The organism is Alishewanella tabrizica (assembly GCF_014652375.1).
Classification (GTDB): Bacteria; Pseudomonadota; Gammaproteobacteria; order Enterobacterales; family Alteromonadaceae; genus Alishewanella; species Alishewanella tabrizica.
The window spans coordinates 230,686-288,356 of the sequence record NZ_BMYR01000003.1 but is presented as its reverse complement, the minus strand read 5'-3'; the positions used below and the strand labels follow the sequence as shown (position 1 = coordinate 288,356).

Annotated in this window: 49 protein-coding genes and 1 tRNA gene (2 of these 50 only partly in view); 26 read left to right on the top strand and 24 right to left on the bottom strand. The window is 45.6% G+C overall.

The annotated features are described in order from the left end of the window. The 4 genes from dnaG to IE070_RS05295 all read left to right on the top strand — a co-directional run. On the top strand, positions 1–1,110 hold the 3' portion of the coding sequence (dnaG, locus tag IE070_RS05310) for a DNA primase (protein WP_189481204.1). Its footprint begins 648 nt before the window's first position; the window shows 1,110 of its 1,758 coding nt (coding positions 649–1,758); its start codon lies off the left edge, out of view; the stop codon is at positions 1,108–1,110. A gap of 85 nt (positions 1,111–1,195) precedes the next feature. After that, positions 1,196–3,046, top strand: a complete 1,851-nt coding sequence (gene rpoD / locus IE070_RS05305) for an RNA polymerase sigma factor RpoD (RefSeq protein ID WP_189481203.1) — start codon at positions 1,196–1,198, stop codon at positions 3,044–3,046. A 520-nt stretch (positions 3,047–3,566) separates the two neighbouring features. After that, positions 3,567–3,643, top strand: a tRNA-Ile gene (locus IE070_RS05300). 450 nt (positions 3,644–4,093) lie between these two features. Further along, positions 4,094–4,594 carry a TspO/MBR family protein gene (locus tag IE070_RS05295; RefSeq protein WP_189481201.1) on the top strand — a complete coding sequence of 167 codons (501 nt, stop codon included), beginning with the start codon at positions 4,094–4,096 and terminating at the stop codon, positions 4,592–4,594. Positions 4,595–4,723: 129 nt separating this feature from the next. On the opposite strand, the gene IE070_RS05290 is transcribed toward IE070_RS05295, so the two are convergent. Then, positions 4,724–7,618 (bottom strand): alpha/beta hydrolase family protein, encoded by a 2,895-nt coding sequence (locus tag IE070_RS05290; RefSeq protein ID WP_189481199.1) that lies wholly within the window; start codon positions 7,616–7,618, stop codon positions 4,724–4,726. A gap of 233 nt (positions 7,619–7,851) precedes the next feature. Here IE070_RS05290 and IE070_RS05285 point away from each other — a divergent pair, with 233 nt between their 5' ends. From IE070_RS05285 to IE070_RS05275, 3 genes are all read left to right on the top strand, one after another. Continuing rightward, positions 7,852–8,160, top strand: a complete 309-nt coding sequence (locus IE070_RS05285) for a helix-turn-helix transcriptional regulator (protein ID WP_189481197.1) — start codon at positions 7,852–7,854, stop codon at positions 8,158–8,160. A 146-nt stretch (positions 8,161–8,306) separates the two neighbouring features. Then, positions 8,307–9,239, top strand: coding sequence for a DHH family phosphoesterase (locus IE070_RS05280; protein WP_189481195.1), 933 nt, complete (start codon positions 8,307–8,309; stop codon positions 9,237–9,239). Between the two features lie 235 nt (positions 9,240–9,474). Further along, positions 9,475–11,523, top strand: coding sequence for a S9 family peptidase (locus tag IE070_RS05275; protein WP_189481193.1), 2,049 nt, complete (start codon positions 9,475–9,477; stop codon positions 11,521–11,523). A 201-nt stretch (positions 11,524–11,724) separates the two neighbouring features. Here IE070_RS05275 and IE070_RS05270 read toward each other — a convergent pair whose 3' ends face one another. After that, the gene (locus tag IE070_RS05270; protein ID WP_189481191.1) at positions 11,725–11,976 is read right to left on the bottom strand and encodes a TIGR03643 family protein; all 252 of its coding nucleotides are present in this window, start codon (positions 11,974–11,976) and stop codon (positions 11,725–11,727) included. A gap of 6 nt (positions 11,977–11,982) precedes the next feature. Beyond that, positions 11,983–12,348 (bottom strand): DUF2237 family protein, encoded by a 366-nt coding sequence (locus tag IE070_RS05265; protein ID WP_189481189.1) that lies wholly within the window; start codon positions 12,346–12,348, stop codon positions 11,983–11,985. A gap of 76 nt (positions 12,349–12,424) precedes the next feature. On the opposite strand from IE070_RS05265, the gene IE070_RS05260 reads away from it, so the two are divergent. After that, positions 12,425–12,949, top strand: coding sequence for a lipocalin family protein (locus tag IE070_RS05260; protein WP_189481187.1), 525 nt, complete (start codon positions 12,425–12,427; stop codon positions 12,947–12,949). 91 nt (positions 12,950–13,040) lie between these two features. On the opposite strand, the gene IE070_RS05255 is transcribed toward IE070_RS05260, so the two are convergent. Further along, positions 13,041–14,504 (bottom strand): aminoacyl-histidine dipeptidase, encoded by a 1,464-nt coding sequence (locus IE070_RS05255; RefSeq protein WP_189481185.1) that lies wholly within the window; start codon positions 14,502–14,504, stop codon positions 13,041–13,043. Between the two features lie 142 nt (positions 14,505–14,646). Then, a complete protein-coding gene (locus IE070_RS05250) occupies positions 14,647–15,270 on the bottom strand; it encodes a LysE family translocator (RefSeq protein WP_189481183.1) in 624 nt (207 codons plus the stop codon). A gap of 237 nt (positions 15,271–15,507) precedes the next feature. Here IE070_RS05250 and IE070_RS05245 point away from each other — a divergent pair, with 237 nt between their 5' ends. Beyond that, positions 15,508–16,122 (top strand): DUF502 domain-containing protein, encoded by a 615-nt coding sequence (locus IE070_RS05245; protein ID WP_189481181.1) that lies wholly within the window; start codon positions 15,508–15,510, stop codon positions 16,120–16,122. Positions 16,123–16,135: 13 nt separating this feature from the next. Here the strand turns inward: IE070_RS05245 and IE070_RS05240 are convergent, their stop codons facing one another. Continuing rightward, positions 16,136–16,555 (bottom strand): acyl-CoA thioesterase, encoded by a 420-nt coding sequence (locus IE070_RS05240; protein WP_189481285.1) that lies wholly within the window; start codon positions 16,553–16,555, stop codon positions 16,136–16,138. Between the two features lie 230 nt (positions 16,556–16,785). Here IE070_RS05240 and IE070_RS05235 point away from each other — a divergent pair, with 230 nt between their 5' ends. Continuing rightward, positions 16,786–17,703, top strand: a complete 918-nt coding sequence (locus IE070_RS05235; protein ID WP_189481283.1) for a DMT family transporter — start codon at positions 16,786–16,788, stop codon at positions 17,701–17,703. Between the two features lie 84 nt (positions 17,704–17,787). On the opposite strand, the gene IE070_RS05230 is transcribed toward IE070_RS05235, so the two are convergent. From IE070_RS05230 to IE070_RS05205, 6 genes are all read right to left on the bottom strand, one after another. Continuing rightward, a complete protein-coding gene (locus tag IE070_RS05230) occupies positions 17,788–18,675 on the bottom strand; it encodes a DNA ligase (protein ID WP_229796934.1) in 888 nt (295 codons plus the stop codon). Between the two features lie 154 nt (positions 18,676–18,829). Next, a complete protein-coding gene (mtgA, locus tag IE070_RS05225) occupies positions 18,830–19,528 on the bottom strand; it encodes a monofunctional biosynthetic peptidoglycan transglycosylase (protein ID WP_189481179.1) in 699 nt (232 codons plus the stop codon). A gap of 109 nt (positions 19,529–19,637) precedes the next feature. Further along, positions 19,638–20,579: a YihY/virulence factor BrkB family protein gene (locus IE070_RS05220; RefSeq protein ID WP_229796933.1), complete on the bottom strand. Its 942-nt coding sequence runs from the start codon at positions 20,577–20,579 to the stop codon at positions 19,638–19,640. A 161-nt stretch (positions 20,580–20,740) separates the two neighbouring features. Further along, entirely contained in the window at positions 20,741–21,400 is a 660-nt protein-coding gene (gene tmpT, locus IE070_RS05215) for a thiopurine S-methyltransferase (protein ID WP_189481177.1), read from the bottom strand. A gap of 65 nt (positions 21,401–21,465) precedes the next feature. After that, positions 21,466–23,709, bottom strand: coding sequence for an exonuclease domain-containing protein (locus IE070_RS05210; protein ID WP_189481175.1), 2,244 nt, complete (start codon positions 23,707–23,709; stop codon positions 21,466–21,468). Positions 23,710–23,713: 4 nt separating this feature from the next. Next, positions 23,714–24,685, bottom strand: a complete 972-nt coding sequence (locus IE070_RS05205; protein WP_189481173.1) for a calcium/sodium antiporter — start codon at positions 24,683–24,685, stop codon at positions 23,714–23,716. A gap of 158 nt (positions 24,686–24,843) precedes the next feature. On the opposite strand from IE070_RS05205, the gene IE070_RS05200 reads away from it, so the two are divergent. Beyond that, on the top strand, positions 24,844–25,026 hold the full coding sequence (locus tag IE070_RS05200; protein WP_189481171.1) for a hypothetical protein: 183 nt from the start codon (positions 24,844–24,846) through the stop codon (positions 25,024–25,026). Here the strand turns inward: IE070_RS05200 and IE070_RS05195 are convergent. The 3 genes from IE070_RS05195 to IE070_RS05185 form a co-directional block, all read right to left on the bottom strand. Further along, on the bottom strand, positions 25,023–28,172 hold the full coding sequence (locus IE070_RS05195; RefSeq protein WP_189481169.1) for an efflux RND transporter permease subunit: 3,150 nt from the start codon (positions 28,170–28,172) through the stop codon (positions 25,023–25,025). The genes IE070_RS05200 and IE070_RS05195 overlap by 4 nt on opposite strands. A gap of 3 nt (positions 28,173–28,175) precedes the next feature. Beyond that, positions 28,176–29,264 (bottom strand): efflux RND transporter periplasmic adaptor subunit, encoded by a 1,089-nt coding sequence (locus tag IE070_RS05190; RefSeq protein ID WP_189481167.1) that lies wholly within the window; start codon positions 29,262–29,264, stop codon positions 28,176–28,178. Positions 29,265–29,367: 103 nt separating this feature from the next. Next, positions 29,368–30,189 carry a M90 family metallopeptidase gene (locus IE070_RS05185; protein WP_373296914.1) on the bottom strand — a complete coding sequence of 274 codons (822 nt, stop codon included), beginning with the start codon at positions 30,187–30,189 and terminating at the stop codon, positions 29,368–29,370. Positions 30,190–30,399: 210 nt separating this feature from the next. Here IE070_RS05185 and IE070_RS05180 point away from each other — a divergent pair, with 210 nt between their 5' ends. Continuing rightward, positions 30,400–30,870, top strand: a complete 471-nt coding sequence (locus IE070_RS05180; protein ID WP_189481165.1) for a tellurite resistance TerB family protein — start codon at positions 30,400–30,402, stop codon at positions 30,868–30,870. A gap of 56 nt (positions 30,871–30,926) precedes the next feature. On the opposite strand, the gene IE070_RS05175 is transcribed toward IE070_RS05180, so the two are convergent. The 3 genes from IE070_RS05175 to IE070_RS05165 all read right to left on the bottom strand — a co-directional run bounded on the left by IE070_RS05175 (position 30,927) and on the right by IE070_RS05165 (position 33,519). After that, positions 30,927–31,256, bottom strand: a complete 330-nt coding sequence (locus tag IE070_RS05175) for a hypothetical protein (protein WP_189481163.1) — start codon at positions 31,254–31,256, stop codon at positions 30,927–30,929. A gap of 155 nt (positions 31,257–31,411) precedes the next feature. Continuing rightward, positions 31,412–32,593, bottom strand: coding sequence for an ABC transporter permease (locus tag IE070_RS05170; RefSeq protein ID WP_189481161.1), 1,182 nt, complete (start codon positions 32,591–32,593; stop codon positions 31,412–31,414). Next, positions 32,590–33,519, bottom strand: a complete 930-nt coding sequence (locus tag IE070_RS05165) for an ABC transporter ATP-binding protein (protein WP_189481159.1) — start codon at positions 33,517–33,519, stop codon at positions 32,590–32,592. The genes IE070_RS05170 and IE070_RS05165 overlap by 4 nt, the downstream gene beginning before the upstream one ends. Positions 33,520–33,723: 204 nt before the next feature. Between IE070_RS05165 and IE070_RS05160 the strand changes: the two genes are divergently transcribed. Further along, a complete protein-coding gene (locus IE070_RS05160) occupies positions 33,724–34,671 on the top strand; it encodes a D-2-hydroxyacid dehydrogenase (RefSeq protein ID WP_189481158.1) in 948 nt (315 codons plus the stop codon). Between the two features lie 62 nt (positions 34,672–34,733). Further along, positions 34,734–36,782, top strand: a complete 2,049-nt coding sequence (locus IE070_RS05155) for a tetratricopeptide repeat protein (RefSeq protein ID WP_189481156.1) — start codon at positions 34,734–34,736, stop codon at positions 36,780–36,782. A gap of 44 nt (positions 36,783–36,826) precedes the next feature. Here the strand turns inward: IE070_RS05155 and IE070_RS05150 are convergent, their stop codons facing one another. From IE070_RS05150 to IE070_RS05140, 3 genes are all read right to left on the bottom strand, one after another. After that, a complete protein-coding gene (locus IE070_RS05150; protein ID WP_189481154.1) occupies positions 36,827–37,693 on the bottom strand; it encodes an RluA family pseudouridine synthase in 867 nt (288 codons plus the stop codon). Between the two features lie 37 nt (positions 37,694–37,730). Beyond that, complete coding sequence (locus IE070_RS05145; RefSeq protein WP_189481152.1) at positions 37,731–38,765, bottom strand: hypothetical protein; 1,035 nt, start codon at positions 38,763–38,765, stop codon at positions 37,731–37,733. A 70-nt stretch (positions 38,766–38,835) separates the two neighbouring features. Continuing rightward, positions 38,836–40,227, bottom strand: coding sequence for a PhoH family protein (locus IE070_RS05140; protein WP_189481150.1), 1,392 nt, complete (start codon positions 40,225–40,227; stop codon positions 38,836–38,838). A gap of 314 nt (positions 40,228–40,541) precedes the next feature. On the opposite strand from IE070_RS05140, the gene rapA reads away from it, so the two are divergent. The 5 genes from rapA (at position 40,542) to IE070_RS05115 (ending at position 46,684) form a co-directional block, all read left to right on the top strand. Continuing rightward, on the top strand, positions 40,542–43,454 hold the full coding sequence (rapA, locus tag IE070_RS05135) for an RNA polymerase-associated protein RapA (RefSeq protein WP_189481148.1): 2,913 nt from the start codon (positions 40,542–40,544) through the stop codon (positions 43,452–43,454). A gap of 4 nt (positions 43,455–43,458) precedes the next feature. Continuing rightward, complete coding sequence (locus tag IE070_RS05130; protein WP_189481146.1) at positions 43,459–44,109, top strand: RluA family pseudouridine synthase; 651 nt, start codon at positions 43,459–43,461, stop codon at positions 44,107–44,109. 174 nt (positions 44,110–44,283) lie between these two features. Then, entirely contained in the window at positions 44,284–45,369 is a 1,086-nt protein-coding gene (locus tag IE070_RS05125; RefSeq protein WP_189481144.1) for an OmpA family protein, read from the top strand. 136 nt (positions 45,370–45,505) lie between these two features. Next, the gene (locus IE070_RS05120; RefSeq protein ID WP_229796932.1) at positions 45,506–45,856 is read left to right on the top strand and encodes a hypothetical protein; all 351 of its coding nucleotides are present in this window, start codon (positions 45,506–45,508) and stop codon (positions 45,854–45,856) included. A 66-nt stretch (positions 45,857–45,922) separates the two neighbouring features. Continuing rightward, complete coding sequence (locus tag IE070_RS05115; RefSeq protein WP_189481142.1) at positions 45,923–46,684, top strand: DUF3530 family protein; 762 nt, start codon at positions 45,923–45,925, stop codon at positions 46,682–46,684. Here the strand turns inward: IE070_RS05115 and djlA are convergent. Next, positions 46,671–47,474: a co-chaperone DjlA gene (gene djlA / locus IE070_RS05110; protein ID WP_189481139.1), complete on the bottom strand. Its 804-nt coding sequence runs from the start codon at positions 47,472–47,474 to the stop codon at positions 46,671–46,673. The two genes, IE070_RS05115 and djlA, sit on opposite strands and share 14 nt — an antisense overlap. 210 nt (positions 47,475–47,684) lie before the next feature. On the opposite strand from djlA, the gene lptD reads away from it, so the two are divergent. The 7 genes from lptD to IE070_RS05075 all read left to right on the top strand — a co-directional run bounded on the left by lptD (position 47,685) and on the right by IE070_RS05075 (position 56,362). Next, a complete protein-coding gene (lptD, locus tag IE070_RS05105; RefSeq protein ID WP_189481137.1) occupies positions 47,685–49,949 on the top strand; it encodes an LPS assembly protein LptD in 2,265 nt (754 codons plus the stop codon). Positions 49,950–49,960: 11 nt separating this feature from the next. Continuing rightward, entirely contained in the window at positions 49,961–51,250 is a 1,290-nt protein-coding gene (surA, locus tag IE070_RS05100) for a peptidylprolyl isomerase SurA (RefSeq protein ID WP_189481135.1), read from the top strand. Further along, positions 51,250–52,239: a 4-hydroxythreonine-4-phosphate dehydrogenase PdxA gene (pdxA, locus tag IE070_RS05095; RefSeq protein ID WP_189481133.1), complete on the top strand. Its 990-nt coding sequence runs from the start codon at positions 51,250–51,252 to the stop codon at positions 52,237–52,239. The genes surA and pdxA overlap by 1 nt, the downstream gene beginning before the upstream one ends. Next, on the top strand, positions 52,236–53,096 hold the full coding sequence (gene rsmA, locus IE070_RS05090; RefSeq protein WP_189481131.1) for a 16S rRNA (adenine(1518)-N(6)/adenine(1519)-N(6))-dimethyltransferase RsmA: 861 nt from the start codon (positions 52,236–52,238) through the stop codon (positions 53,094–53,096). Before pdxA ends, rsmA begins: the two co-directional genes overlap by 4 nt. Beyond that, on the top strand, positions 53,086–53,463 hold the full coding sequence (gene apaG / locus IE070_RS05085) for a Co2+/Mg2+ efflux facilitator ApaG/CorD (RefSeq protein WP_189481129.1): 378 nt from the start codon (positions 53,086–53,088) through the stop codon (positions 53,461–53,463). Before rsmA ends, apaG begins: the two co-directional genes overlap by 11 nt. Continuing rightward, a complete protein-coding gene (locus IE070_RS05080; protein ID WP_189481127.1) occupies positions 53,463–54,260 on the top strand; it encodes a symmetrical bis(5'-nucleosyl)-tetraphosphatase in 798 nt (265 codons plus the stop codon). Before apaG ends, IE070_RS05080 begins: the two co-directional genes overlap by 1 nt. Positions 54,261–54,352: 92 nt before the next feature. Then, entirely contained in the window at positions 54,353–56,362 is a 2,010-nt protein-coding gene (locus tag IE070_RS05075) for a methyl-accepting chemotaxis protein (RefSeq protein ID WP_189481125.1), read from the top strand. A gap of 116 nt (positions 56,363–56,478) precedes the next feature. On the opposite strand, the gene folA is transcribed toward IE070_RS05075, so the two are convergent. Together folA and cgtA are read right to left on the bottom strand one after the other, a co-directional pair. Then, positions 56,479–56,967, bottom strand: a complete 489-nt coding sequence (gene folA / locus IE070_RS05070) for a type 3 dihydrofolate reductase (protein WP_189481123.1) — start codon at positions 56,965–56,967, stop codon at positions 56,479–56,481. 9 nt (positions 56,968–56,976) lie between these two features. Then, positions 56,977–57,671: the 3' portion of an Obg family GTPase CgtA gene (gene cgtA / locus IE070_RS05065; RefSeq protein ID WP_189481121.1), read on the bottom strand. Its footprint extends 463 nt past the window's final position; the window shows 695 of its 1,158 coding nt (coding positions 464–1,158); its start codon lies beyond the right edge, outside the window; its stop codon occupies positions 56,977–56,979.

Genomic DNA, 57,671 nt, shown 5'->3' with positions numbered 1-57,671 from the left:
GTTATCGCGTTTGGCGGCAGAGTGTTGGGTGACGGTCAACCCAAATATTTAAACTCACCTGAAACACGGCTGTTTCATAAAGGCCGTGAGCTTTATGGCTTATACGAAGTGCGCCAACAACCTGGGCATCTTAATCGTATTCTCGTTGTCGAAGGCTATATGGATGTTGTCGCCCTCGCCGAGCATGATATTAAGTTTGCAGTCGCCTGTTTAGGAACTGCTACTAGTTCAGATCACATGCACACCCTGTTTCGGTATGCACCGAAAGTTATTTGTTGTTATGACGGTGATCGTGCTGGGCGCGATGCGGCCTGGCGTGCGTTACAAAGCGCTCTGCCACAACTAAAAGATGGCGTAGAACTTAATTTTGTATTCTTACCCGATGGGGAAGATCCGGATTCATTAGTGCAAAAAGAGGGAAAAGCCGCATTTTTACAACGTTTAGATGCCGCGATGCCACTAAGCCAGTACTTGTTCCAGCATTTGCTGTCCGAATTTGATGCGAGCAGCGATGCTGGTAAATCCGCCTTAGCACAAAAAGGTACCGAGCTAATTAAACTGATCCCAGGTAGCTTTTACAAAGAACAACTCACTGAAAAGCTCGATAACTTATTGGGCAGAAAAACCCAACGCATAAAAGTGAGCAATACACGCCCTGGTCCCAGACCCGTTACCAGTACCTTAAAAGTTACGCCAATGCGCCGCGCTATTGCCTTATTAATTCAATATCCAGCTCTAGCCACACAGATGCCGTATGCGCCAGAACTAGCAGAGGCCAATATCCCTGGCATAACGCTATTACTGGCTGTGCAAAAGCATTTACTCGATAAGCCTGACTTAACAACTGCACAATTACTAGAATACTGGCGAGATTTGCCAGAGCATGCCATCCTATTAAAGTTAGCAACTTGGGAACATCAAATTGAACCTGAACAACTTAGCCAGGATTTCCTTGATACGTTTCACTCTATCGAGGACATGTATTTACAACAGCGCCTTGAAGCGTTAGAACGCAAAGATAAGCTTAAACAACTCACGCAAACCGAGCAACAAGAGTATGTTTTGCTGCTTAAAGCGTTAAAAAGCAAAAAACCGCGCTCAGTGAGCTAACTGCGGCTGGCTAGAAAAGCCGCGCTTTGTTATAATCACTAGTTCGCATTTTTAGATTAACAACTTTGGTGGAAGATAAGTCTCTATGGAGCAAAGTCCTCAGTCGCAGTTAAAACTCCTGATCCTTAAAGGTAAAGAGCAAGGGTATCTTACCTTTGCTGAAGTGAACGATCACCTTCCACAAGACATTATCGACTCTGATCAGATCGAAGATATTATTCGGATGATCAACGATATGGGTATACAGGTGTTCGAAAGCGCCCCTGATGCCGATGATCTGATTATGTCAGATGCTGCCGCTGATGAAGATGCCGCGGAAGAAGCCGCGCAAGCATTGGTGAGCGTAGATAAAGAACTTGGCCGTACCACCGATCCGGTGCGGATGTACATGCGTGAAATGGGTACAGTGGAACTGCTGACCCGTGAAGGCGAAATTGATATTGCCAAACGCATTGAAGATGGGATTAATCAGGTACAAACCTCGGTTGCCGAGTATCCTGAAGCGATTACCTATTTGTTAGAACAATGGGATAAATACGAAGCAGAAGAAATTCGCTTAAGCGATATCGTTTCTGCTTTTATTGATCCAAATGAAGTCGATGAAGCGCCCATCATGGGTAGCAACATTGGTTCAGATCTGCCAGAAGAACATCAAGCAGATACCCCTGATACCGACGATGACAGCGATGAAGATGGCGACGCTGACAGTGACGATGGCGATACTGGCCCGGATCCTGAGCTGGCGCGGATTAAATTCACTGAATTACGCAGCCAATATGAAACCACGCGCAATTCTATTGTGCAAAATGGTCGCGAGCATCCAACAACTAAAGAAGAAATTGAAAAACTTAGCGAAGTTTTCCGTTGCTTCCGCCTAGTACCTAAACAATTCGATCGCCTCGTTAAAAACATGCGCGAAATGATGGATCGGGTTCGGGTGCAAGAGCGCTTAGTGATGAAGCATTGCGTTGAATACGCCAAAATGCCAAAGAAAAACTTTGTTAAAGCCTTTACGGGTTTTGAAACTTCTACTGCGTGGTTATCAGCTGAAATCGCTGCCAATAAACCATATTCTCCCAAGCTTTTAGAGCTACAGGAAGAACTGGTGCGCAGCATTGAAAAGCTGAAAAAAGTGGAAGAAGAAACCGGCTTAAGTATCTTTAAAATCAAAGATATTAACCGCCGGATGTCGATTGGTGAAGCCAAAGCCCGTCGCGCCAAAAAAGAAATGGTAGAAGCAAACTTACGTTTGGTTATCTCTATTGCCAAAAAATACACCAACCGTGGTTTACAGTTCCTCGATTTAATTCAGGAAGGTAACATCGGTTTGATGAAGGCGGTAGATAAGTTCGAATACCGTCGCGGTTATAAGTTTTCAACTTATGCTACCTGGTGGATCCGTCAGGCGATCACCCGCTCAATCGCGGACCAGGCCCGGACTATCCGGATCCCAGTGCATATGATTGAAACCATTAACAAGCTAAACCGTATTTCACGGCAAATGCTGCAAGAAATGGGACGCGAACCTTCACCAGAAGAATTATCTGAACGCATGCAAATGCCTGAAGATAAAATTCGTAAGGTGCTGAAAATTGCTAAAGAGCCAATCTCCATGGAAACGCCTATCGGTGACGATGAAGATTCGCATTTAGGCGATTTTATTGAAGATTCGGGTGGTGAATCACCACTGGACTCTGCGACTATGGAAAGCCTGAAAAACGCGACTAATGAGGTTTTAGCAGGCTTAACCGCTCGCGAAGCCAAAGTACTGCGCATGCGCTTCGGTATCGATATGAATACCGATCATACGCTGGAAGAAGTAGGTAAGCAATTTGACGTAACGCGCGAGCGGATCCGCCAAATTGAAGCCAAGGCGCTGCGCAAGCTACGCCACCCTTCCCGCTCAGAAGTTTTAAAAAGCTTCTTAGACGAGTAAGTCGTTACTCTATGTCACTAAAGGCGCCAAGTTGGCGCCTTTTTGTTATTTCAGCATAAAATATAAGCAGTTGATTGCAGCTTATGTACGTTGCCAGATGACAAAGCACAAAAAAATTCATATACTGCTTGCCGTTACTTATCTCTGCCGAGCTGATAGCCGATAATCAGGGATGTGCAAACACTGCACTCAAAAAGTAAGTTTTAAAATGGCCCCATAGCTTAGGCGAAAGGCGGTCACCGCAGGTGATGAGAAGTGACTTAACGTCACTTCGAAAGACTTGAGCACGAGGCCGTGGATGGCCGAGCTGAGTGCCGATCATCAGGGATGTGTAAACACTGCACTCAAAAAGCAAGTTTTAAAATGGCCCCATAGCTTAGGCGAAAGGCGGTCACCGCAGGTGATGAGAAGTGACTTAACGTCACTTCGAAAGACTTGAGCGCGAGGCCGTGGATGGCCGAGCTGAGTGCCGATCATCAGGGATGTGTAAACACTGCACTCAAAAAGTAAGTTTTAAAATGGCCCCATAGCTCAGTTGGTTAGAGCGCTCGACTCATAATCGATCGGTCGCTGGTTCGAGTCCAGCTGGGGCCACCATCTCCCTCTAAAAACCCCCCTTAGAATAAAAGAGTTACTGAGATATTGGCAATTCTGTCGCGCCTTCTGTCGTGCGCCTATATCCTTACCTAGTTTTATTTTGATGTCTAGTTATGCTCTTTTTTACCTTTGTTGAGCACAATAATCACCTTACTGGCTTTGTACACATCATCTTGTATAGTAACAATATATCCCACGTCCGAGCTGTATTTTCTAATCTTGTGGCAAGCAATACACATAAAAAACGCGAAATTTATATATAACGCGATTTAAATGTATATAAAACAGCAGACGCTATGCATAAATTTCGATAGCACCAGCTTCAAGCACGTTAATATCCTGAATATGCGTTTCCATTTCAGCAGCCGACAACCAACTTATGCAAACGTGATGATCTGCCACTAACCACAGCCGTACTCAACATCAACATACAATGAAAGGGAAATCTTTATGCCGGTTTCAGTTTACACAAAACGCCAACAATGGTTGGCATTGCTATTGATCATATTAGTGACCTTTTGTGCTGCTGCCATTGGCAGTATTGGCTCGCTAAATGCGCCGCAGTTTTACCGAGAGCTTAGCTTGCCTACCTGGGCACCGCCGGGCTGGTTGTTCGGCCCAGTTTGGACCTTGCTATATAGCATGATGGCATTTGCCGCTTGGTTGGTATGGCGCACTGCTGCGCTTGGCAACACTAGCCGAGCGCTGCAGCTATATGCGTTGCAGCTTGGTCTAAATGCACTCTGGAGTTGGTTATTCTTTGCCTGGTACTTGGGTGCTGCAGCGTTTTTGGAAATTATTTTGTTATGGCTGGCTATTATTACCACGATGCGTAGCTTCTATTTACACAGCCGCTTGGCTTGCTGGCTACTGCTCCCTTATTTACTCTGGGTAAGTTTTGCGACCTTGCTCACCTTTAGTATCTGGCAACGCAATCCCCAGTTACTGTAAAAACTGTCATTCGGCAGCATTAGAAGCCGTCTGTGACTATGCCACAGACGGCTTCTAACGAATTACTCTTTAATCAATTAGCCTTTAATCAATTAGCCTTTAATCAATTAGCCTTTAATCAATTAGTCTTTAATCATTACGCTGATACGGTTGCCCTTGCTGCCACCACAGTGGTGCCGGCTCGCCTTTGAGGTAGTGATTAAAAAACTCCAGCATTTTAATGCTGTAATCGACCTTGTTGGCAAAATCAGCCAGATGGTGATCTTCACCTTCGTATTGCAGCATCACTACCTCTTTTTGTAACCGACGCAGTGCTAAATACAGCTCGATACCCTGCTCCCACGGCACTGCACCGTCTTTATCACCAAACTGGATCAACAGCGGCGTGTTAATTTTGTCGGCAAAAAATACGGGGGAATTATCGATATAGGGCTTGAGATTGTCGAACATCGACTCACCAATACGGCTTTGCCCGGTTTCATACTGGAACTGTCGCGCCAAGCCGGTTTGCCAGCGAATACCACTATAGGCACTGGTCATATTCGATACCGGCGCACCCGCTACAGCAGCGGCAAAACGATCAGTTTCCGTGATCACAAAAGCCGTTTGATAACCCGACCAGCTATGGCCGTGCAAACCAATGGCCTTAGGATCGGCAATTCTCAGTTCGATTAACCGATCAATCGCCGGCAGTAAAGACTCAGTGGCGCTTGGCCCAGGCGCCCCTTCACGAAAGCGGATATCCGGTAAAAACACCACATAATCCTGCCCTAAATAAAACGGAAAGTTCGGCCGGTGATTAACCCGCATCTGATTATAGCTAAACAAGCGATCGGAGAATTGCTCATAGTAATACACCAGCACTGGATAGCGCTTTGCCGGATCAAAGCCATCCGGCGTTAACACTACGCCTTGCAGCCGCTCGCCATCGGCGGTAACCCAGTCAATCAGATGGCTGTCGCCCCAGAGAAAATTGCGCTGCTGCGGATTAACATCTGTTAGCTGAGTTGTCTGGCTAAAATCAGGCTTCGCCAGCTTAAGATCCGGGAACTGGCGGAAGCTTTGCTCAGTAAACAGGTAGGCATTTTGCTGCTCCAGCGCTTCAACAAAATCATAGCGCGTATTGCCGCTGATCAGGGTTTGCCGTTCGCTCGTTGCCAAATTGAGCTGATAAAAGCCGCTTTGTTTGCTCTGCTCGTTAAAACCGTGTAATAGCAGCTTGCTATTTAAAGCAATAGCCTGTGCCTTGGCATCGGTTTGCTCAAACCGATAACGCCACTGAGTGTCGCGGCCATTAACCGTCAGATTACGGTTATCGCCATTTAAACCCAGTTGCCAAATATCAAAGCGATCATAAACCAGCACTGCCGATTCATCGGCTAGCCAGCCGGCTACGCCGTAAGCTGCGGCTGGCTCCGGTCGATCGTGCATTTCATCAACCCATGACACCTTAATATCCGCTGCTAACTGGCGTTTGCTGCCATCGGTGCTATCGAATAACCAGAGTTTACCCTGCTGCTGATACAACGCATAGCGGCCAGAGGGCGAGAGGTGCGCACGTTCGTAAGACGGGTTGCCAGCAAATACCTGCTGCCGCTGTCCGGTATGCAAATTAACATGCCAAATATCATGTAACCGGCCCTGCCAGGTCAGTTGCTGCAGATACGGCCGGCCATTGCTGAGTAGCGCCGCCTGCGGGTTTTGCGACGGGTACAACCTATCTTCGAGATCGGCACTTAGCGGGACCAGTCGTGGTGTGGCGCTGCTTGCCAGGCTACTGTTATCCACACTGCTATTATCCAACCAGAGCAAAGCCGGAGCGGTGCGGCGCTGTGCTTGCTGATACTCCGCTTTTTGCTGCGGGATAATCCGCGGATCCTGACCATGCCACACCTGCAGTTTTCGCCCAGCGGCCAAGCGAGCTAAATCAAATAGTTGCTCGTCCGTTTCCAGTGCCGCCGCAGCTTCTGCCGGCGCAACGAGCGGCCGAAAACCTAACAGTACCGCCCGGCTATCCTCACGCCACTCCGGTGCCTGCTTATCACTTAACAGCCAGCCATCTTGCGCTACGGCTAATGGCCGAGCCGAGTTTTGATTGCTGCTTGTTAAATCTTTAGCCGACCAATACCACAGTTGCTGCGCAACTTCCTTGCCTTTTTCGGCTTTAGCGGCGCTAAAAAATACCAGTTGCTGACCATCTGGGCTAAAACGTAATTGCTGTTTAACATCAGCATTCGCTTCAGTAAGTGCTAGGCTGCGCTGCTCGGCAGGGAAATAAACTACTACCTGCTGGCTTGGCCTGGCGTTTTTTGCCTCGGTGCCACTGGCGGCTTGCTCAATGACGGCTTTCTCTAGGACGAGGGCGATTAAGTCCGAGTCTTTGGCGGTAGCAAACTCCGTCACCTGCCCCAAATCACTCACCTTACCACTTTGTAAATCCAGTACTTGGAGCAATTGGCTGCTGTCTTTGCTATCGGCTTTACGCACCAGTAATAGTGCATAGTTACCGGCACCGGTAAAACTAAAGCGTTCGATATTGGCAAATACCTTTTGCTCGCCAGTGGCGGTATTAAGCAAAATAGCGTTCTGCGCTAAGGCATCACGTTTGGCTTTATCGTTTTTGGCCTGTTCACGCGCTAATAGCGGCGCCCGCTGGCGAAATAACGCAAAGCTACCGGTTTGATTAAGCATGCCACGATCTGCGCGCTCCACACTAAATTCGCGCTCGCTGAGCAAATGCCGCACATAGCCGGTACTGTCGCCAAAATCTGGCTCGGCGGTGTAAAGCAGCCACTGCTGATTGCCGCTAACCGCCCGCTCTTTGATCTCGCGAAACTGCATAATGTCGCTCAGGCTTAACGGTTTAAGAGTAGTCACATCGGCGCTACTGGCCGCAATCGTCACGGCGCTGGGCTGCAGCGGCGCCGGCTTAGTTGCCGTGCCAAACTGACTGCATGCAACAAGGGAAAACGAGAGTGCCAGCGCCAGAGCGACACGGCTAACAGAGTATTGAAGTCTTTTCATAGCAAGCACTTATTCTGGTTATTTTTTAGTGTTTACCCTAGCACAGGCATGAAGGTCGCAGCAGCAAAAATCCTACCAAGCGGCAATTTGCTGAGATAAATTATCTATAGCACTTTATAGTAGATGTACCGCATTGGCAGCGTGTGACGTCTTTTCTTCTAGTCCTAGCCGTATGTGGTGCCTTCGGCGCTTTTGTGGGTTTTAGCTTAGCAACCTTTTTTAAGGGGTAAACTATGCAGTTAAATACCACGTTGATACGCCAACTACGCGCCGAGAAAGGCTGGACGCAACAGCAACTGGCCGATATATGTAATCTCAGTCTTAGAACCATTCAACGGGTTGAATTACATGGCATTGCGTCATTAGAGACGAGCAAAGCGCTCGCCGTGGCCTTTGGCATAGAACGGCAACAGCTACTGCAAGAAGACCCTGTAACTGAGCATCAAGCAAGGCAATATGGTGTGCCGATTTGGGTACCTGTTGCTACCTTTCTGACGGGTATACTTGTTGGGTCGCTACTTTTATTGTTTTTAAATCGTTGATAACACCCTTGTGCTATCTAAATCTGTTGTTTTAAACATGAACGCTAGCCTAGATAGCGGGCTAAAAATACACGCTAATGCGCATTTAAAATTTTTATTAAACTGTTACACTCGATACATAACAATAAACCAGCAGTGGATCCCTTATGAGCAACCATAAATTTAGGCTTGTCACACGCAGCGACTTTGATGGGCTAGTGTGTGCCGTATTGTTAAAAGATCTCGATTTAATCGATGACATTTTATTTGTGCATCCGAAAGATATGCAGGATGGCAAAATTGCTATTACCGAAAACGACATTACCACCAACCTGCCCTATGTTGCAGGCTGTCATATCGCGTTTGATCATCATCTGAGTGAAACGGTTCGTAACAGCGGCGATATTAAAAATCATATTATTGATGCCAACGCGCCCTCAGCTGCTCGCGTAGTTTACGATTATTATGGTGGCGCAGCCAAGTTCCCCAAAATCTCTACAGACATGATGGATGCAGTGGATAAAGGTGACTCGGCGCAATTCTCCAAAGATGAGATCCTCAATCCTACAGATTGGGTACTATTGAATTTTATTATGGATGCGCGCACCGGGCTTGGCCGTTTCCGTGACTTTAAAATTTCAAATTATCAATTAATGATGAAGTTAATTGATGCCTGTAAAGATCACTCAATTGCGCAAATTCTGGCGATGGAAGATGTGGCGGAACGCGTGGCACTTTACCACGAACATAACACCTTGGCGAAAGCACAAATTGAACGGTGTAGCACCGTGCATGGTAATTTAGTGGTATTAGATCTTACCGCCGAAGAGACTATTTACGCCACTAACCGCTTTGTTATTTATGCCATGTTCCCCGATTGTAATATTTCTATTCATAAAATGTGGGGCTTAAAACAACAAAATGTGGTGTATGCCGTTGGTAAGTCTATTACTAATCGCAGCTCAAAAACCAATGTGGGCGAACTCTGTTTAAAATATGGCGGTGGCGGCCATTTAAATGCGGGGACTTGCCAGATTGCGACAGAACAAGCCGAAACGGTCTTGCAAGAACTGATTAGCACCATCCGTAACGATGGCTAAACACACCTAACACCCTAAAGCTGTTATGCAACTTCCTAACAATATTCTCAATATTCGATGGAAGTTGCGACACAGTGTTTTTCTTATTCGCATTTAAAAGAGTAACGTACCAAACATAACGTGCTGTTAAACGGTGCGATTATCCTAAAAATCTGCCTCTTTGACTAAAAGCCATTTGTATTAAAGCCGCAACACGCTAAGTTAAGACGCATTTTATTTAACCACATGAGGCATTATGAAATTTCTGGCTCTTGGCGCGCTCGCTGCTGTTATGGGCTTTAGCCCTCTGCTGCACGCGGCCTCTGTTACGACGCCCTTTCAGGCGGATGATATTTTTAAACTGGCGGCGACGAATGATGTGCAAATTTCGCCTGATGGTAAACATATTGTGTATGTTCGCCAACAAAACGACATTATGACCGACCGCACGCAAAGCAGTTTGTGGCTCATTGAAGTGGCAACTGGCCAGCATTATCCTTTGTTTGCAGATAAGTTTAGTTACAGCCAACCGCGTTGGGCACCCGATAACAATCGTATTGCCTTTGTGTCTGATCGTGATGGTAGCTCACAAATTTATGTGCACTGGCTAAAAGAGCAAAAAACGGCAGCAATAAGCCAAACGCAATGGCGTCCTGGGCAACTTAGCTGGTCACCCAACGGCAAACATATCGCCTTTAGTGCCGAAGTGACTGCGGCCACTACCGACTTTGCTAAAAGTGTGTATCAACCGAAAAAACCGGCCGGCGCCAATTGGTCAGCGAGCCCAATTGTGGTGGAACGCACCTATTATCAGGCCGATGGTCGCGGTGTAATGCGTTCAGCATATAACCAACTGTTTATTGTGCCTGCGGAAGGCGGCATTGAACAGCAACTGACCGACGGGCCTTATGCGCATCGAGGGCCATTAGTTTGGACACAGGATAGTCAAGCGCTGATTTTTTCTGCTAACCGCCATGCAGAGTGGGAATATCAACCTAACCAAGCCGACCTCTACCAAGTGAGTATTAATGGTCAGCAATTAACCCAACTTACCCAGCTTGATGGTCAAGAGAGTGAACCTACGCTCTCACCGGATGGCAAAACCGTGGCCTTTACCTTTACCAGTCCAGCGGCAGTCTCCTACAGCAATAGTAAACTGAAATTGTTGTCACTGGCGTCAGGCGAGATATCAGCACTAGCTGCGGACTTGGATCGTAGTGTTGAGAGCCCCAGCTGGGTAAATAACAGCACACTGGTGTTTCAATATGCTGATCAAGGCAAAACCAAAGTTGCGCAAATTACCACTCGCGATCGACGCACAGATCTCGTTGATGATTTAGGCGGCACCTCATTGGGTCGTCCTTATCTAAGCGGTATGTATAGCGTCGCGGAAAATGGCACCTTGGCGTATACGCAAGGGACGAGTCAACGTCCGGCTGACGTTGCCGTATACAGCAATAAACGTAGCCGTACCTTAACGTCTCTTAATAGTGGTCTCTTGGATCAGCGTAAACTGGGCGAGGTGCATGAAATTCGCTATACCTCAACGGCGGGTAATGAAGAGATCCATGCTTGGTACATTACCCCCCCTGATTTTGATCCCACAAAAAAATACCCGCTTATTTTGGAGATCCACGGCGGCCCGCATTTAGCCTATGGCCCGCAGTTTGCGGCTGAGCTGCAGCGCTATGCTGCAGAAGGCTATGTTGTGCTTTATAACAACTACCGTGGCAGTACCAGCTATGGCGAGCGTTTTGCGATGTTGCTGCACTATAACTATGCGTCCGAGCATGATTTTAAGGATCATATGTCAGGCGTTGATGCGATGCTGGCAAAAGGCTTTATTGATGAAAACAACCTGTTTATTGCCGGCGGTTCGGCTGGCGGTATTGGTAGTTTATATGCGGTGGGGTTAACCAAGCGTTTCAATGCTGCTGCCGCCACGAATCCAGTCGTTAACTGGACCTCAAAAGTGCTGGCAGCCGATAGTTATGTCGGGCAAATTCAAAACCAATTCCCGGGCACACCGTGGGAGCATCAGGCACATTATTGGCAACGTTCACCATTGTCGTTAGTGGGTAATGTTAGCACCCCGGTACTACTCTTTACCGGTGAAAAAGACCGCCGTACCCCAATGGCAGAGACTGAGCAGTATTACCAGGCACTTAAACTGCAAAAGGTCGACACGGCGATGGTAAGAGTGCCTGATGCTTATCATGGCGTAACCAATCGTCCATCATGGATGATTGCAAAAGTAGAATATGCATTAGCGTGGTTTAAGCGCTATAAAAAAGACGCCGAGTAATAACAATAAACGCCACATCAATTAAGAGGTGGCGTTTGCTTTGTTAACGGATGTTGTTAGCAATTTAAGCGCTTACACTAGAACGCGTTGGACACATATCCCAGTACAAGCAACTAATACCAAAAACTAGGTCCAAATACTAATACAAAAATTGGCACCCTGCATGAGTAACATATCTTAGTAGGGTGCCCTTCGCTTGCCTCAACGTTTGTATTGCGTGGGGCAATACGCGCGATCGATATCTGGATGGCGGAGTTTTAAATGTTTCGTTTTACGGCCTGTTACCCGCGCTCGCCAAAGCCTAAAACTGCTGGCTTTTAATTCACTGCGCATGAGTTTAATCACGGCACTTTCATTTATACCAAATAACCGCTCTATGGCTTCAAAAGGGGTGCGATCTTCCCACGCCATTTCAATAATACGTGAGCGTTGCTCTTCATTAAATTCAGACACGCTTAATCACTCCTCTGCCACAGCATAAGCTTGATATAAGGATAAAGGCGCAAAAGTCAGTGCACGTTCATGACAGGCAGACAACTTGAGCAAAGGCGCGGCACCTGCTTGCTCCGCTTCAAGCCAACGCAGGGCGCAAAGGCACCAAAAGTCACCGGCCTTCAACCCCGGGAAATTCCATTCAGGCTTGGGCGTGATCAAGTCATTGCCACGCTTAAGGGTATACTCCAAAAAATCGTCTGTAATTGCCGCACACAGTACATGACTACCGGTGTCCGCCCCCGAAGTACGGCAATAGCCGTCACGAAAAAAACCCGTTTTAGGTGCAAAACAACATGCCACCAAGTCACCGCCTAGTATATTCTTCTCCATGCTCATGATCCTTTTAAACTTCTACTCTGCTTAAACGTATACACTGACAAAACCGATTGCTAACTAGGATAGTTTTATGCGTATTTTTACCACTTTTATCGCCTTTATCAGCTTTATGCTGTTAAACGGATGCACCAGCGTACCCGACAAGGTGAATCCCGTTACCCCTTTTGAGCTTAATCGCTATTTAGGCACGTGGCACGAAGTGGCTCGATTGGATCATTCTTTTGAGCGCGGCTTAACACAAGTGACTGCAGAGTATACTCTGCGAGAAGACGGTGGCATTACGGTTATTAACAAAGGATATGATGCCAGCAAAGACAGTTGGAAAACCGCTGAAGGCAAAGCGTTCTTTGTTGATGAGCAGAACGTGGGCCGTTTAAAGGTATCGTTTTTTGGACCTTTTTATGGCGGCTACAATATTGCGATGCTCGATGACGATTATCAAATTGCGTTAGTCATTGGTCCCAACCTAAAATACGCTTGGCTGCTTTCACGCAAACCCCAATTGAGTGCGGCTGAATGTGCCCCTTACTTAGCAGAGGCAGAGCGTATTGGTATTGCAGTATCACAACTGATTTGGTTAAGCCCCTGCCAATAACGTCGTCATGGACTTGGCTTTAGCCCAATAAAAAGGCCTTTTTACAAAGGCCTTTATCACTATCGCTGACGTTAAAACAACAAATACGCTGTTATGCCGCCTTTGCCGGAATGCGCTCTAACACGGCCAACAACAGTTGCCAGTATTGACCAACCGTTTCAATATTGACCATTTCATCTGGACCATGTGGATAGCGGATAGTGGGGCCTATAGAAACCATATCCATATCCGGATAGGGTTTCTTAAATAACCCACATTCCAAGCCGGCATGAATCACCATAATAACCGGATCTTTTTGATAAATATCCTGATAGGTTTCTTTCACTATCGCCATAACTGGCGAGCTTGGATCGGGTTTCCAGCCAGGATAAGCACCACTGAACGTTACATTTACCTTTGCTAACGCCGCTAACGAGGCGAGCATTGATTCGATTTGTTCCCGACCAGAATCAATCAGTGAACGGATCAAACACAACACCTGTACTTTATCGCCATCTGTGGTGATAACCCCTAAATTTAACGACGTTTCTACCACACCCGCTATCTCATCACTCATCCGCATTACCCCATTTGGGCAGGCGTTAAGTAACTGCAATAGTGTTTGTTGCGATTCTGCGCGCATCACGTGCGCCGGCAGAATGGTCTCGGTGACATCAAGCTTCAATTTTGGCTCGGTGACAGCCAACTCGTGTTGTAACAAGGTTTGAAACGCCGCAACTTTTTCTTCTAACCTTGCCCGTTTGTCTGCTGCTAGGGTAATCACCACCTCGGCTTCGCGCGGAATGGCATTACGTAATGAGCCGCCAGACATTTCACTCAGCTTTACATCAAGCTCTTGTGCGCAATCAACTAAAAAGCGTGCTAATAATTTATTGGCATTACCGCGGCCTAAATGGATATTTACACCGGAGTGACCACCTTTTAGCCCGCTAAGGCTAATACGATAGGCTTGGTGTCCGGCTGGTAATGGCTGCCATGCGACGGGCACTGTAAATTGCGCATCTACCCCGCCTGCGCAGCCCATATAGATCTCACCTTCTTGTTCAGAATCGGTGTTAATCAAAATCTCAGCAGCCAGCACGCCAGGTTGTAATGCAAAGGCGCCGGTCATACCGGCCTCTTCATCCACAGTAAGTAACACTTCTAACGGCCCGTGCTTAATATCTGTGCTACCTAAAATAGCTAACGCAGATGCCATACCAATACCATTATCGGAGCCTAAGGTAGTGCCATTAGCTTTTACCCACTCACCGTCTACATAGGCTTCAATAGGATCTTTGGTAAAGTCATGCTTTTTATCCGCATTTTTTTGCGGCACCATATCTAAATGAGCTTGAATTACCACGGTTTTACGATTTTCCATACCGGTTGTTGCCGGTTTTTTGATAATCAAATTACCAACGTGATCTTCCAGTACGTTAAGTCCTTTATCACGCGCCCACGCTTGAATATGCTGGCTTAATGCTTGCTCATGTTTTGATGGATGCGGAATAGCACAAATTTGGGCAAACCACTGCCATAAAGGTTGCGGATACAAACTGGAAATAGCGGTCACGAAAACTCCTGATTACAACAATAGAATAATAACGCGATAGTAGCACATGTCTGAATCGGCTAAGAGCCCTGCCAAAGAACCTGCCGGTATGCTGCTTTAGCACAGTAAAAAAAACATTACAGGGGTATAAAATTATTGCCAATTAACCTAATAGCATCCACAGGGCAACCGCGAACATTAAACTGGCCGCAATACGATTGAGCCATTGCACTTTGCTTTGCTGGCGCAGTAATGCCGCGAGGGCTTTCCCACCGCTGGCATAAACCAACATTGAGCAAAACTCTAACGCCAGAATAATCGTTACTAGCACGAATAACTGCGGCCAAAACGCCAGTTTAGCGTCGATAAATGGGGGTAATAATGCCATATGAAATGCCCAGCCTTTAGGGTTTGATACCGCGGTAATAAAGCCTTGGCTAAATAATGTTGCTTTTGGCATCAGTGCCGGAACAGCACCCAATTCGGGCACGGCTAACTTGCCCTTAGCGCGCCACATTTGGACACCAACATACACAAGATAACAGGCACCTAAAATTTTAAACCACTGAAATACCGTCGGAAACTGCAGCATAAGTGCCGCCACCCCCAACACCGCGGCCACCGCCACTAGCCCTACGCCCAACATTTCGCCCCACATCATCCAGAATGTACGGCGCACCCCCTGACTCATTCCTAATGTCATGGCGAGCGTCATACACATCCCAGGAGTGATCGATACAAACAAAAAGGTTGGAATAAAGGCACCCAGCAATGTCAAATTAACCATAAAAACCTCAGTAAGGGACAACTGTATTTTCGCGCGTAAATCTACTGCCAGCAAGCATTTAGATAGGGATAAATGATGCGGATTATGCCTGTGTGAATACTTATAAAAACGCGAGAGCCGCTCACCATGGTACCGTCACGCTGCCCACGTCATAGCACTCCACAATACTGGCTGGCGAAACGCGCTACATAACTGGTATGCTGTTGACACATAACTTCGCTATACGACTCACACTTAATGAAAATTGTTGTAAAAAGTTTATTAAAGGGCTTGGCCATTATTCTGCCCTTGGTGATCACAATTGAATTACTCCGTTGGCTACTCCTTACTGTTGAAACCTTATTAACACCCGTATTGAAAATGGTGATCCCCGTAGCGTGGTATTTGCCGGGTATGGCTATTGCTGGCTTTGTTCTGGTGTGTGTCGCCATTGGATACAGTTCACGCTGGCCAAGTTTTAACTGGCTGTGGCAACTGCCTGGAAAAGTGCTGATGAAACTGCCGGGGACCAAACAAGTCTATGGTACGTTGCAAGATCTTATTGATGTCATGGCCGGCAAAAACTTCAGTGATGGCTCAGTGGTAATGGTGAAACTGCCCTCATCCGAGATCGAACTCATCGGGATTGTCACGAAACAAGGCGGACAACAACATGATCGTATGTCCGCGTTAATGCAAGAAGAACAGTTAGCCGTATTTATCCCTATGGCATACAACGTGGGGGGCTACACTATTATTGTGCCACGCAGTTATACCCGTAATATAGAAATGAAACCAGCCGAAGCGCTACAACTGGTGCTCAGTGGCGGTTTAGGCAGCAGCAAAGCACCGGGGGCATCAAAACCCGAATAATACTAGCATGGCGTTATTCGACATCAAGATTGAGCGTTCGTAACTCTTTTAATGTCTGTGTTTGTAACATGTCTAATGTTTTATGGTGCGGCTCCGGCCGCTGTGTTTGAGAATCGACTCGCACAAATACAATATCGTCGGCAAAGCAGATCGTCTTTTTAGTGGCTTTATTGCGTACCAAGCAACTTACGGTAATAGAGGTTCTGCCCACCGCTTTAGTGGTTAAGCCAAACTCCACCACATCGCCCAGTTTCGCCGGGCTTTCAAAACTGATCGCCCCCATGTGCTTAGTCACCAGGCTATTGGTTTCCAACTGACAAATCGCGTAAATTGCCGCTTCTTCGTCTATCCATTCTAATGCTCTGCCACCAAACAGTGCATTGGCATAATTTAAATCACCCGGCATCACCAGCCGACGACTAAGAAAGCGCATATACTCACCCATACTGTTATTGTTTAGCATTTAAGTATACCAGTAGCAACCTATAGCACCAATGCGCTACGCTTTTTTGTACGGACAGCCCTCACTACTAATGCAGTTTAGCTATCCCCACCATAAATGGTCCTACACACCAACTTTTTTTAATGCGACTACTGTTTAAAATACAGGTAAGGCCTTATCATCGGCACTTTATTGCGACGCACTTGCCTACCCTACCCACTATGAAAAATATGCTGCTGTATCTGGTTACCGTTTTAATCTGGGGCTCTACCTGGTTTGCTATTGAATTTCAGTTAGGCGTCGTCGCGGTTGAAGTGTCATTGCTTTATCGCTTTGCCATTGCTGCGGTATTAATGTGGTTATTTTGCTGGTGGCGTAAACTGGATATGCACTTTACCCTGCGCCAGCATGGTTTTATTTTACTGCTAGCCAGCTTGAATTTTGCCGTGAATTTCCTGTTTATTTATCAGGCGCAGCAGTATCTTACCTCTGCCATGACGGCCATAGCCTTTACCACCATGCTATTGATGAATATCGTCAATACTCGGCTGTTTTTTGGTAAGCCGGTGGCTAAACGGATCTATTTTGGCGCCTTGCTGGGTATTGCTGGGATCGTGGTGTTGTTCTGGCCAGATTTAGACGGCATCGATTTAACCAATACCAGTCTACTTGGCTTAATACTGATTTTATCCGGCGCCCTATCGGCGTCCTTTGGTAATATGGTGAGTGTACGCAACTCGCGGGAAAATATGCCCATTATGCAAGTAAATGCTTGGGGTATGCTGTACGGCAGCCTAGTTCTGCTTGCAGCAGTATTGTTTAAAGGGCATAGCTTTAACTTTAGTACTGAACCTTCTTATATTATTTCATTGCTGTATTTAGCCATATTTGGCTCAGTCATCGCCTTTGCCAGTTACTTTGCGCTGTTAAAACAAATAGGCCCAGAAAAAGCCAGCTACACCATCGTGCTGTTTCCATTGGTTGCCGTGGTGTTAAGCACCCTGTTTGAGGGTTTTCAGTGGACTAGCTACACCTTTAGCGGCTTTGCACTGGTGCTGCTGGGCAATGCCATCGTACTCACCCCATTTGATCGTATTCGGGCGCTATTTAGCCGAGAGCAGCCAAAGCTAGTCAGTTAAACTCCTACGTAACTTGGCACGATTGTCCTAGTTTTGCAGGATAAACCCTAAAGGTATACACCTAACATTTCAGCAGCGGTAATGTTAGAACGACGGCCTAACGTGTAAGAAACGGGCAAAACGTGGGATACCGTTATTGGTATACCCATTGTAGCGATATGTAATAGCACTGCCAATTTCTGGAGGATTGGCGCGTAACGCATCACTTAAGCCACTGCCTATAGCAAATTCTTTCCCCTCAGGGGTTCTTACCACTAATGCTCCCACCATGCCTTGGTATTTGCCCTTACCAGGGCGGTAACCAATTACAATGGCCTCGGTATCTTGATAGCTTTTTAGTTTTAGAAGATCATGACTTCTGCCAGTTTTATACAAAGCATCTTGATGGTGCAACATGAGCCCTTCCGCGCCATCCTGCTCTAACTGTTGCAACATAGCCATTAATGCAGCCTTATCGGCTACCCGAAATTGCTGTACAACGTGCAAATAAGGACTGTTTTGCTGCTGTACTAACGCGTGCATAGCACTGATCCGCTCGGTAAAGGTACCTGGCGCATCTGGCAATTCAAAAATATAATAACCTAGTTGCTGCCACTCGCTGGTAACAGGCTGCTGCTTGCTAACAATACTTAAAATGTGTTCAAACTGCTGGCGGGCAAACCACAGCTCGCCATCTAACGGCTGTGTAGGAAAATTGGCGGTAAACCAAGCCGGCGCCGCAATAATATTACCACCGCGCGATATTAACTGCTTACCATCCCAATACGCTCTTACGCCATCCAACTTTTCACTGATCCAATACTGTTGTTCATCAATATCGTCTCGATACACATTGGCCAATAACAAATCAGGCTTTACTGGGGAAGCGGTTGCTGATACGAGGAAATCCACATAAAACGCCTTACTGGCGTAAGCATCAGAGCAGGTTACGCCAACACTGATCAATAAGCATAAAATTAACTTTTTAATCACCTAAAATCACTCCCTTTACCGAAAAGTAAAAGTATAGTAAACGATGCAGGTTCGGCAAATGATTAGTACGAGCCCTCTTTGGTTCAGGATAAAGAGGGTTTAGCATGTGTTATCTGATTAAAGGTGTAAGGTATTTAAACGAAGGGAATACAAGTTAATCTAGAATAGGCTGTAAGTAATTGGGCCCTAACTGGCGCATTTGACGCTCGACCCAGCTAACTCGCTGCTGTAAATAAGGCGTTAATTGACGAGGATCTCGCTTACGGGGGCTTGGCAAAAGCACCGCCAACTGGGCTGCTTCATTCCGGCTAAGCCTTGCGGCAGATTTACCAAAATAGTGCTGGCTGGCTGCTTCTACACCATAAATGCCTTTGCCAAATTCGGCGATATTTAAATACACTTCCAGAATTCGCTTTTTGCCCCAGATAACCTCCAGGCTCAGTGCCAGTGTGGCTTCAAGTCCCTTTCGCAGCATACTGCGACCCGGCCACAACAGCAGATTTTTGGCCGTTTGCTGAGTAATGGTGCTGGCACCACGCAAACCACCGCCATCATCAAAACGCGCCAGTGCGTTGCGCAGCTCGGTAATATCTACACCAAAGTGCTCGGGAAAACGTTGATCTTCAGAGGCGACCATTGCCAATGCTACATGGGATGGCAATTGCTTAATACTGATCCACTGCTGCGTAACCGGATACGGGCTTTGCAGCATAAACGCGGTTGTAGGTGGTGGGACAAAACGTAGGATCAGTAATAGCGTCAGCACAAGCAATAAAAACAGTAACATCAGCTGCGACATACGCCAGCAGACACTTCCTACATAACCGAAAAAACCGCGTTGATGCTCTGTCATCCTACCTCTTTAAGTGATAGTCATAATGCATTTAAGAATATCGCAATAGATCGCACGTCTAACGCTTGTGTAACCGCCTTCCCCCCTGTTAAAACATCTACTCGTTGTGCTATTTCGAAGGAAGATCTTCGATCAATTCCCGATGTACGCAAACTGCGGTACTTTTCGGGCGGATCGGTTTACCTCTGCCTTCTAGATGCGCTCGCGTAAACGCCGCGCCAAAAAGTAATATCATTGAAGAGTAATTTACCCAAAGTAATAGCAATGCCAACGAACCAGCGGCACCATATGCCGACGCAGTGGCGGTATAGGCTAAATACACCGAGATAAACGAACGACCTATGGTAAACAAGATCGCCGTAATAAAGGCGCCAAGCAACACATCTCGCCATGACAGCACAACATCAGGCAAAATTTTAAACATAGATGCAAAAAGTAGCGTAACAACCAGTAACGACAAGATTAATTCCGTGCCTACCATAGCCCAACCGGGTACGGGCAACCACTCTTCAGCAAAGGCCATTACACCGCGTAACGCAACCGACAAAAGTAACGACACTAATAAAATAAAACCAATAGCTAAAATAATTGTTAAGGATAACAAACGACTTTTGATAAATACCCAAAGATTATTTCTTTTCGGACGGGGCGCTACATCCCAAATTTGATTTAACGATTGCTGCATTTGCGCAAACACGGTGGTGGCACCAATAATAGTGGCAATGATACCAACTAAGGCGGGCAGAAAGCCGCTTTGATCAATTTGCGAGTTCACTACCGCCGTTTGAACAACCCCCGCGGCATCTGCACCCAGCGTATCTTCCAATTGGGCAAAAAGCTCACCTTGTACGGCACTTTCGCCAATCACTAGCCCTACGACTGCCACCACCACCACCAAAATAGGCGCAATAGAAAACACGGTAAAAAACGCCAGCGCCGCCGCATAAATAAACGCCTGACTGCCTAACCAATGCTGCAATGCTGCCCCTAAAATGCCTAACCAGTGGCGTACCATTGCGGGAAGTGCGTCGTATAAATTATTCACTATCATCAAAATACCCTGCCATTACTGCTAATATTGCGTAATTGCTGCAGCTACATCCGTTCTATCACAGCAAGCTGCCACAACACAAATATAAGCCAACATCCTGTTTGTAAATGTAAACGTGGCTTTTCGTAAAGTCCACGTGAGGATTTATGGTGTTCGTCACATCAATCTTGAACGCGCAATGTCTCTGTTGGCTTTAAAAGCCAAGCGAGTTCGGTGGCCTGACACTGGCGTTTCAGACCGCCCTCCACGTCATTTTTCTCAACACAGTGAAGACTGTACACGGTATTATAATGTGCGTGTAGTTCTTGGTAATTCACCGAGAAAGGCGGCCCAGTTAGTAATTCTTGATCGTATTCAAAGCAAATGAGCAATTGGGGTGCCCCTTGACTAAGAGTAATAAGGTGTTTTGCATAGCGTTGCCGCATAGTAATAGGCAGGGCTACCAATGCCGCTCGATCATAAATAGCATCAATACTACCTATGAGGCTTGCTGACAACGCAAAAATATCACCAACATATACCTGCAGCATCTCCGTCTGATAACACAGAACCTCACCTACACAACTTATGGTAGGGGTAAGCCCTAACTCAGAGAAAAGCTCTTGCACAGCAATATTGCTTAACTCAGCGCCAACCACCCGATAGCCTTTTGATAGCAACCAGTGTATGTCGATACTCTTACCACACAGCGGCACAAACACTCTGCCACCAGGCGCAATAGCCAGTTGCTGAAAATAACGGATCAATAACGGATTGGCGGCTGCCTGATGAAAAGCAATGTCTTTCTTTTGCCATTTTTCCTGCCAGAACTCTGGATTCATTTACGCGCCTTAAATTCTATGGGGTTTGGCTAACAAGAGAGCCATACTGCTAAGAAAAACACCGGTTACTCTGGGCTCTGTCGTTTAGCATTGATCAGTTTTAACAATTCCACCGTGGCGGTAGCATCCGCAAGGGCTCGATGATGATTTTTCAGTTTAATCTCAAACTCCTCACATAACTTACCCAGGCTATAAGATGCTAATCCCGGATAATAGCGGCGCATATTCACCACGGTGCAAAGCTGCGGCATATCGAACGGCAATTCACAACGGGCGAATTCAGCGCGAATAAAACCGTAATCAAACTTAGCATTATGCGCCACAAACACCGCACCTTGTAAGAACTCGGCGAGCTTGCTGGCAATATCAGCAAAGGTGGGAGCATCGGCTACCATAGCATTGCTAATGCCCGTTAAGCGGCTAATAAAAGATGGGATAAAACGGCCAGGGTTTAGCAAGGTGCTAAAGGTGTCTAACACCTCGCCTGCCTGTACTTTTACTGCGCCGATTTCAATCACTCTGTCTGTCCCTGCCTTGCCGCCGGTGGTTTCGACATCCAGCACGACATAGAGCCGGTTAGGATCGACTACCCACTGCAATTTTTCAATACGGGCAGTAAAGCCAGCGTTGTTAAGGGCTAACAACCGGGCTAACTGATGGCGCTGGATTTTATCGCCGGGCGCTTTAACTTCGATAAACTGCAACTGGTTATCTTTGCATAACAACAGATCTGGGTAACCGCTACTATTGCGGTTAAAATCCTGCGCCATCGCGCGTAATATTGGTGCTAACGCGCTTTCACCCTGTTCATCGTTTTCGGCATTTTTGTGATGGCCGCGCGGCGCGTATTGCAGCAAAGGTAATAGCTGTTCAGCGAGATCGCCATGCCAGTAAAACAGGCTATTGGCTTTGCCATAATGCGCGGTTAACGCACTCAGTAGGATGGTTGCGGCATTTGGCGCAGCCAGTTGCGCTAATTTGTGCTCGATGGTTGCCTGAAATTGCGGATAAAAACCACCCGCACTTAAATTGCGCGGCCGCCGTTCAAAGGGGTTATGTAGCGCACTTTCTTGATGCTCAAACAGTTCATGCCAAAACCACAGACCAAACAACGCCAGCCAAAGATTGTTTTCGCTATGAAACGCCCGATAACCGCGCGCCTGATAATGCGCGATGAGCCCGGCTTCTGCTTTGCCTAAATAAAGCTCGTCTACACCAATTTGCGGAGCGGCATGCAGCAACTGCGTGAGTTGCGAGCGGCGCTGGCTGCTGTTACATACATGACATTTCCGCTGATAAAAATCGTCAGCAAATAACCATTCTTCATCACAGCTGGGATCGTCTAATAGCCTTTGCAGTAGCTGTTGGCACTGTGTTTTATCGCCCTGTTGCCAGTACAAGCGCACCAAGCGTTCGCTGGCCGGAAAGCCGTTACTTTGTTGATAAAAAGCCACAGCTAACGACAGCAACTTTTGCTGCTCAGCCAGTTTACCCAACTGATAACAGCGCTCGCTGCGTTTTAGGGTTAACGCTGGAATATGGGTATTCGGCCACTGTTGCACCTTGTCCAGCCAGCTACGTAACAGCGGCTCAGCCTCTGTTGTCTCGTGTTTTAGCTGTTTGCTTAAATCGGCCAGCGCCAGCTTGGCTTGCGCTAATTGAAAAGCTAATTCGGCCTCTGCCAAATCGGTAAAGCGCGGACTAAATTGTTGCTTAAACTGGCCCGTTTGTCGAATACCCAAATCGCGCAGGGTAAAGAGCGAAAGATTAGGCTCTACCCGCCCAAAATAAAGAAAATACAGATAATTAATTGCGTCTAAGCGTTGCAGCACTACATACTGCTGTGGCAACTGCGCAATCAAAGGTAGCCAATCGATCGGCAGCGCTAAGGCTGCACGCAGCAGTACCGGCTTAGTGTGGCTTTTTTTTACCTCAAGGGGAGATGCCAGTTGCGGCTGCGCCAGGTCAAGCAACTGCCATAGCGTATCTTTGGTGAGTCGCAGCCAAAAATCGGTTAGGACATCCTCAGTGACGGCGGCAATAAAGCCAGTATGTTGCAGCTCTGCCAATAGTGGCGCTACCGGGCCAATTTCGGTGTAAGACAGCTCGCTGTCGGCAAACACCCGACCTTTACGATTCAGCATCCTTACCAGCAATTGCTGCGCAGGCATACTTAGTTGCGCAAAGTCATCTAGCCAGGTGTTGGCAAGCGGGGTTAGACAAGCACCATAATGCGTTTTTACAAACTGCAGCAGCTCTTGAAAGTGCTGCAGATAGTAACGGGTATCCAGCTCTGGTCTAACCGACATAGGGTTAACTGATCACCGTGCTAATCAAGTAACCGGTATAACCAATAAACACGGCCAACAAAATCGCACCCTCTAGGCGGTTAATTCTGCCTTGTTTTTTGTAGCCATACCCCATCACAAAGACCGCAGCCGTTAATATGGCCATTAATGTCCAATCGCGGGTTAAGACTACGGCATCTACCGCCATCGGCTCTATAGCCGCAGCAATACCGACTACCGCTAACGTATTAAACAGGTTAGAACCAATCACATTTCCTAGGGCAATATCATGCTCACCTTTTTTAATAGCAATTAATGAGGAGGCTAATTCAGGTAACGATGTGCCCACAGCCACAACGGTTAACCCAATGACTAAATCACTTACCCCTAAACTCTGCGCAATAAAAACAGCACCATAAACCAGCATCCGTGAGGCGATAATCAATAACACTAAACCGACTAACAACCAAATAATCGCTTGTTTAAGCGTCATTTTGCCACTATCTGCCAGCTCATCCTGCATTTCTGTTGCTAATGCATCTTGGGGATTGCGCATGCCTTGCCAAACAGACCAGCCCATTAATACAAAAAACACGCCCAACAAACATATCGCATCAAAACTGTTTAATTGATGATCAAAAAGCAACCAACCGGCAAACAGGGTCACTAACATTAAAATAGGAAGCTCTTTACGTAGCACTTGAGAATGCACCGCAATGGGGCTTAACAGCGCCACTAACCCTAAAATGAGCGCAATGTTAGTAATATTTGAACCATAAGCATTACCTAGCGCCAAGGCCGGATTACCATCAGCAGCCGCCATAGCAGACACCACCATTTCAGGAGCCGAAGTACCAAAACCAACAATTAACATACCAATTAATAATGGCGGCATACCGGCATATTTTGCCGTAGCAGCAGCGCCATCCACAAAGCGATCAGCACTCCAAACAAGCAGTACTAAGCCAGCAATTAATGCAACAACAGCTAGCAACATTGAATAGTCCTTACTAAAAAATAACAGGCGAATGATCTTAGGCGAGTAACAGTGTGTAGCATAGCATGCGGCTATTTTGGCGCACAGCCAGCACAAGGGTTTTTGAAACAAATGTTTAAACAGCGTATGCTAGCAATCTAGGACCCATGGAGTACCTTATGCAAAATTTAGTAATGATACTGGCCTTGTTGTTTGTTGCCCTGTTTGTCGTAGTGAAATTGGCTGAAAAATTTGGCAGCCGCGACCAAGCAGAAACGGCTAAATATAGCCGTTTCTTGATGCCTTTGGTGGCCATTATTTTATTAGCACAATTGCTAAAAATGTTATTTTTTACTGATTAAGTCTTAGCCATTTGCTGCTTCCAGTTCAAAACGGTTACCAGCAACGCGGGCAAAAACGTTAAGCTAATTAAGGTTGAGAACAGCAAACCACACAATACGATGATACCAACCCCGCGATACAATTCAGTCCCCTCTCCTGGGATCAACACCAGAGGTGCTAAACCAAAAATGGTGGTTGCCGTTGACATTAAAATTGGCCGTAGCCGAGTTTCAACGGCTTGTAACACCGCCTCAAGCACCGTTATCTGTTGAGAGGCTAAATTGCGCCGACTTTGATCCACGATCAAAATCGGGTTATTCACCACGGTGCCAAGCAAGATCAAAAATCCCAGCATGGTAATCATATCAAACGGTTGATGAAAACCGCCTATGCCCACTACGGTCAGTAAGCTGCTCACACCATTGATCGTGGCTAAGCCTACCAAGGCCCCCGCTAAGCCCAACGGTACCGTGGCTAAAATAAACAACGGATAACCCCAGTGAGTAAAAATAGCCACTAACAACAAATAAATTAATACAATGGCTACAGCGAAGTTCCCCCCTAATGCTGCTTTGGTTTCATCGAGCTGATCAGAAGCACCTGAGATATCTAACATCACATTACTGGCGATAAGGCCCTCTCGCTGTAATTGTGGAACCAATTCTTCTCGCACTTTGGCCACTGCTGTTTCTAATGCCACGGATCGCGGTGGCACAATGTAGAGGGTAACGGTACGTCGTCCATCCACACGGCGTAAGGTATCACTGTCGGCAACTTCTTCTAAGCGCGCTAAACTACTTAACGGGAGCACGGCGCCACTGGGTGTTAGTACGGGAGTTTGTGCCAATTGCGATAAGCTTTGCTGTGCGCCAGCCTGACTAAACAGAAAAATATCGACTTTGTCATCCGCTAGAAAAAACTCATCGACGAAGGCGCCATCACTGAGTGCGGATACCGCAAAACCAAAGTCGGCCGCCGTAAAGTTTAACTCTGCCAGTCGCTGCCAATTCGGGCGGATCTCCACCAAAGGCTGATCAAGCGATAAAGACGATGGCTCAGAGCTCAATTGTGGCCGATCAAATAACTGTCCAGCAGCCACATACGCCGCGTCAGCGGTAGCATATAAACTGGCTAAATCGGGCCCAGATATATCTAGCGCCACGGCGCGCGTTCCACCATCGTTACTACTGATAATCGATCCTCTGGCCGAAAACGCGCGCATCCCAGGATACTGTTTAAATAACGTCGTCATTGCCTCCATCATGGCACTGATATCTTCCGGTCGCGTTGGCTCACTCAGTACCCGAATGCGCCCTACTGATACACTGAGTGAATAATATTGTAACGACGGCATCGTGGTTTCCCCACGATCAAATAAACTCGGATCCGCATTGACTTGAGCAGTAAGAAATTCTTTTATCTCAGCGGCGATGTTGGCCATTTCAGATAAATTGTACCCTGGCGGTGCAATCATCGACGAAAACGCTTTAGGTTCTTCCCCTTCAGGTAAATACTCCGCTGGAGGCAATAAATAACCAGCAGCACCCAGCGTTAATACTACCGTCGTGGCTAACACCCAAAAACGACGTGACGCGTGACTAATTAATTTTTCAACTACGCCCGTGATCCCTGTTCGCGTGGTTTCCCTCACCGTCGCATCACCAGAAGGCACAGAAGATTTGCCAAAACCCAAACGCGCAATTGCTGCAGGTACTACAAACACCGCAACTAACATGGAGGCAATAATCGCGGCGGCAATAGCTATGGCGATATCGGAATATAACTGACCGGCTTCTTGCTCAATAAATAAAATGGGCATAAATACCAGCACGGTCGTTAAGGTTGACGCAAGTACGGCTGGCCATACTTCTCGCACGCCTTGAATAGCCCCTTCAATCCGATCTAAGCCACGACGACGAGCTTGTTCGATACTTTCTAAAACCACGATAGTATTATCAACCGTCATACCAATAGCAAAAGCAACGCCAGCCAACGAGATCACATTTATCGTACGACCAAAGGCTAACAATCCTAAAAACGCTGCAATGGTACAAATTGGTACACCGATAACGCCAACAAGCGTTGCTCGGCCAGAACGTAAAAATAGGTACATTACAAACGTAGCCAGCAAGGCGCCCAACGCTAAGTTTGTCCACACGTTGGCAATAGAATCTTCAACATAACGCACATCATCACTGATCAGCATTAACTGCAAGCCATTCGGGCTTAGCATATCCCGATTGATTTGTGCGACAATGTCAACCATGCCCTGCTTGATGTTAATAACATTAGAACCTGGTTCACGCCGCACCGATAAACTTAAGGTTTGCTCTCCATCAGCATACGACAACTCGCGTACTTCAAAATGATCTAACACGATCGTCGCTACATCTTTTAAGCGAACCTGATTATCTCCTTGCTGGCTTATAATCAAATCTTCTAGCTCATCTAATTGATCAAAGCGGCCCACCATACGCAGTAGATAACGCCGTTTACCACTATCAATATCACCTGCTGAGCTATCGCGATTGCGTGCCCGAATGGCGTCTCTCACTTGAGTAAGGCTGATGCCACGCTGCGCTAACCGCATAGGATCCACTAGCACTTGAATTTGGCGCTCTGCACCGCCACTCACACCCACCTCAGATACCCCTGGCACACGCTCCATTTGTGGCCTGACATAGTCCTCGGCATAATCCCGCAACATGTCCATATCCAAATTTAATGGATTGCCACTAAGCGGCATCAGCCGAAAATACATAAAAGCATTATTGGAAAAGGAACTGCTAAATAAACGGGGCTGATCAACGTTTTCAGGATAGGAAGAGACTTGGCTTAATGCATTACTGACTCGAATAAGTGCTTCATTTACATCAACGCCAAACGGAAACTCTAATTCAATATTCGCAGAGCCCGTGCTGGCACGCGATACCATGCGTTTTAAGTTAGGTAGCGTGCGTAAGTAACGCTCTTGTTCAATTAAAATTTCTTTTTCTACATCTTGCGGGGTCGCACCTGGCCAGCCCGTTACCACACTGATCGTACGCACTTCTAAATCAGGGATCATTTGTACAGGTATGCGCAACGCTGCCACAATACCCAACACACAAATAATTAATACAGTAACCGTAAGAATAGTGCCGCGACGAATGCCTGCTTCCAGCATGAGTTATCTCCCTGAATGTGTGGCATTGTTAACAATCGTGACGGCTTGTCCCTCACGTAAAATCTCATTTCCTCTAACCACGACAGGTTGCGATATGGGTAAACCAGATAAAATCTCAATACCTTGCTCACTACTTCGCCCAACCGTCACGTTGTGTCTATACGCTATGTCATCAACAATACTAAACACGCTAAAATTACCATCAGGATGACGTAATAACGCATCGGGTGGCACCACTAACACGTTTTGTTCTGCACGTTCAAAGTAAAAAAGCGCACTTGCTGAAGTTCCGGGTAGCAATGCATACTCTGTATCATTAATTTCTAACCGCGCCAAAAAGCTGCGCGCGTTGTTATCACCTACCGGCACCATGGCCAGTAAACGCCCTGTAAATTTTTGCTCCGGCGCACTGTCAGCCGTAATCTCAATACGTTGTAACGACGCCAGCGCTGCGTAGTATTCTTGTGGCACTTGTACATCAAGTAGCAGCGGCGTTAAGCTGACTAATTGAAAAACAGGCGTACCAAGCGCTACCCATTCCCCCACATCAGTACTACGCCGAGCAATTACACCGCTAAAGGGTGCCGTTAACGTATGTCGTGCAACGACTTCTTGCTGTTGTAATACACTGGCTTGCGCCTGCTGATACAAGGCATTGGCTTCAGCTAATGCCGCACGGCGCAAAGCCAATTCAGTTTGCGGAAACAGCTGCTGCGCGATCAATTGCTCTGCCTCAGTGACTAAACGTTGTCGCTCATTCTTTAATACTTCTGCTGCATTTAGGGCTGCACGCTGTTGGGCTAATTGATGGGTTGCTAAGGCGGTATCCAGCGTTAATAACGGTTGTCCTTGTTTCACCGACGCGCCAGCATCGACGAGAATCTCAGCCACTAAGCCAGCCGTGCGACTCGATAAATTCGCATTTTGCTGCGCCGTTAAACTTCCACTTAGTTGTAATTGTTCTGACAGGCCTTTTTGTTGCGGCATGCTCACTGTCACGGGCACACGATCTTCTGCCGCAGCAAAGGGGAGTAAAACTGCATTGAGTAACAGCAACGTACTGCAAAAAATATAGGCGTTCCATCCAGACATAACGCATCCTAGAATAATAAAGAATAGATAAGTATCAACATTTAAATAAGAACAATTCTTGATAACAAAATAATTATGCAACAAACCTCAGGCTAGATCACTTTTATGACCAACTCAGTGGATTTAACCGGTAAAAACGGCTTAAAAGTTGATAAAGCTCCGGATGCATTTGCGCCAGTTTGTGCGGCTGTTCGAAAAACACTTCACTGATCACCGCGAAAAACTCTGCAGGGTGGGTTGCACCATAATAATCAAATAAACTGTGTTGCCCCTTGGCAGCCTGTTGCTGTAATACTAAAAACGCATCTTGCATTGTCGTCGACCACTGCTGATAATCGCCTTGGCGCGCCAACAATGGCGCACCAGTGGCTTGACCTTTTTCCTGGTCCAATTGATGGGCAAACTCATGAATAACCACATTACGACCGTCATTCGGGTGCGCCGCACCCTCTATAGTATCGGCCCAACTTAAGATGACTTTGCCCTGCCCCCATGACTCACCTGATAATACCCGTGGTTGCTCATGTACAATCCCTGTGGGATCAGCTTGCGGACTTTTAACAATAAACGCCGCAGGGTAAAGTAAAATTTGCTGTAGCTTGGGATAATAGTAATTTGGGCGATTGAGCAATAATAAGCAAGCCTGTGCCGCAATGGTAACGCGCATCTCGTCGGTAACGTCTAAGCCATCACATCCTACAAAGGTTTTTTCAGCAATAAATACGTTAATATGTTTTTTAAGCTGTAGCTGCAAATCGGCTGGTAAAACCCGAAAATAAGGCATCCGCTGTTTTAAAATTCGGCGCCATGCTTCAGGAAAGGGTTTTGCCATATGCTGCTTACGCTGCCATGCCCGCCAATACGGTTTACCTATAATAAAACCAATTAAGAGTGTGGCTAGTATAGTTAATATAAATAGTGGCAAGCGTTTACTCCACGTCAGTCATTGCGAACTCTTGTTGTGGGGTAAGGTCTGACTAAATTCAAGTCGGGGTAAAAAAGCGGTTGCGGGTTTACTATGCTGATATAAACACGCTGTTCAACAAGTTCACAACAATACACACACCTTCGCGTAAAACCAGAGAGGTTCAGTAACGTATACCCTATGTGCGTAGATCAGTTCCAAGGAGAAACGATGTTTAATTTTTTAAAAAATCTATTAGAAAAAGCCAGTAATGACTGGCCAAGCGCGGGGGCGACAGAATTGCCTTGGCGTAAAGTAGGGCTGAGCGAATCACAATTTATGGCTGTGGTGCTAATGTTACAACTTGCTGAAGCAGACTTTAATTCTGCAGAACAAGAGCACGATTGGGTATTAAATTACTTGTTGAAAGAGTATCAATTGTCCCCTACCGACGCTGAGATAGTGTTTAACGCGGCGGCCACTCAAGCTGCAGATGCAACCTGTTTGCACGCCTATACCAGTAAATTGAAGATGTTAACAGAACAACAGCGTATCGCGCTGCTCGAGCAATTATGGCAGGTAGCCTATGCAGACGGGCAAGTTGATCCCAACGAAGAGGCCATGCTGCGCAATGTGGCAGACTTGTTATTTATTAAGCACAGTGATTTTATAAAAGCAAAGCTGGCATTCAAGCCTACTTGAGGCGATAACCAGCTATACCATGAACATGATTTTCAGCGTTGGTTGTAGAAACAACACTAACGACGTTCATGTTCTTCTTTGTGCAGCACTTCACCTTCAATTATAGCACCAAGCTGGTCTGAGCGCGCAGAAGCATGTGATTGTGCATGTGCTGCGTGCTGGCGGAATTGGCGGAATTGGCGCATACGACGACGATGCCGATACAGTATAATTGGAATTAATACCCAGCTCAGCACCAGCGCAAACAACAAGAAAAAAGCACCAATCAACAAGATTACCCCTAGCAATAACCAAGCGAGTAGCCGCTGCAGCACACTACCCTGCTGCCGCATTCTAAACTGCTGCTGCCAAGCAGCAGCTTGTTGACGAAAGGATGAATCAAACATAACAACCTCATAAAAGATGCGGCAACATACAGCGCTATTACTGCATGATACGCGGGCTAAACGCGCGACGCTAAAAAACATACCCAACATAATTATGACACGTCAGGCTGACGTTAACCTGAATAGTTCAATCTAGCGTCGCGCAATAAGACGCGTTACTCGGTTTTTCTACTCATTGCCCAGCGCATAATATCAGCCCAACTGGGTTCTTTCCCGTACATTTGCATACCGCGTAAAAAAATCCGTCCCGCAACACGACGCATCCAATACAACATGGCCACCAATAATAACAACGATAACAAGGGTTGCCACCACGCTAACTCCACCATTGCTAACCTCACCGGCATGGCCGCAAATGACGTTATTGGTAACCAACTTAGCACTGTCATTCCCCAGCCCGTAGGGCTGTCTATAACCAAGTATGTAAAGAGCAAAGGCAACCAGGTAATCATCATGACCGCGCCTTTGCCACTAGTATTAGGATCATCGATGGACGCCGCTATTGCCGCCATAAAACACGCACACAACAAAATACCTAATAAAGCAAAAGGGACTAGCCAAGCAATTACGCCCCAATTAATTAAATGCCATGGTAGCGGTTTATCTGATAAAAATAAGACGGCTATCAGAATCCCCACAAACATCACTAAACTGGTGGTAAACATTGCTTTCATTGCGCTTAAACTATGCCCTAATACTTTGCCGTCAATCCATTGTTGCGGTGTTACAATGGCATACAATTGTTCGGTAACACGTTGTTGCTTTTCACCCGTAATGCTCATTAGTAACTGACCAAAAGCCGTAGTAAGACCAATCAGCAGCATAAATAACACCGCCAGCGCAATCCCTTTTTCAGGCCGATCATCACCTTTATAATCTTCATCTAAGAAACGCATTTCTAGCGATACGGGCTCTGATAAGCGTAAAAGTTGCTCTGGCGTTAATCCTTGTGCCAAGCCATATTGCTGCCGAAAATACTGCTCTAATACTTGCTCTAATAATTGCTGCCACTTTTTTCCAGCGGCAGTGTGCACCACAATACTCGCGTCTTCTTCCGTGACAACGGCATGCCACGTTTCACTGCTCATCAATTGATTTAACTGCTCGTCAATCGATACGGAGGGTCGTTGAAATTGAAATTGTGCAGTATTTTCTATGGTGAAATGCGCAGGTACCGCAATACGATACTCATCCCGACTTTCATCCACTAGGTATTGCCAAGTAAAAATGGCGCCCATAATACCGAGCATAATGACATAGGAAATTAATTGCTGTTTCCACTTAAAAAAACGTAAAAACTCCCATTTAGCGACGATTAAGCTTTGCCGAGAAATCATGCTATTTCCTCTTGCTGATGCGCAGACATGGCGGTTAAATATAATTGATGCAGATCGGGATTTTGCATAGACACGCTTTGCACCGTGAATTCATTTAGCAGGGTTTGCAAACAGGTTGATAGCATTGCCGTTGTAGGTAACGCCACGCTAAATCGGTGCTCTGACTGCAATGACACAGTGTAATCAGGCAACAATGTTGCGAGCTGCACCGCAGTTATAGCTTGCTGTGTTTCAATCACAACTACAGGTTTAGGCTGTGCCTGTTGCTTGATATCCATTAACGTACCGGCTAAAACCACTTGACCTTTCGCCATCAATAACATGCGATCGGCTAGTTTTTCTACCATGGCCATTTGGTGCGCACTCAAAATCACGGTCATACCTTTTGCGCGTAAGGTTTTTAGAAACTCAACGACTTTTTCCTGATTAATCGGATCTAAACCTGAAAAGGGTTCATCCAATATCACTAAAGCCGGTTTATGAATAACCGCAGCAATAAGCTGTACTTTTTGTTGATTCCCTTTTGACAGTTGTTTCAAATCTTCTTTGCGTCGTTCAGTTAGCTCAAAAATTGCTAACCAATGATCCATTTCCTGTTGCGCTTGCGCCTTCGATAGCCCATGCAACTGCGCCAAATACAGCAGATTTTTTTCTACGCTTTTATCAGGGTATAAACCGCGATCTTCAGGTAAATAGCCTAAATAACGTCTTGGCACGTGATCATAATGCGCCTGCTGGTGCGTCACGACTATAGTACCTCGGTCTGGGCGCGTCATTCCTACTAACATACGAATAATCGAAGACTTCCCAGCGCCATTCGGGCCAAGTAACGCAAATATCTCGCCGGTATTGATGGTAAAACTCACTCCGCAAACCGCGCTAACCGTAGCATAAGACTTTTCAATCTCTGTGACTGTAATGTGCATAAAAGGCTCTCTCATCATTTTACCGTAGAGTAACATTCATTAACGCAACAAGAAACATCACCAAATTTTAACGTTGTAACAATCTATTTGATGCGATAAAGCCCAGAAGCAGCAGTTTACCAGCTGCATTTAAGCTAAAGCTGTGATAAAAGTAGCTAATTAATTTTTATTGCAATTAACGTGGTAAAACGCGGGTTATTATTTATGCCATTCCAACTTGTATTTTTAGACGCGGCCACTTTAGGCGATGCGGATATTACACAATTACAACAACCCGATTGTCACTTAACTTTGCACGATTACACTGATGCAGCAGATATTGTGCCGCGCTTACAACACGCTGACATCGCTATTATAAATAAATGTGTGCTCGATGCGGCTTCGCTGCAACAACTGCCACGCTTAAAAGCCATTATGGTCACGGCAACCGGTACCGATAATGTTGATATCGTTGCCGCAAACAACGCTGGAATAGTGGTAAAAAATGTGCAAAATTATGCCGAAACTGCGGTACCGCAACAGGTTTTTGCTTTATTGCTGGCACTCACAAACCAACTGATTCAGTATCATCAAGCGGTGCAGACGGGCGTATGGTCAAAAAGTAAAAATTTCTGTTTGCTTGATTACCCAATTATGGAGCTGGCAGGTAAAACGCTGGTTATCATTGGATATGGTGCACTTGGTCAAAAAACAGCTGCGTTAGCCAACGCTTTTGGCATGAACGTAATTATTTCGGAGCGGCCAGACGCGGCGCATGCAAGAACAGGCAGAGTGCTATTTCGAACAGCATTAGCACAAGCCGATGTGGTCTCGTTACACTGTCCTTTAACCACTAACACGTTTCACTTGTTGGATGCCGAGCGCATGAGTTGGTTGAAACCTGGGGCAATTATCATTAACACAGCGCGCGGCGCCTTGATTGAGCCTAACGCCTTGATCACAGCACTACACAGTGGCCAGGTGCGTGCTGCAGGCCTGGATGTATTGGCTCAGGAACCGCCGCCAGCAAACGATATTTTGCTAAACAGTAAGCATCCAAACTTACTGATAACGCCTCATACTGGCTGGGCTAGTCAAGAGGCAAGAAAAAGAATGGTGCACAAAATCGCTGTAAACATTCACAATTTTATTGCAGACAGAACGGATAACTGAACTGCCTTGTTGTTGCCATTGGGAAAATACCACGCGATATATTAATAAGAGCACACGACACTATGCGTCTTTTTTTTATGATAATGACTGCTTTACTGTTTTTTGTTAGCACGATAGTTTTAGCAGACCCCCTAACAGAACGTCTAAAGTACGTTAGCAGCAGCCCAGAAAATGCAGAGAAAATTATTAATCTCCTTCAAGAGCAGGCCATTGAAAGCCTGACAACGGAAGATTATTTAGTTATATCTGAGGGGTATCAAACTCTTAATAATCGTGAAGCCGCGTTAGATGCCGTTAGTAAAGCAGAACTTCTTGCCAAAACACCTTATCTTCGCGCATTAAGCCTTTTTCACAAAGCCCAAGTTTACGGTATTTATTACCAAGATTCTGAAATGGCGCTGCAGCAGCTTATTCAGGCAGAACACATTTTACTTTCGCTTACCGATGCGCCCTCACGCTTACTTTTCAACGACGTGTTGACTAACTTCGCCTCGGCTTACAATTTACAAGGTAATATAAAGACCGCCTTTCAATACGCCGAACGCAGTTTACTTTTAGCACGAGAATTAGAAAACGCGCCACGTGAACTGAATGCCTTAATTTTAAGCAGCCGTATAGCCCTACAAAATAATCAATATCAATATGCTTTCACACATTTGCAACAGGGACTTACTCTTGCTACTCAATTAAAAGATGAAGAACAAATCGCGTCAATTCACTTTAGACTTGGCATGGCACATCGTAAATTAGATCAACATACAGACGCGCTTGAGCATTTCAATCAGGCCGCTGATCGCTATTTACAGTTAAACAAAACGCATAATTATAGTTATGTTTTAGTGTACCTAGCAGAAAGCTATTTAGAAAATCCTGATAAAATTGATCACGCTGAAACACTTTTAAAAGAAGCCTTAGCCATCGCGGAACAACATCAAAACACCTCACGCGCCGCAACCGTTTATTACAGTCTTGGCAGAGCAGCTTTATTACGCAAGCGCTATGCAGAGTCAGAAGCTTACTATCATCAAGCACTACAACACTTTAGACAGCTTAATTCTCGTGGGTTAATACTAGAAACCACGCTGGCGTTGGTACAACTGTTAATTGAGCAACAACGTTACAACGACGCCCAAGCGTTGTTAGATGGGATCGCAACTGACATTGTTGAAGCTGCAACATTTTTACAGTTACGCTTTAATACCAGCGCTGCAGCATTAGCCGTGGCCGATAACAAGTGGCAAGACGCCTTTAAAATTCAGCAGAAAATCACAGAATTGCATCAATTAGAGCTTAAAACACAGATGCAATATCAACTCACGGAGCTCAAAGACGGCTTAAATCAAGTAAGTGATGTTGAGCAACAAAATCAAGTAACCACCCAATTGAAACAGCAATTAGCGACAGCACAGTCTAGACAATTACTGTTGCAGGTATTACTCGTGTTGATGATCTTTGTCGCATTTTTTGTTTGGCAACTCTATCGACGCCAACATATACCCACAACCGTATTATCGGCGCCCGATGTCACCCCAAAACAATGGATACAATTCAGAGATAAGCTTAAAGCCGCCTCACAGCAGCAACCTATAACACTGTTAGTGTTACTACCTCGCGACCGCGCGTCACTTCAACGGCAATATGGTCACCAGATTGTTACTGTATTGTTTTCGCAAATCGAGCAAGAACTTCGCACCTCTGAGATTAAAGCAAGTTTTAGTAACACTGAAATGCTCTGGCTTGCTATCGGCTGTGATGACGCCAATTCAGAACAGCAATTGATTGAACAGGCAACGTTACTGTTACAACAAAAATTAACCGCTTTGGGGGCTGAGGCTGCCGTACTCGCTGCGCATTTTACGTTAGAGGATATGTTAGGCAAACATTGGCATAAAGATGATCTGAACGCCATAACAGAAGCCGTATGGTTTGGCTGGTCATTAGCCGAGCGTCAGCCTAGCCATGAGCAGGCTTGGCAACTCCGCTTTATCGCAGAACACCCTCGTCCCTGCGAGTGGCAGGTAGAAGATGTTCGCGCAGACATGCTAAATGCGTGTCGATTGGGTGAGTTAACCCTTACGTTAAATCATCAGCCATTGAAGATACCTCATTAAGCTTAAAGCTTACCCGCATTAGACATTTTTATGGCTGTCGTTTGTTACGTTAAACGTTCAGCCATTGAATATCCTTCATTCAGCGTGAAGCGTAATCGCTCGGGTAATTCAAATGACTGCTGTTTGCGACGCAAGGGGCAGTTAAAATGCAAACGTACGGCTTGTAGCGCTAAGCCGCTTTTATGCTTGTTATCTTTACCATATTGCGGATCACCTATTACTGGATGTTCAATCGCGGCAAAATGTCGTCTTATTTGATGCTTACGCCCAGTAATTAGCGCAATATCAAGCACACTGTATGCCTTCTCAGCCTGATATGATCTCAGCGTAAAGCGCGTTTCACACGGTTTTCCATCTAGCGGTAATTGAATGACACCTTGCTTAAGCAAGGTGTCATTCAATTGGCCTTTTACAGTGATTTGATAGTGCTTACTTATTTGCTGTGTCGCGATAAGTTGACTTAATGCTGCGGCCGCTTTTTTCGTGTGTGCTAGCATGACTAAACCGCTAGCTTCCCGATCTAATCGATGCAATAAAAAAACCTGTCGAAGCGGGGTAAAATATTGTTCGGCATGGCGCAGTAAACTGAGATGATCGCCCCATTCATTACCTTGCGATAGCATACCTGCAGGTTTAAACCAAATACTGTAGGCGACTTCATCAAACAAACACTCTGGCTGTGGACACTGCCGCTGCAGGAGATCATCATCGTAATGCAACTGCAACGTATCTCCGGCTTTTAACATAAACTGAGCACGTCGCAGGCGTTTAATCGGTTTACCTAGTAATTGAACAGCCCCTTTATTCATGGCATCTTTCAGACGCCCTTTACTAAGCTCTGGAACTGAACTCACCAATAAGGTTATGGCTGATTGCGACTCAGTGGCGCGTAGTTGTCGACTAAACTTCATTTTTAAGCTCTCTACTGACGCACGTAACGCCAAGATGTCAGGATTTTAAACGGCTGATCTTATCAAAAATCTCCTCCCAACCACTAGGGATATGTCTTACGCCACCTTGCTCTCGAAGCATGCGTTCAACATGAATCGTTAAACGCTTTACGGGTGCAACGATCTTTTGTTTAAGTCGATAAAGACACAACACCAAAAATACTGTGAGTACAGATAAATAACCCAGCCAATACGTCAAAAAGTCACGTCCGCCTGCCTGTAAAACGCCTTCGCGTTGCGCTAACATCACCAACGAAAAAGGGTGTTGGCCGATACGTTGTACCTGAAGCAATAACTTATCTGGAATCACACCGGCTTGCCCAGTCCCGCCTAATTGCTGTCCAGACTCATCCAGTAATAAAAAATCTGCTTCAGGTGATTGTTGTTGTAAGGGCTTCAACAAAGCAGCCACATCGAGTACAAACAAAATATACCCTACTTTCTCAGAACCTCGTTTTATTCTTCGACTTAACACAACGTTGTTATGCGACAGCAGTGTACTTTGCAATAAGAGGTCATCTTGCCAATCCGCCAAGTTGCGTTTTACAAACCAAGGCGCCAGTTCAGCGATTGCAAAGTCTTCAGTCGGTTTTGGACTAATGAACAAAAAGTCTTGCTCAGAAACATAAATGACTTGCTCAATGCCTGGCTGAATAATATGTAGGGTCGTGAAGGCCTGCGCTAAGTGTTGCAACCAGTTTAATTCTAATTGTATTTGAGGTGATTTCTGCTGCCAATCTTCAAAAACCAATGAATCACCCGCATGGCTAAACAATCTCATTGGTAATAAAGAACCTTGAGCCGAGATGCCAAGAGATGCTGATTGCGTTATCCAAGCGTTAAAATTAACAAGGGGTAACAACTGATTATCGAGCTGAAGGGCTTTGGCTTGTAATCGTTGTTCGGTATCGATCAATCGATTATCTATGGTCAATAGAAAATGTATTAATGCGGCACTCACGCTTAACAGTAAAATCAAAATTGCTGCAAGGTTACGGGTACGATGGTATTCAAAAATAGCCGGGTTCTGCATGCCCTGTCCTTTGCAGCAATTTTTTATATAGCTAAAGTAGCGACTTTTAATTAATAGTCAATATCACCTGTTACAAATTCGCCTCAGCAAAAGAGGCTAATCGACTGCGTACGACACCATTTAAATTAATCGTCGTACTGCCTTCAAAGTTTTTAAAACGCTCTACTATATAGGTTAACCCTGATGTCACAGCGGTAAGATAATTACTGTCTATTTGTGAAAGATTGCCCGAGCAAATTAACTTGGTGCCTTCACCACAACGGGTAATAATGGTCTTAAGTTGTGCTGCGCTCAGATTCTGACATTCATCTAAAATGACAATGGCATTTTGAATACTGCGTCCTCGCATAAAATTGACTGATTTAAACTGAATATTGGCTTTCTCCATAATGTAATTCACACTGGCATGAGGATGCTCGTCAGTTTTATGCAGCACCTCTAAGGAATCGGTAATCGCAGCTAACCATGGTGCCATTTTCTCTTCTTCTGAACCCGGCAAAAACCCAATAGACTCGGCAATTTCAGGGGTATTTCGCGTAACGATTACTTTGTCATATAAACCCTTTTCAATCACTAACTCCAAAGCTGCCGCCAAGGCAATCAACGTTTTACCGCAACCCGCTGGACCCGTTAATATCACCAGATCCATCTCCGGATCTAACAGCGCTTGCATCGCCATGGCTTGGTAAATATTTTTAGGATGGATACCCCAAGCTCGGCGATGCATTAAGCGTTCATAACCAAAGTCTATTATTTTCAATTCGTTATCTGTTATGGCTAACACCTTACCTGCAAAACTCTCTGCTTCATCAACCAAAAATTCATTAATGTAGGCATTAGGTAATACTTTTCGGCTGATATAATGCACTGTGTCGCGTCCTTCATTTACGCTGCGACACTCCCCTACCGAGCCCCAAAACTCACCTGGAAACGTAAAGTAGCCTTTGTATAAAAAACGCACATCATCAATAAGCTGATCGGTACGGTAGTCTTCAACTAGCTTAAGGCCTGCACCTTTAGCTTTGAGTCGCATATTGATGTCTTTTGTGACTAAGATCACCTTTACAGGACTTTTCTCACGCTGTAAATACAACGCGGTATTGATGATCAAATGATCATTTTCGCCTCCCGGCAATCCGGGGATCTCATCCTTTAAGTGATGATCATTGACGATAAAAATATGCCCAGCTGGCCGCTCCTCATGTTGCGAAGGTAGCGCTACCCCCCGTAACATTTGCTCTGGGCTAGCATCTTTTAAGACATCCTCGAGCGCACGTATAGCGACGCGTGCATCTCGACTGACATCTTTATGACGATCTTTTATATGATCGAGCTCTTCCAACACCGTCATAGGAATCACGACATCATGTTCTTCAAAATTTAAAAAAGCGAAAGGTTCATGCAGCAGAATGTTGGTATCAAGGACATAAATTTTTTTTTGTTTCGATTTTTTACGTGTCATACATACTCCTTTGCGCGGCAAAATACTGTTGATGGCCACAGGCTTGCCATTACGAATAGCCAAGCTGACGTTGGCCGTTTTGCTGCTATGCTTTTGACATCAATCACCATTAAAAATGTGTTCTCTTGAGCATAGTGCAACTTTGATAGACTGCTACACTAACATGACAGTTTATCTACAGGCGTATTGCAATTTTCAGATTATCTGTATGCTAGAGGTGCAATATAGTGTAAGAAAAACCTGCATGAGACTGATGCAACAAATCGTAATTCGCTGTACCATTACGCCCCGTTTTTTGACTGTTAGGGTTTAGAATGAATTTCGCATTGGGACAACGCTGGATCAGCGATACAGAGTCTGATTTAGGGTTAGGTACGGTTATCGCGCAAGAAGGCCGCATGCTTACGTTATTGTTTCCCGCCAGCGGTGAAACTCGGCTTTATTCTCAGCAAGAAGCACCGCTAACCCGTGTTAGCTTCAATATTGGTGATGAAGTAAAAAGTGCGGAAGGCTTTACCCTGCTTGTAGAAACAATCACTGAACAGCAGCAATTACTCAGCTATCATGGTACTCGGTTAGATACCGGCGAGACGGTTGTCTTGCGTGAAACCTTTTTAGATCACTTCTTAAGCTTTAACAAACCGCAAGATCGATTATTTGCGGGGCAAATCGATCGTTTTGAATATTTCCCTTTGCGTTTTCAAAGCTGGCAGCAACAACAAAAATTACAACAAAGCCCATTACGTGGTTTAGTCGGGGGCCGAGTCAGTCTGATCCCCCACCAACTACACATTGCACGCGACGTTGCACAGCGCCACGCACCTCGAGTGCTATTAGCCGATGAAGTTGGGTTAGGTAAAACCATTGAAGCTGGGCTGATTATTCATCAGCAGTTACTTACAGGGCTTGCCAGTCGTGTGTTAATTGTTGTGCCAGAATCGCTGCAATATCAGTGGTTAGTCGAAATGCTAAGGCGCTTTAATCTGCGTTTTGCTATTTTTGATGAAGAACGTTGTCAACAAGCGCAATTAGATGCGGATAATCCCTTTGACACTGAACAGTTAGTGTTATGCAGCATGGAGTTTCTGGCTAAAAAGAAAAGTTGGCACGAACAAGCCGTAAGCAGTCATTGGGATTTATTGGTGGTAGATGAAGCTCATCATTTGCATTGGCATCCAGAAAAACCCAGCATTGAATATCAGCGTATCGAAAATTTAGCCCAAGACACCGCGGGATTAATCTTGCTCACCGCCACACCAGATCAACTTGGTCATCAAAGCCATTTTGCCCGTTTACGCTTACTTGATCCTGAACGCTTTTATGATTACGCGCAGTTTCAACAACAAGAGCAGGATTATCAACACATTGCTGATTTAGCCCGCCATTTGCTTGCAACACCGATATTAGCTTCATCGCAAATTGCTCAGTTACAGCACTTATTAACTGATGACGAAAGCCAGCACGTATTAGCCACGTTGCCAACGCAAAACGCACTTAGCAATGAAAACAGCGCATTACTGGTACAAAAATTACTTGATCGACATGGCACAGGACGTATTTTATTTCGCAATAGTCGAAATAGTATCAAAGGCTTTCCTATCCGTTGTCCACAGCAGATCCCTCTGGCGATGCCAGAGCAATACCATAATGCCTTAAAAGTACAGCGCGCTTTGAACAAAGACGCCCCATTAGCCGCAAAGATTCATGCCAATTTGTTTCCAGAACAAGTGTTCCAAGCGTTTGAAGGTGATAAAAGTCAATGGTGGCAATTTGATCCCCGCGTGCACTACTTAGCTACACAACTTAAAAAAAACAAGCATGCAAAGTTTCTAGTAATTTGTGCCAAAGCCGCAACAGCTCTCGCCTTAGAAGAAGCGTTAAGGATCACCGAAGGGATCCGGGCGGCCGTCTTTCATGAAGGCATGAGTATTCTTGAACGCGACAAGGCTGCAGCTTATTTTGCGCAAGAGGAATACAGTGCACAGGTGTTAATTTGTTCGGAGATTGGCAGCGAGGGTCGAAATTTTCAATTTGCCAATCACTTAGTGTTATTTGATTTACCGCTGAATCCTGATTTGGTGGAACAACGTATCGGACGCTTAGATCGAATAGGTCAGCAACAAGATATTCAAATCCATATTCCGTATTTCGAACATACGGCACAGCAATTATTGGTTGAGTGGTATCAACAGGGTTTGAACGCCTTTGCGCGCACCTGCCAAACTGGCCGTTTGATTTTTGAGCAACAAAAAAATCAACTTGAGTTATTACTTGCAGATTACCAAACGTCTGCAGAATACCGCGAGCTAGGAGCAACCCTTATTAGTGAGTGCGCCGCGCTGCAACAACAATTACAACAGCAACTCGAACAAGGGCGAGATCAACTGCTCGAATTGAATTCGAGTGGTGGCACTAGCGCGCTCCAATTATGTGACGATGTGCGCCAAGTAGATGAAGACGTTAAGCTGCCTATGTTAATGTTTAAGGCATGGGATTTACTGGGCGTCGCGCAGGAAGATCGCTCAGATACCAGCATCATCTTGAAACCTTCAGAACAATTGCAAGCCAATTATCCGGGTTTAGATGACGAAGGCACTACGGTGACGTTTGATCGCGCAACAGCTCTGGCAGAAGAAGATATTCATTTTTTAACCTGGGATCATCCCATGGTATCGGGCACGTTAGATATGCTCACCCATGATCAACTCGGTAATAGCGCGGTGGCATTATTAGCTAACAAAGCCCTGCCTGTGGGGAGCTTTTTTATTGAATTGATTTACATTGCCGAAGCTACCGCCCCAGCCGCCTTACAACTTGGCCGCTATCTGCCGCAAACGCCTATCCGTTTATTATTGGATAAAACCGGTAAAAATTTAGCCGCCAAAGTGCCTTTCGATAATTTTAACCGACAACTTAAGCCTGTCGGTCGACAAACTGCGACCAAGTTGGTGAATGCCTTACAAAATATGATCCATCCGTTACTGGCGGGCGCAGAATTGCAGGCTCTACAGCAACTAGACGCTCTCGTTGTTCAAGCACAACAACAGATGCAGCAAGCTTTAACGGCAGATATTGAACGGCTAATTGCACTTCGCAAAGTAAACCCCTTGGTGCGTGAAGAAGAAATTGCCCATCTGGCCACGCAAAAAGATCACTTACAGGCATTTTTACAGAAGGCCAGATTAAAACTGGACGCAATCCGTTTAATTATCGTTAGCCACGAATAACAAAATGTTGATTGATTATCAGCCACCATTAACGCCCTATCTAGAGGTTATTTATCAAGATCACGATATTGTGATCTTGAACAAACCCAGCGGCCTACTCTCTGTGCCTGGTAAAGCGGCAGCGCATTTTGATTGCTTGCAGTATCGCGTGCAGCGCGTTTGGCCAACCGCGGTTGTGGTTCATCGTTTAGATATGGCCACATCAGGTGTGATGGTGATGGCGTTAAACAAAGAAGCACAACGCCAATTGAATCGGCAGTTTCAGCTACGTCAAACGGCAAAACGTTACATTGCTAGGGTGGCTGGGCAAATTAATGCCGCTGTTGGCAGTATTGAATTGCCATTAATATGCGATTGGCCAAACCGTCCAAAACAAAAAGTGTGTTTTGAACATGGCAAGCCCTCTTTAACGCATTTTACGGTGTTAAGCCGTGACCTAACAGAAACGCGCGTCGCGTTAGAGCCTGTTACAGGCCGCTCACATCAACTCAGAGTGCATTTACAATTTATTGGGCACCCTATTCTAGGTGATAAATTTTATGCTGACGCCCGCGCAAAACCGGCAGAACGCTTGCAATTACATGCTCAGCAACTTTCCTTGTTTCATCCTAGCCAAGGAAGCTGGCTGACATTTTTAGCACCCTGTCCGTTTTAATGCGAAAAGTATTTATTTGTTAACGCAACATTCAGTTAACTCAGGTATAATCTGAGGTAATTTCGCCAATTTAGAAAGAATCGCTATAAATTTGTACAAAACTAATAATACTTTCACGTCAATATGGTAAACTTGTCATAGTTTGCTAAGTTGGATGAATCTAAGGAGAAACGGATGAAACTTAAAGTAACCGCTATAGCAGTATTAGCAGCACTACCGCTGTTAAGCACGCAAGCATTTGCCAATTCGCCATCAGCACAAGATCTGGAGAAAAAAGTCTTCGGTTCTTTATTTGGTGAAGGTTACTGGACTGATGTGCGCAAGGCTGAATCAGCAATGTGGAACAATGCTGACAGTGGCTGGGGCGCAGGTTTGGAAATTGGTTATCGTGTAAACCAAACTTGGGGTGTACGTGCTGAATACGCACGTCAAAGTTTAGATTCGTTAACACAGAGCTCTCGCATTACAGGTGATCGTTTTGGCTTAGATGCCATGTATCACTTAGCGAACACTAATTTATATTTAGTGGGTGGCTGGAAACATTTCGAGCATAACATTGCATCTGATGCCTTAAACATCGGTGTGGGTTATCGTCACTTTATCAATGAAAGCGTTGCGTTGTATGCTGAAGGTAATCGTTTCCGTGGTATCAGCAACGGCGACTGGAACGACGCAAGCATTAAAGCGGGCGTAACGTGGATTTTTGGTGCAACACCTGCTGCTGCCCCAACGCCAGCGCCACAGCCAGCACCGGCTCCAGCACCAGTAGTAGTTGATTCTGATGGTGATGGCGTTCCAGATACACGCGATAAATGTCCAAATACACCAGCGACACACAAAGTTGACGCTGATGGTTGTACTATCTACACTGAAAAAGTGGATCGCGTAGGTGATGTTGATATCGAAGTTCGTTTTGCCTTTGACTCAGCTGTCGTGTCTGCTGATGGCCAAACTGAAGTGAATCAATTAGCTGCTTTCATGAAACGCTTCCCAGAGTCTGTTGTTGTTGTTGAAGGCCACGCGTCTAACGTTGGTAGCCCAGCTTACAACATGCGCTTATCTGAGCGTCGTGCAAAAGCCATTGCTGACTTGTTAGTTGCTCAAGGTATTGATTCTTCACGCATCACTTCACAAGGTTTTGGTGTAACACGTTTACGTGTACAAGGTAACACCAGCGCAGCTCATGCTGCTAACCAACGTATTGAAGCGAAAGTAACTGCGACAATCAAAGAGCCAGTATTACAGCCAGTATTGCGTTAATCGCCTTACATTGCATAAAAAAGCCGCTATCAAGCGGCTTTTTTTTTACTTTTATCACTTCATGCCAGAAATCTATTGCCGAGACGGATAATCGCTGCTAATTTTATCGCGTATTTGACTTCTTCAGGACAGAGTAATGATCTCCCTTACTTTTAAAGTTTTTAGCTTACTATGTTTAGCTACGTTTGCTGCTAGCTCTGTCGCAGATACTGAGCAAATGGTGCAACTCGATCATGCCGCCCATGTTTGTAATAACGAAGAAGAAACGATTAGACTTGCTGCAAACGATCACCTTCGCGAAATGGCTAAGGCTTTAGTTGAATTTAAGGCAACAAAATATTGTTTTATTATGCAGCCCTCGCAAACAGTGAAACTGCTAGAAATAAAAAGTAATTACATTAAATTCACACACAACAGCCAAGTATTGTTTACGTTTATCGAACACATTGTCGAGAAAGAGCAATTTTTATCACAACAGCGTTTATAACTCTAGTATTACGCTTTTCTGCCGATAACACCTTAGACTAAATACGCAATTTGCTTGGGGTTACTCGTGGGTAAGCGCTATAACTGCCTATTTCCAACTATCATCTTCTATTTGGCGACATTCCAAGTTTCGGCAGAAATTACTTGGCTTGATTTACAGCGCCAGATCCCTGATCTGCAATTGCAAACCTTTGAATCTGCTAATTTAACGGTTACCGTACACAATGCGCAAACTGCAGTACAGGTACCACGTGGGACGGTAGTCATTTTACCAGACCAACAACAACACGCGCTCAGCCCAGATCTGCTCAACACGCTGAGACTTAATCTCCCCATCGCTGGATGGAACCTCATCATTTTGCCGGCGCCTGACGCTCTCCCTGCCCAAACCACCGAGCAAAGGCTACAATTACAAAAATCACAATTGAGCCAACGCTGGCAACTTATCCAACAACAAGGCAATTTACGCCCCCCCGTTATTGCCATTGCTCAAGGGGAAGTGGCGGCAGTATTACGTGTTTTACTCGGCGAAGACTTAAGCAATCGACCTGCAGCGATGATCAGTTTAGGCGCTTATTTGCCTAATTATGAGCAACATAAGCAAGCACTTTCTGGATATGCTAGCGTATCATTACCCTTTTTAGATTTAATAACAGCGCAAGATCATCCACATGCGATGGCAGCATTAGAACAACGGATCACCTTAGCGAAACAAACCAATAATCCTCTCTATCGCCAGCGCTACCTTGCAGATGCCTATCATAATGCCAGTATGCAACAGTGGTTTGCTAACGAAATTCTGGGCTGGTTGAAAACTAACGGTTTTTAGCGCGATGTTGTTTTATTAGCTCATAGGCCGCTTGAATATCTTGTGTCCTACGCTTGGCTACATCAAGCATTGCCGCAGGCACACCTTGAGCCATAAGTTTATCGGGGTGATGTTGTGACATCAACTTACGATAAGCGCGTTTTAACTCCTGTTCAGAAACATCGTTTTTAATCCCCAAAACTTGGTAAGCAGACACCACAGCAGCTGCATCATCCGCGCCTTTGGCTTGGCCTTGTTGAAATCGTGACTGCGCTTGATAGGCCTGCAGAAGCTGCTCTAATGCCGCGGGGGAAATATGTAAACATTGCGCGACCTGTTTTACTAACTGCCATTGTTCTGGTGCAACCTGTCCAGCAACACACGCAATGCTTAATTGAATTTCCAAAAAAAGCTGCAGAACGTCTGGGCGCTGTTTATATCGTTGATAAAATTCGGTTATTTGCGCTTGAAAAGGAAAATTAACTGCCTTACCATCTCGAAATGCCGCCTGCGCTTCTTTTTGCTGCTGCTTATTAAGCCCCAGCTGCTGCATAAAATGGCTCGCTTGAGCGATGTGAGCTTTGGTCACCACACCCGTTGCTTTTGCAATATGCCCCATGGCCGCAAAGCTGGTATACATAAAAAGAGCCTGCTCATCATCTTGACCGAACACCCCTTGTAACCCTTCCCAATGACCTAACCGACGTTTGAACCATTGATCAAAAAAATGTCCAAGCACTATCCCTAACACTAAACCTGGCAGTTTAAGGAGTGCTAAACCAAACAAAGCACCAAGAATTTTTCCCCACACGTGTTTTTCTCCGTAAAACTGCTAAAACGGTGTACAACATAACAAAATGTAACACTAACAAGCGGTTTTGTTTAGTAATGCTGTGGCATCACTGGCATGACACAATAAACACAGGCACTATATCGGATTAGCAGGAATTCTAAAATTGATTTATCATTACCCCCCCGTGACGTATACCGGGAAACGAATCGTAAATATGAGTATCAAGGCATGAAACAAGGTTTGAGTTTAGCAGGGTTAATCTGGGCAGCTATGAGCTCATCGCAGGTACAGGCTGACCAGACTGCAATTCAGACCTGTTATCACCCGATGGTTTTACCTAACATTCTGCAAAATCTGGATAGTACCGATCAACGCATTCGTATTTACTCCGATCATGCCGCTTTACAAGATAGCCAGCATGCAGTGTTTTCTGGCAATGTTCAGATATTACATAAAGACACATTATTACAAGCCCCGAATGCCCGCTACAGTCCCGAACAGCAAAGCTTGGTAGCAGATGGCGGCATCGAATATTTTAGTAATGAGCTGTATGTGAGTAGCCGTTTTTTTAATGCTAATTTAGCAACGAATCAGGCAACGTTGGGCCAAGCGCAATATCAGTTTGTGGCACAGGCCGGCAGAGGTGAGGCCTCATCATTACTAGCAAGTGAACGCGCTCTTACATTAGAGAATGCCTTATTTACCGCCTGTCCAGAACAAGATACTAGCTGGGCCTTGCATGCAAGTACTATCAAGATCCCTGCTGATTCAGGGTGGGGCGAAGCCTATCATGCTGTTTTTAAAATCAAAGACATTCCGGTGTTTTATTTACCGTATCTAACATTTCCTGTTGATGAGCAACGGAAAACGGGCGTACTCATCCCGAAAATTGGCAGCTCACAACGCCGCGGTATTGATTTAGAAGTTCCTTACTATATTAACTTGGCTGAGAATTATGATCTCACACTCTCGCCACGTTATATGAGCAAAAGAGGCACGCAGCTCAAATCGCAATTCCGTTACCTCACTGAGCAACACCAAGGTGTTATGCAACTCGAATACTTACCAAATGATAGCGAAAAACCCAGTGGTTTTGGCAGCCGTTATTTGGGGCATTTAAATCATCGTTCAGATTTTACTGAGCGCTGGCGTGGTTATATAGATTTTACCGATGTCAGTGACAGCACCTACTTAACAGATCTCGGTTCTGATTATAATAACCAAAGTGATACACAGCTCTATCGTGAAGCAAGCTTAAGTTACTTTGGCGATCACGTGAATTCCCATTTAAAAGTGCAAGGTTTCGAAATTCTTGGAAACTATAACCAAGCCTATCAAGCATTACCACAACTCAGCCTAGCATCGGCAAAACCTATTGATCTGGGTAATGTGCTCCAAGCAAGCTGGTATAGTCAATATGCGCACTTTCGTAATGAACAGGCCTTTTACCATACTACGGATCGGGTACACGTTGAACCAACCTTACGTTTACCTTTTATTACACCTGCGTTTGAGATGACCGCAGAAACCAGCTTACTTTACACGTATTATCAACAACAAAGCCTCAGCATGTTGACAGCTGAGCAAGCCGATATTACGCGAACCATACCAAAAGTCCGTTTACATGCCAGAGTCAATTTAGAACGGGAGTACGATTGGTTTGGTGAGCAAGCCTTGCAAACCTTTGAACCACAAGTGCAATATCTCTACATCCCCTATCGCGATCAAAGTGAGATCGGTTTATATGACACCACTCGCTTACAAGACGATTATTATGGCCTGTTTCGGCAAAATCGCTTCTCCGGCTTAGATCGGGTAAATGAAGCGAATCAACTCACCTTAGGCTGGACAACCCGCTTTTACGATAATACTGAAAATGAATTATTCCGTTTTAGCCTTGGTCAAATTTTCTTTTTGAAAGAACCCGAATTGACAGACGATCTATTAACGCAAGATCTCACCTCTACAGAGTCCATGTTAGCGTCTGAGATGATTTGGCATTGGTATCGTCGCTGGTATGTCAGTAGTGCTTTGCAATATGATATTGACAGTAAAAAACTGATCAAAAGCAGTGCTAGCTTAGATTATCGTGGCGATGAGAATACCCTTGTACAATTGAACCATCGCTATAGTCGTGCGGTCTCAGGAGTGGAAATACAACAACTCGGGTTAATTGGGGCCGTACCTTTACAGCAAAACTGGCAACTCATCGCCAGTTACTATCGTGATGTGACAAATCATCGTATGATAGATGCTAATATAGGCTTGCAATATGAATCCTGCTGCTGGGCAGTTCGCTTTGTAGCAAGGCGACAAGTTAGAGCCGATTTAGACGTGGCCATTAGTAATGTTGAGCAACTCGCGCGCTTAGACAGTGGCTTTAGTTTACAGTTTGTCTTTAAAGGTTTTGGCGATAAAGCCGGATTTGGCGTTTCCGATATGTTATCGAATGGCATTTTCAGTTATCGACGTCCATATTTACTCACTAATTAATGTAGGAATTTATGAAGTTACAGCAATTAATCTGCGTGGTTATGCTTGGTTTTGCCAGCACCGCCTTATCTGCCAACGAACGTGAAATCGACCGCGTTGCTGCTATTGTTGATAGCGGCGTGATTTTGAAAAGTGATGTTGACGAAATTGTTACGCGTGTGAAACGCAACGCTCAAGCACAAGGCCAAACACTCCCCTCAGATCAAGCGTTACGCACTCAAGCAACAGAGCGTTTGATTATGACTAACTTACAAGTGCAAATGGCTCAGCGTATGGGATTACAAATCAGTGATGCGCAACTTGACGACACCATTCGCAATATCGCCCAAGGCGAAAATATGACGTTAGAACAATTCCGTCAACAAGTCACGCGAGAAGAAGGTAACTACGAGCGCTTCAGAGAAAATGTTCGGGAAGAGATCATTACTAATGAAGTCATGCGCGCAAATGTACAACGCCGAGTTTATATCAGCCCGCAAGAAGTCGAAAATTTACTAAAAATAATGGAAGAACAAGGCGCAAGTGCTGAGCAATACCAATTAGGGCACATTTTAATTGCTATTCCAAGCCAAGCCACAACTGAAGAAGTTAATGAATCACGTGAGCGAGCTGAACAAGTGATGAAATTATTGCGCGAAGGCAGTGATTTCCGTCGTATAGCTATTGCGTCTTCAAGCGGAGCTAACGCACTGGAAGGTGGCGAATTAGCGTGGATGAATATTAACGAAATGCCGACACTCTTCTCTGAGGGGATCCGTGGCCGTAAGAAGGGCGATTTAGTTGGCCCGCTGCGTTCTGGCGCCGGTTTCCATATTTTGACTATTTTTGATATCCGTGGCGAAAACGTCGCAGAACTCACCGAAGTTAAAGCCCGTCACATTTTGATTAAACCCTCTATCATTTTAAGTGAAGAGCGTGCCACGGCAATGTTAAGTGATATGGTTAGCAAACTACGCGCAGGCGAAGCCGATTTTGCTGAATTGGCGAAACAACATTCTGAAGATCCAGGGTCTAAATTAAATGGTGGCGAATTGGGTTGGAATGAAGCAAGTATTTATGTACCTGCGTTTCGTGACACGCTTAACCGATTACAACTTGATGAATTAAGCGAACCCTTTAGAACAGAACATGGTTGGCACATTGTACAATTATTGGATCGTCGTACCGTAGATGCAACTGCTGACAAAAAACGTGATCAGGTTTATCGCATGATTTTTAATCGTCGCTTTAACGAAGAATCAGCAAGCTTCTTACGCGAATTACGTGATGATGCTTATATTGAAGTACTGGCTGATAACTAATGATCTTACGGATTGCAATTACACCGGGTGAGCCGGCAGGTATAGGTCCAGATTTGGTTCTGGCGCTATCGCGCCAGAGCTGGCCCGTTGAATTAGTGGTTTGCGCAAATCTTAATTTAATGCAACAACGCGCTGAACTACTTGGTCTAGACGTACGGTTTCTACCCTATGATCCGAGCCAACCCGCGCAGCCCCAGCTCGCGGGTACCTTAACCCTTGCAGATTTTGCTCTTAACGAGCCCGTTGTTGCTGGTCAATTAAATGCAGCAAATGGTCGCTATGTTGTTGATACATTGCATGCAGCAGGTGAGATGGTGTTATCTGGTGAGGTTGCGGCTATTGTTACGGGACCAGTACACAAAGGGATTATCAACAAAGCAGGCATTCCTTTTAGTGGACACACCGAATTTTTTGCGCAGCAATCAAATACCCCTTATGTTGTAATGATGCTGGCGACGGAAGGCTTACGCGTAGCCCTAGCGACTACTCATATCCCGCTAGCCTATGTTGCAAAAGCCATTACGCGCGAGCGCCTAATAAAAGTGATCACTATTCTAGATCACGATCTAAAACAAAAATTTGGCATTGCAGAACCTAAGATTTACGTATGTGGTTTAAATCCTCACGCTGGAGAAGATGGGCATTTAGGCCGGGAAGAACTTGATGTAATCAGCCCAACCCTAGATGAACTTCGGGCCAGCGGTATTCACTTAGTCGGTCCCCTACCTGCAGATACGTTATTTCAACCAAAATATTTAAATGCCGCAGATGCGGTCTTAGCAATGTACCACGATCAAGGTTTACCTGTGTTAAAATACAAAGGCTTTGGTCGTTCAGTCAATATCAGTTTGGGATTGCCCCTGATACGCACCTCCGTCGACCATGGCACCGCTCTTGATTTGGCCGCAACAGGTAAAGCCGATCCTGGTAGCTTGTTTCACGCCGTTAGCCAAGCGATTCAATTAGCGCAAAGAACCCTAACCACATGACAGATAACGTACACCAAGGCCACCGTGCCAGAAAACGCTTTGGCCAGAACTTTTTACATGATCCCCATGTTATTGGCCGAATTGTAAAAGCCATCGCGCCAAAACCTACAGATTGTTTGGTAGAAATAGGTCCAGGCTTAGGCGCTTTAACCGAACCGGTTGCCGCAGCAGCAGGGAAACTTACGGTAGTGGAGCTTGATCGTGATCTAGCAGAACGGTTACAACAACATCCGCAACTCGCCAGCAAGTTACAGATTTTCCAAGCCGATGCGATGAAATTTGATTTCGAGCAATTGGTTCAACCTGGCCAAAAACTCAAAGTATTTGGCAATTTACCTTATAATATTTCAACCCCGTTGTTGTTTCATCTCTTTGAATTTGCCGATAGCATTGAAAATATGCATTTCATGCTGCAAAAAGAAGTGGTTGACCGCATGACCGCGCCTCATGGCAGTAAAACATACGGCCGGTTAAGCGTGATGACCCAATTTTATTGTCAAGCCATGCCGGTGGTACAAGTAGGTCCGGGCGCCTTTAAACCGGCACCTAAAGTTGATTCTGCTGTTGTCCGATTGATTCCGTTTAATAAAGCGATGCGTGCGGATGTTGATCCCGCTATATTGAATCGGGTGTGTTTAGAAGCCTTTAATCAACGCCGTAAAACACTTCGCAATTGTTTTAGCAACTTTGCTACGGCTGAGCAAATCAGTGCTTTGGGTATCGATCCAACCTTACGTCCCGAACAATTACCCGTGTCCGATTTTGTAAAAATTGCGCAGTGGCTAGCAACGCAAGACGTGGCCACGATCGCTAACCTTCAGGATAATCTATTACTAGAGGATAACGATGAATCTTGAGCAGTACATCAACATTTCCGTTGATAGCTTTTATCTTGGCGCCCAATCTGATCCTGCCGCCCAACGTTATGTATTCGCTTATTGTGTCAATATTACGAATAACAGCACAGAATCAGTACAGCTGCTACGCCGGTATTGGCAAATCACTGATGGTAACGGGAAACAAACCGAAGTAAGTGGCGATGGCGTAATTGGTGTTCAACCTCATTTGCAACCCGGCGAAACTTACAGTTACACCAGCGGAGCTGTTTTTGAAACGCCACTTGGGAGTATGCAGGGACATTATGATATGCTGTCTGCATCGCAGATCGCCTTTCAAGCGCCGATCCCGCAATTCCGTATGGCCATGCCTCATATACTCAACTGATGGCCACTTATGTTATTGGCGATTTACAAGGGTGCTTTGAACCGCTAACCCGCTTACTAAACCATGTCGCTTTTTCACCTGTGCACGATCAGCTGTGGTTTTGTGGTGATTTAGTTGCAAGAGGACCTGATTCCCTTGCCTGTTTGAATTTTGTTAAAGGCTTGGGGTCTGGTGCGCGGGTGGTACTTGGCAATCACGATCTTAATTTTATTGCCAGCTACTATGGTTTTACTAAACTAAAACCTAACGACAATTTACACCAACTACAACAGGCTCCCAATGTAAGCGAATTGGTGACATGGCTATGCCAACAGCCCCTTATACACTACTCAAGCGATAAAAATACGCTAATGGTGCATGCTGGGCTAGCACCAGAATGGGATCTTGCAACAGCACTGCACGCCGCCGATGCGGTATCAACCTGTTTGAAATCACAACCTGAGCGCTTATTGGCCGTGATGTATGGTAATACACCAGCGCGATGGTCTGATGCGACAACGGAAGAGGCTCGCTGGCGTTTTACAATTAACGCCTGTACCAGAATGCGGTTTTGCCATGCTGATGGCAGTTTGGATATGACAACAAAAACGCATCCGTTAGCTGAACAACAACTTATACCCTGGTATGAGTTTTGGCGTAACAAAGCCCATCCGCAATGTTGTTTTGGCCATTGGGCGGCATTAGACGGCTTAAGCCCAGTGCCTGACATTCACGCACTTGATACCGGCTGTGTATGGGGAAATCGTCTTACCGCTTATTGCATTGAAACCCGACAACGCTATAGTGTTAACGCCTAATTAAACACAAGACGCATCTCGCTTTTTGCCTAACACTAAAGCATCATACTGACTGTCTATTTTGGCTTGCCAGCTTACTTTTTGGAGTTGTTATGAAGTTGACCGTTAAACTGAGAATCATTGGTGGCTTTAGCATCATCTCGCTTTTGCTAATCTTTATTGGCATTACTGCCTATGCCCAGTTGAACAGCATTAGTGAGTCCACCGCAGAGGTCAACGATGTCTCTATCCCTGCATTAGAAAACAGTGCATTAATGAAAAGTGAGTTTGTCTTAATGAGCAAAATTAGCTTACAAGCTTATAATGCAGACTCTAGGGAAAAGATTGCCGAGTTTCGTCAACAATTTACTATTGAACAAAATGCTTACCAAGCTGCAGCTGCGCTGTTAGATACCGCAGTCGGAAAACAACAGACCCTACGCCAGGCAACGTTACAGGTAAAAGGAGCCTACGACGCCTTTATTCCATTGTCTAATCAACTTTTTGATCGTCTAGATACAAATCAGGCTCTACAACAATCAATCAATACGCGTATGAATGAGCTTGAAGGGATAAGTGATGATATGGCTTCACTGCTACTTGATTTCAGTGATGTAACCAATGTGCGTAATCGCTATCCACGCGCCTCACAAGCCGCCACGCAGATGGAAACAGGCATTAATAGCCTACTGAGTGTGGTAGTCGATTTAAACCGAACTTACTCGGATACAACAGCCGCTACCATTAGTAACGATATCACTTTCCGCTTACAAGATTTACAGCAGCAACTGTCCGTAATGCTTACAGAAGCAGCAGACAATCCTATTCCCGCTGAGCTCTCTGATAAACTTAACCAAATTACAACTATGCTTACAGGCAACCAAGGGATCCCCACCTTAAAAACGCAATTGATCCAAGGTAAAGCTAATGCCGATCAATTGTTGCAGCAAGCAGATGAACAAACGAGTTTGGCATTAACCCGATTAAATACTCTATTAAATCAAAGCACGAGCGCGGCTGCAGACATTCAGCAAAATAGTCGTAATAGCGTAAGCAATGCAGTAACGGCAATCGTCGTTGTGATGTTAGGTTCGATAGGTATTGCTGTCCTTATTGCCTTCTATACGGTTAAAGCTATTGTTAATCCCCTTGAGAAAATTAACGCCATGCTGTCAGTTGTGGCATCAGGCGATTTGACGCAACAATTACGCGATCATAGCCAAGACGAATTTGGCGTGTTGTCACGCAATATTAATAAGGTCAACAACAGCCTTCACACCCTTATTCAAGGGATTATCGCTCGCTCTACCCAACTGGCGGCGGCCTCAGAGCAGACCTCAGCCATCACCATGCAGACGACTCAAGCGATTCGCGAGCAAAAGTCACAAGTAACACAAGCCGCCACGGCAACGACAGAACTCAGTAGCACGGCAAAAGGGGTATTACAAAGCTCAAACGATGCACTAGCTGAAATAAAGAATGCCGATAAAGAAGCAGAACGCGTTAGAGGGATTTCAATTGAAAACAAGGCCACAATCATTCAGCTATCACGCGAAGTTGAGCAAGCCTCTCTCGTTATTAATCAATTACATCAAGACAGTGCCTCTATTGGTAGTATTTTAGATGTTATTCGCGGCATTGCCGAGCAAACGAATTTATTAGCCCTTAACGCAGCCATTGAAGCGGCAAGAGCGGGCGAGCAAGGCCGGGGTTTTGCGGTTGTCGCAGATGAAGTGCGTTCCTTAGCCAGCAAAACGCAAGCATCGACACAAGAAATACAGGCAATGATTCAAGCACTACAAAGCGGTGCAGAAGCCGCAGTAGCCGCAATGAATAAAGGTAAAAAACAAGCCGAAGAGTGCGTAACTAAAACCGAGTTGGCGACGTCCGCGTTGGATAGCATCACCCATGCGGTGCATTTGGCCCATGATATGAGCGAACAGATTTCGACTGCGGCCCGTGAGCAAAATCAGGTTTCAGCTGAGATTAGTGGCTTACTGGAATCCATTGTGGCCATTGCTGAACAAACGGCCTCTGGCGCAGAACAAACGTCGGAATCAAGTCATGAAGTAGCTAAACTCGCGGATGAGCTACGCTTATCAGTAGATCAATTTAAAGTTTAACCCCACTCTCAACAGCACAACAGCAACCTCCCCAAAATAATACAGGCCAGCTTAGCTGGCCTGTATTATTTGAGCGCAATCTGAAAAGTGTCTCTGGCGAGACGCTTAAACGTATGTTACAACCGTGCTAACGTCAAAAATCGATAGGCCAAAGGATTATCTGCAGTAACAGGAAAAAACTCATTAGCCTGCTCTTGCCAGTTCGCCTCAGCCAAATAGTCTGGAAAAAACGCATCCCCTGTAGTGTCTAAATCGATTTCGGTCAAATAGAGCCGTGAAGCCAAAGGCAAGCATTGTCGATAAATGTCAGCACCGCCAATAATCATCACTTCGGGTACCGCAGCAACTAATTCTAGTGCAGCTTCAATACTGCTTACCCACTCTACCGGCACGTTGTCTGGTGCAGCTTGACGACTAATCACGATATTACGTCGCCCTGGTAAGGGACGGCCAATCGATTCGAAGGTTTTTCGTCCCATAATTACCGGTTTACCCAAGGTCACCGCTTTAAAGTGTTTTAAATCTGCAGGCAAATGCCAAGGCATCTGATTATTTAAGCCGATCACTCTATTTGCCGCCATAGCGGCAATCATTGCAATTTGCATCAACGCACCTTAACGCTGGTAAATAACTTCAACATCGTAGTCGTCGTCATCAAAATCATCATCATCGTCCAAATCGTCTTCAAGCGACGCAGCCTCTTCATGGTAATCATCCCATTTAAAGGTTACTGGATCGGCAATTTGTTCTGCCGCGACCTCAGCAGGTAACTGCTCAATGTAATTTAGAATTTCTTTGGATAAACGCTCGGTATTTTCACGTGAGGCGGCTGAAATTTTAAAGACTTGGCCGTCCCAATTAAGCGCTTCGGTTACCATCTGGACGATTTCGTCTAGCTCATCTTCTAGTACCAGATCCATTTTATTAAAGACTAACCAACGGGGTTTTGCCGCAAGTTTAGCACTGTATTTATGCAACTCTTGAATAATAGTTTGTGCATTTTCAGCGGGATCAGAGCCATCAGCTGGCAAGACATCAATTACGTGTAATAACAAACGACAACGCTCTAAATGCTTTAAAAATTGGATCCCCAAGCCGGCGCCTTCAGCAGCACCCTCAATTAAGCCAGGGATATCAGCAATAACAAAAGAACGATGCGATTCAACCCGTACCACGCCCAAATTAGGCACCAGTGTCGTAAAAGGATAATCAGCCACTTTGGGCTTAGCAGAGGATACCGCGCGGATCAGTGTCGATTTACCGGCATTGGGTAAACCTAATAACCCAACATCGGCGAGTAATAATAACT

Bases quoted from the DNA above. Each gene is read 5' to 3' on its own strand.
- rpoD (WP_189481203.1), top strand. From the start codon at position 1,196: ATGGAGCAAAGTCCTCAGTCGCAGTTAAAACTCCTGATCCTTAAAGGT.
- IE070_RS05295 (WP_189481201.1), top strand. From the start codon at position 4,094: ATGCCGGTTTCAGTTTACACAAAACGCCAACAATGGTTGGCATTGCTA.
- IE070_RS05290 (WP_189481199.1), bottom strand. From the start codon at position 7,618: ATGAAAAGACTTCAATACTCTGTTAGCCGTGTCGCTCTGGCGCTGGCA.
- IE070_RS05285 (WP_189481197.1), top strand. From the start codon at position 7,852: ATGCAGTTAAATACCACGTTGATACGCCAACTACGCGCCGAGAAAGGC.
- IE070_RS05280 (WP_189481195.1), top strand. From the start codon at position 8,307: ATGAGCAACCATAAATTTAGGCTTGTCACACGCAGCGACTTTGATGGG.
- IE070_RS05275 (WP_189481193.1), top strand. From the start codon at position 9,475: ATGAAATTTCTGGCTCTTGGCGCGCTCGCTGCTGTTATGGGCTTTAGC.
- IE070_RS05265 (WP_189481189.1), bottom strand. From the start codon at position 12,348: ATGGAGAAGAATATACTAGGCGGTGACTTGGTGGCATGTTGTTTTGCA.
- IE070_RS05260 (WP_189481187.1), top strand. From the start codon at position 12,425: ATGCGTATTTTTACCACTTTTATCGCCTTTATCAGCTTTATGCTGTTA.
- IE070_RS05250 (WP_189481183.1), bottom strand. From the start codon at position 15,270: ATGGTTAATTTGACATTGCTGGGTGCCTTTATTCCAACCTTTTTGTTT.
- IE070_RS05245 (WP_189481181.1), top strand. From the start codon at position 15,508: ATGAAAATTGTTGTAAAAAGTTTATTAAAGGGCTTGGCCATTATTCTG.
- IE070_RS05240 (WP_189481285.1), bottom strand. From the start codon at position 16,555: ATGCGCTTTCTTAGTCGTCGGCTGGTGATGCCGGGTGATTTAAATTAT.
- IE070_RS05235 (WP_189481283.1), top strand. From the start codon at position 16,786: ATGAAAAATATGCTGCTGTATCTGGTTACCGTTTTAATCTGGGGCTCT.
- mtgA (WP_189481179.1), bottom strand. From the start codon at position 19,528: ATGACAGAGCATCAACGCGGTTTTTTCGGTTATGTAGGAAGTGTCTGC.
- IE070_RS05220 (WP_229796933.1), bottom strand. From the start codon at position 20,579: ATGATAGTGAATAATTTATACGACGCACTTCCCGCAATGGTACGCCAC.
- tmpT (WP_189481177.1), bottom strand. From the start codon at position 21,400: ATGAATCCAGAGTTCTGGCAGGAAAAATGGCAAAAGAAAGACATTGCT.
- IE070_RS05210 (WP_189481175.1), bottom strand. From the start codon at position 23,709: ATGTCGGTTAGACCAGAGCTGGATACCCGTTACTATCTGCAGCACTTT.
- IE070_RS05205 (WP_189481173.1), bottom strand. From the start codon at position 24,685: ATGTTGCTAGCTGTTGTTGCATTAATTGCTGGCTTAGTACTGCTTGTT.
- IE070_RS05200 (WP_189481171.1), top strand. From the start codon at position 24,844: ATGCAAAATTTAGTAATGATACTGGCCTTGTTGTTTGTTGCCCTGTTT.
- IE070_RS05195 (WP_189481169.1), bottom strand. From the start codon at position 28,172: ATGCTGGAAGCAGGCATTCGTCGCGGCACTATTCTTACGGTTACTGTA.
- IE070_RS05190 (WP_189481167.1), bottom strand. From the start codon at position 29,264: ATGTCTGGATGGAACGCCTATATTTTTTGCAGTACGTTGCTGTTACTC.
- IE070_RS05180 (WP_189481165.1), top strand. From the start codon at position 30,400: ATGTTTAATTTTTTAAAAAATCTATTAGAAAAAGCCAGTAATGACTGG.
- IE070_RS05175 (WP_189481163.1), bottom strand. From the start codon at position 31,256: ATGTTTGATTCATCCTTTCGTCAACAAGCTGCTGCTTGGCAGCAGCAG.
- IE070_RS05170 (WP_189481161.1), bottom strand. From the start codon at position 32,593: ATGATTTCTCGGCAAAGCTTAATCGTCGCTAAATGGGAGTTTTTACGT.
- IE070_RS05165 (WP_189481159.1), bottom strand. From the start codon at position 33,519: ATGCACATTACAGTCACAGAGATTGAAAAGTCTTATGCTACGGTTAGC.
- IE070_RS05160 (WP_189481158.1), top strand. From the start codon at position 33,724: ATGCCATTCCAACTTGTATTTTTAGACGCGGCCACTTTAGGCGATGCG.
- IE070_RS05155 (WP_189481156.1), top strand. From the start codon at position 34,734: ATGCGTCTTTTTTTTATGATAATGACTGCTTTACTGTTTTTTGTTAGC.
- IE070_RS05150 (WP_189481154.1), bottom strand. From the start codon at position 37,693: ATGAAGTTTAGTCGACAACTACGCGCCACTGAGTCGCAATCAGCCATA.
- IE070_RS05145 (WP_189481152.1), bottom strand. From the start codon at position 38,765: ATGCAGAACCCGGCTATTTTTGAATACCATCGTACCCGTAACCTTGCA.
- IE070_RS05140 (WP_189481150.1), bottom strand. From the start codon at position 40,227: ATGACACGTAAAAAATCGAAACAAAAAAAAATTTATGTCCTTGATACC.
- rapA (WP_189481148.1), top strand. From the start codon at position 40,542: ATGAATTTCGCATTGGGACAACGCTGGATCAGCGATACAGAGTCTGAT.
- IE070_RS05130 (WP_189481146.1), top strand. From the start codon at position 43,459: ATGTTGATTGATTATCAGCCACCATTAACGCCCTATCTAGAGGTTATT.
- IE070_RS05125 (WP_189481144.1), top strand. From the start codon at position 44,284: ATGAAACTTAAAGTAACCGCTATAGCAGTATTAGCAGCACTACCGCTG.
- IE070_RS05120 (WP_229796932.1), top strand. From the start codon at position 45,506: ATGATCTCCCTTACTTTTAAAGTTTTTAGCTTACTATGTTTAGCTACG.
- lptD (WP_189481137.1), top strand. From the start codon at position 47,685: ATGAAACAAGGTTTGAGTTTAGCAGGGTTAATCTGGGCAGCTATGAGC.
- surA (WP_189481135.1), top strand. From the start codon at position 49,961: ATGAAGTTACAGCAATTAATCTGCGTGGTTATGCTTGGTTTTGCCAGC.
- pdxA (WP_189481133.1), top strand. From the start codon at position 51,250: ATGATCTTACGGATTGCAATTACACCGGGTGAGCCGGCAGGTATAGGT.
- rsmA (WP_189481131.1), top strand. From the start codon at position 52,236: ATGACAGATAACGTACACCAAGGCCACCGTGCCAGAAAACGCTTTGGC.
- apaG (WP_189481129.1), top strand. From the start codon at position 53,086: ATGAATCTTGAGCAGTACATCAACATTTCCGTTGATAGCTTTTATCTT.
- IE070_RS05080 (WP_189481127.1), top strand. From the start codon at position 53,463: ATGGCCACTTATGTTATTGGCGATTTACAAGGGTGCTTTGAACCGCTA.
- IE070_RS05075 (WP_189481125.1), top strand. From the start codon at position 54,353: ATGAAGTTGACCGTTAAACTGAGAATCATTGGTGGCTTTAGCATCATC.
- folA (WP_189481123.1), bottom strand. From the start codon at position 56,967: ATGCAAATTGCAATGATTGCCGCTATGGCGGCAAATAGAGTGATCGGC.